This window comes from Endozoicomonas sp. 2B-B, assembly GCF_053470045.1.
In genome coordinates, this window is record NZ_JBLZMU010000001.1 from 6,161,370 (window position 1) to 6,219,040 (window position 57,671).

At 48.7% G+C, this 57,671-nt stretch carries 16 protein-coding genes (1 of these 16 only partly in view); 8 read left to right on the forward strand and 8 right to left on the reverse strand.

Going from position 1 to position 57,671, the window contains the following annotated elements:
* The first annotated feature begins 1,175 nt into the window (after positions 1 to 1,175).
* The 3 genes from ACOMHB_RS22545 to ACOMHB_RS22555 all read left to right on the forward strand — a co-directional run bounded on the left by ACOMHB_RS22545 (position 1,176) and on the right by ACOMHB_RS22555 (position 16,475).
* On the forward strand, positions 1,176 to 6,779 hold the full coding sequence (locus ACOMHB_RS22545) for an AAA family ATPase (protein ID WP_448218667.1): 5,604 nt from the start codon (positions 1,176 to 1,178) through the stop codon (positions 6,777 to 6,779).
* A 92-nt stretch (positions 6,780 to 6,871) separates the two neighbouring features.
* On the forward strand, positions 6,872 to 14,206 hold the full coding sequence (locus tag ACOMHB_RS22550) for an AAA family ATPase (protein ID WP_448218298.1): 7,335 nt from the start codon (positions 6,872 to 6,874) through the stop codon (positions 14,204 to 14,206).
* A 139-nt stretch (positions 14,207 to 14,345) separates the two neighbouring features.
* Positions 14,346 to 16,475: an F-box protein gene (locus ACOMHB_RS22555; RefSeq protein ID WP_448218299.1), complete on the forward strand. Its 2,130-nt coding sequence runs from the start codon at positions 14,346 to 14,348 to the stop codon at positions 16,473 to 16,475.
* 101 nt (positions 16,476 to 16,576) lie between these two features.
* Here the strand turns inward: ACOMHB_RS22555 and ACOMHB_RS22560 are convergent, their stop codons facing one another.
* Positions 16,577 to 18,310 (reverse strand): hypothetical protein, encoded by a 1,734-nt coding sequence (locus ACOMHB_RS22560; protein WP_448218300.1) that lies wholly within the window; start codon positions 18,308 to 18,310, stop codon positions 16,577 to 16,579.
* Positions 18,311 to 18,761: 451 nt separating this feature from the next.
* Here ACOMHB_RS22560 and ACOMHB_RS22565 point away from each other — a divergent pair, with 451 nt between their 5' ends.
* From ACOMHB_RS22565 to ACOMHB_RS22575, 3 genes are all read left to right on the forward strand, one after another.
* Positions 18,762 to 18,929, forward strand: coding sequence for a hypothetical protein (locus ACOMHB_RS22565; RefSeq protein WP_422138927.1), 168 nt, complete (start codon positions 18,762 to 18,764; stop codon positions 18,927 to 18,929).
* 27 nt (positions 18,930 to 18,956) lie between these two features.
* Positions 18,957 to 21,110: a hypothetical protein gene (locus ACOMHB_RS22570; RefSeq protein ID WP_448218301.1), complete on the forward strand. Its 2,154-nt coding sequence runs from the start codon at positions 18,957 to 18,959 to the stop codon at positions 21,108 to 21,110.
* Between the two features lie 148 nt (positions 21,111 to 21,258).
* On the forward strand, positions 21,259 to 28,638 hold the full coding sequence (locus ACOMHB_RS22575; RefSeq protein WP_448218302.1) for an AAA family ATPase: 7,380 nt from the start codon (positions 21,259 to 21,261) through the stop codon (positions 28,636 to 28,638).
* On the opposite strand, the gene ACOMHB_RS22580 is transcribed toward ACOMHB_RS22575, so the two are convergent.
* On the reverse strand, positions 28,624 to 31,932 hold the full coding sequence (locus tag ACOMHB_RS22580; protein WP_448218303.1) for a PEP/pyruvate-binding domain-containing protein: 3,309 nt from the start codon (positions 31,930 to 31,932) through the stop codon (positions 28,624 to 28,626). The two genes, ACOMHB_RS22575 and ACOMHB_RS22580, sit on opposite strands and share 15 nt — an antisense overlap.
* 221 nt (positions 31,933 to 32,153) lie before the next feature.
* On the reverse strand, positions 32,154 to 39,614 hold the full coding sequence (locus tag ACOMHB_RS22585) for an AAA family ATPase (RefSeq protein WP_448218304.1): 7,461 nt from the start codon (positions 39,612 to 39,614) through the stop codon (positions 32,154 to 32,156).
* A gap of 326 nt (positions 39,615 to 39,940) precedes the next feature.
* Between ACOMHB_RS22585 and ACOMHB_RS22590 the strand changes: the two genes are divergently transcribed.
* Positions 39,941 to 40,678: a hypothetical protein gene (locus tag ACOMHB_RS22590; RefSeq protein ID WP_448218305.1), complete on the forward strand. Its 738-nt coding sequence runs from the start codon at positions 39,941 to 39,943 to the stop codon at positions 40,676 to 40,678.
* Between the two features lie 25 nt (positions 40,679 to 40,703).
* Here ACOMHB_RS22590 and ACOMHB_RS22595 read toward each other — a convergent pair whose 3' ends face one another.
* A complete protein-coding gene (locus tag ACOMHB_RS22595) occupies positions 40,704 to 41,132 on the reverse strand; it encodes a type II toxin-antitoxin system VapC family toxin (protein ID WP_448218306.1) in 429 nt (142 codons plus the stop codon).
* Positions 41,132 to 41,344 carry an AbrB/MazE/SpoVT family DNA-binding domain-containing protein gene (locus ACOMHB_RS22600; RefSeq protein ID WP_422135386.1) on the reverse strand — a complete coding sequence of 71 codons (213 nt, stop codon included), beginning with the start codon at positions 41,342 to 41,344 and terminating at the stop codon, positions 41,132 to 41,134. The genes ACOMHB_RS22595 and ACOMHB_RS22600 overlap by 1 nt, the downstream gene beginning before the upstream one ends.
* A 382-nt stretch (positions 41,345 to 41,726) precedes the next feature.
* Here ACOMHB_RS22600 and ACOMHB_RS22605 point away from each other — a divergent pair, with 382 nt between their 5' ends.
* Positions 41,727 to 43,286 carry a WD40 repeat domain-containing protein gene (locus ACOMHB_RS22605; protein ID WP_448218307.1) on the forward strand — a complete coding sequence of 520 codons (1,560 nt, stop codon included), beginning with the start codon at positions 41,727 to 41,729 and terminating at the stop codon, positions 43,284 to 43,286.
* Positions 43,287 to 43,312: 26 nt separating this feature from the next.
* On the opposite strand, the gene ACOMHB_RS22610 is transcribed toward ACOMHB_RS22605, so the two are convergent.
* The 3 genes from ACOMHB_RS22610 to ACOMHB_RS22620 form a co-directional block, all read right to left on the reverse strand.
* Positions 43,313 to 48,577: an AAA family ATPase gene (locus tag ACOMHB_RS22610; RefSeq protein ID WP_448218308.1), complete on the reverse strand. Its 5,265-nt coding sequence runs from the start codon at positions 48,575 to 48,577 to the stop codon at positions 43,313 to 43,315.
* A gap of 28 nt (positions 48,578 to 48,605) precedes the next feature.
* A complete protein-coding gene (locus tag ACOMHB_RS22615) occupies positions 48,606 to 50,789 on the reverse strand; it encodes a hypothetical protein (RefSeq protein ID WP_448218309.1) in 2,184 nt (727 codons plus the stop codon).
* A gap of 172 nt (positions 50,790 to 50,961) precedes the next feature.
* Positions 50,962 to 57,671, reverse strand: the 3' portion of a protein-coding gene (locus ACOMHB_RS22620) for an AAA family ATPase (RefSeq protein WP_448218310.1). It continues 919 nt past the right edge of the window; the window shows 6,710 of its 7,629 coding nt (coding positions 920-7,629); its start codon lies beyond the right edge, outside the window; the stop codon is at positions 50,962 to 50,964.

Below are 57,671 nucleotides of genomic sequence, written 5' to 3' on the forward strand. Positions count from 1 at the left end.
CCAACTGGCAGGATCTCGCCTTTGAACAGACGATTCGGCAAATGCTGGCGCAGAAGTGCTTTGAGAGCAATGGGGAAATCTGTCCATTACCCGACGATGTTCAGTTTTATCAGATGCCGGTAGGGAAGGACGAGCTTCATTCACTGTTCCAGAGTCTGTCCCATTCTTTATCAGGCAACCCTGTCATCATTAACGAGAGTAATATTGCCCAATGGCTGAGCCCGATTGCCATTGCCCCGGAAGGCTATGCAGTACCCAACACCTGTCTGTTGGAACAGGTTCGGGCCGGTGGTACCGTAACTGTAACGTCTCCACTCACTGAGGCACATTGGTTCCGTTTGCTGGGCTCACTGCAGGCGATTCGTGAGACGACCGGCCTTGAGCCCGGACTTCAGGTGGCTCATTCAAAACAGCAGCCCAAAGCCCTGGGGTTGGAAGAAAACGATGCATACCCTCTGCCCGAGCCACAGGAAAAAGTCAGCGATCACCGTGCCTTTAACACGGTGACGTATCAACAACATGCCCAGGCAAGTTATTGGATTAGTCATCAACCGCAAGCCCCCCTGGTCATTCAGATCAATGAACAATCCGGCCTCAGCGAGCTGTTTGATAATATCCACATCACCTCGGAAAAAAAGGCGCATTTTGGACGACGTCCGAGTGACTTGCAGAAGGCTTTGACCGCTGGCAAACCGGTGGTATTCAGAGGGCTGGAAACTAATCCAACACTTCAGCAGCTTCTGGAACCCCTGATTATTGGGCAACCTCTGTTGCTGAATGGCCAATTACAAACCTACCCACAGGCTCAAGTCACCGTACTCTGGCCCGGGCTTGTGAAAAGCCCCTCTTCAGTATTTAATTCGATGGTTGCCAAGGGTAAACCCTGTCCTGAGGTCGATCTCTGGGATCTCAATGCGGACAAGCATAAAATCTCCCGGTCTGAGCTGCCGGAACAGGCGCTTAATGAACTTTACAAAGCCTTTAAAACCGTACCTGCCAACCTTTGTAACCCTCTGCCTGAAATAACCGAAGGGTTATTGAATAACCTGATACTGGCTGCCCGGCGAGCACAGCAGGTTGATCAGTCCTCACAACTGCTGCCCTGCCACTGGCGCAGGGCCATCAATAGTGTTATCACCCATGGTACCCGACAGAATCCGTCCGTGCGTGATTTTATGAAAGTGGCCTGCTGGCACTTGTTACCGGATAAGGATCAATCTCCCTCGGTAGACCCGGATCGGTTAAATGCCGTCATCAATAGTGCCCCGCAGTTGGATAGAGCGTTTGTGAAGCAAAACCTGTGGCAACTGGCCAGAGCCTTTAACCCGGAGGTATTCAGGGCCGCTGGATTGATTAAAGGATTGCAACTGTCCTATGAAAATCCATTGCCATACAGGGATGCAAAAGAAATTCTGGACAGGCTCTGTGCCATCATCGTGGCCTGTCGGCCTGAGCAACAGCGAAACGCTTTAGCGTTCCAGTTGCAAGTCGAACCGTCGGCAGCGAAGCCCTGGCAATCGTTAGCCATCAGGCCAACAGGTCAGATTAAACGTTTGCAAGATGCGCTGGCTTCTGGCTGGCATTTACCTTTGTCACCAGGGCAGACCCGATCCGATGCTATTCAGACACTGGCCACCGATTGTTTTCATAGGGCCAGGACAGCGAATTCTGAGGCAGAAGGCATTGAACGCATAGAAAGTCGGCTGTTTGAATCACTGAAATGGCAGGGTTCCGCTGATAAGCCCCTGTCAGCACTGGCCAAAGATCTTTGTCATGGCGAGATAGGTCAGAAGGACCGTGAAAGTCGTCGATTATCCCGACTCCATGACCGGCTCACAGACTCTCCGGTTATATTCCTGCAGGGAGAAACCGGCACCGGGAAAAGTTACTTTTCTGCCAAAATGGCGAAGGCTTCAGGGCAGGCTTCGGTGTTGTCCCTTGGACCTTCTGACGGCGAACAGACCCTGATGAAACGCTGGCAGTGGCAACAAGAGGCCGACGGCGACCGCTCTATGGCGCAGCAAAACCAGGCATTGATGGAATGGGCCAATACCAAATCCGACAAAGATGGAGGCTATGTCACCCTGGTTCTGGATGAAGCTAACCTCACCAAAACCGGATTACTGGCATCATTGAACGGCTTATGGGAACCACAACCCTGCATTTACGTGAATGGTCATCCTGTCGAAGTCAGCCCAAAACACCGGGTGATTCTCACCGGTAACCCGGATCATTACGCCGGGCGCCAGCTCGACCCGGTCCTGAAAGAGAAATTGCCCAGGGCTTACTACCCACGCCTGGATCAGGCTTTCCTTCGCAACAGAGTGGTGGAACCTGCTCTGGTCAATCAGTTACAGCGACATCTGTCAGAGCCTGTAATAAACGACATCGCACGCATTACCACCGAGAGCGTGATGGCACTGTGGCAATATTATCAGGAACTCTTGCCCGAGCATGAGTTTACCCCCAGGGATTTGACGGATATCTGCAGTTGGGTGGGCTGGTATCTGGATCGTGCGCTGCCCGCAGGTGAGAATGTTACCTGCAAGCAAGTGAACGGTTTGATCCAGCAAAGTTTTCGCGATCTTCTGGGTCCTGAAATCACCGAAACTCATCAGGATGCCCTGCAGGCACTGGAAATCTGGTTTGCTGCCCGTTACGAAGTGGACAACTCCCTGCGTGACAAAGTTCATAAACATACACTGCCGTATATTCAGCAGACCTTCGAAACATTAACCAAAGCAATCCGACCTGAGTTTGATACCTCCGGATCAGCAGTCAGTCAACTGGTGCAACAGCTTGGGCAGGATTTTAGTCGCTGTCAGCAGGCTTATCATCGCAAGATAAAACACGGCGGTCGTCAGGCAACACTGATTGAAGGCCCGGCTGGGCGAGGTAAAGATGCTACGCTGAATCTTCTGATCAAAAGTCTCAGACAGCAGGCTCAGCAACGGCAAGAGTCCACGCCCGAAGTCTATCTCCTGAATGCCTGTGATTGTTCCTGGGACAAACTATGTGAAGCGATTCAGAAGGCAAAAGAGGAAGGCGGCATCGTGGTGATTTCGGAAATGAATCTGATCGACAGCCAGCATCTGGAAGGTGAGTTAAACGGTATTCTGGCCGGTGATGCTCATCCGGGTTTCCACCTGTTTGCTACTATCAACCCGCCAGAGTATAGCGGGCGAAAACCCTTATCACCGGCGCTGAAAGGGCGTTTTCGGCATTTGCCCATCCGGCAGTATAACCCGACCGAATTGCAGACCATTGCCGAAAAAGTGTTGCCAGAGTCCTCAGAAGGGACATTCGCCGCTAAAATGCTAACAGAAAAGCATTGTCGTCTAAGAGCTCACCTGCAACACAAAAAACTGCCGTTGCAGCCCACCAGCCTTGATTTACAGAATGTTGCCATGGCTATCACCAGTGGTGGTGATTTTAGCGAAAAAGCCGTTCATCAATGTCTCAATCGACACTACCGACTTTATCTGATGGCTGCCAACATAACGCTGGAGAAACTGCCCAAGTCTTCAGCTCTTGCCATGGGGAAAAGTGAATTTGATTCCGGACTCTGCCGTTGGTTCAATGAAACGGTATCGGGCATTGATCGTCCGTGGTTGATACGAGGCAGTCATCTCAACAGTGTTAATGAAAAAAAACATGAAATCCTTGTTAACACTCAGCGGGATGAAAAGGAAGCCAGAACGGAACTCATCAAGAGCATGGCTCAGGCAAAGTGGCAGTCATCAGGCCTTCCCCTGAATTCGGACGATATTCTCACCGGGGCACTCTACCGACACTGGCAGCAAAGCTGGTTTAGCAATCATTTTGGCCGGACGAACGTGGACGCTAACAGCGTATTTCCCCTGACGGAAGAACAGCAACAAACGCTGAAAATGTCAGCTAACCAGCCTTATCTTCAGGCCGCTGATCAGCAGATAAGGGCGTGGAAAGCCGGTGAAGTCCAATGGCGGCCTGCGTTCTGGCATCAGATCAATGATCTGCCGAACCATCTGGTAGACGATTTTATCAAAGTCGACGAGAAACAGGCTTCGCCATTGGATCAGAGAAAAAACCATAAGTCACAACCTGTTGACCAGACGTTGACTGCTTACGCTGATAAGGCGCCTGAACAAGACAAGCCAGAAGTCCACGAGAAACAGGCTTCGCCACTGGATCAGAGAAAAAACCATGAGTCACAACCTGTTGACCAGACGTTGACTGTTTACGCTGATAAGGCGCCTGAAAAATACATTGCAGAAGCCTACGAGGAACAGGCTAAGACATTGGAACGGAGCACGGACTACGATAACCAGGAGGAGCCACACTTCAAAGAGCATATAGTTTTTCTTACGCAGAACCCTTCTTCCCGGATGGATCGCTGGTGCGCATGGGATGTTTATGTGTCTGCTCAAGGCGATGTCAAATGGATCAATATTAGTGATCAACACATGCAGGGGGTCGAAGTTCTCATACCAGACCGGTTACCACAACGTGACCAGGAAGTGACATTAGCCAGCAACCAGACGCTGGCAACCATTAAGATGACATCAAACAATGGTCAATACCCATTGCCAAGCCTGGCGCCTGACGACTGTATCCTGGCCCTGCGTACAGAACCCCATTCGTCGTTTACCCTGTTCAGGGATTGCTATACCGGGTTTCACACAGTGTTTATTCCAAACTCCGGAGCCAACCAGAGTATTGAATTTACTTATGTCGTAGAGTCCGGACAAACGGGCAAAAAAACACCTGCTGAAGACTTCCGACCAGCCCATTCAACACGTTTTGACGTCCGCTGTTCAGAAACTATGAAAACAGTACTGAAGGGAGTGCTTGATAACATTGAGCAACAACCAACCGAAGTACAGGTGCCTTTGCAGAGAATAAAAAACGCTAAAAGCACGATGCAACGCATTGAGGCGATCGAGAACTATTGCCGAGGATTTTCCTGTGATGCTTTGCCAGAGCACAATAAAAATTTCTTTCATTTCCTCGTAACACAGCGGCAAGGTAACTGTACACATCGTTCGTCTGTATTTGTTGCTTTTTGTCGCTATTTTGGCATTCCATGTCGGCAAATCAATAACCCTGTCCACGCCTTTGCCGAGTGTTCCCCGGATAGAGGCCAAACCTGGGAGACAGTGGACTTGGGCGGAAAATCTGGCAAGTTAACTGAAATCTTACCTCAGTTCCAGCCTGTCAACAGGGTCCGTTGCTCTGGTAATGAGTCAAGGCAGGCCAGGGTTCTCCTGAAAAATGTCATGAAAGATGCTGATTTAGCACAACAGCAAATTCTGGCTGAAGCCTCTGGTATGAGCCTTGAGGAACTGAACAAAACCCTTGAGACAGGCAGTGCATTGCCAGAAAAAATTCCAGGTACTTTCGAAATAGTGAAGCACCTTTGGGAGGCAAGAGATTTAACCAGATTTTCCATTGGCGCCTCAATGCTTCAGTCGCTGGAGACAGAAGCATTCGGCGAAGACGAGAAAGCATTGGTCGGTAAAGTGTTTGAATACGGAAGTCAATATAAACCGATGGCGGAGGCTCTCAAAATAATATTGTCCAGCAGTGATGAAGATCAGGTCAGTGAACAACTCAAGTCACTCCATTCAAAAATGATCGATCAGGTCGGAACACCTCCTGAACAGTGGTTGTGTTCAATAGCGGACGTACTGGCAAACAGTGATTTGACCCGTCCTGCAATCATTCACTTTGCCCGTGAAGCCCTGGAATCGGGTTGGCTGGATCCAGTGCTGACCTATAAAACAGAGCTTATAGAGGCCTCTGTACATCATGAACTATTGGTGCGTCTGGAAAGTGTCGAAGGACTGAACATTAAAGCCGCTCATTGCCTGAAAAAGTGGTATGGGGTATTGATGTCCAGGGAAAAAAATAACCAGCAATGGCAGCAGGATTATGAAAGCTTCCAAAAGAGTAAAGAGAACACTCTCTTCATCACTCATCATCATGACGGGCATTCGCCATTCCTTAAAAATAAAATTGCCAGTCCATGCGTAGAGATTGCCTGGACGGACAAACCAGAGGGCGTTCCGAATATAGAACGAATATTGTTGCAACAACCTGCCTTTTTGCAGTCAAACTCGGGTAAGGGGAACCACCGTCCGGTTATTATTCTGGGACAAATCTCCCCGAGGAACAAAGTGATTAATGAAAAGGCCGAAGCCCTGTTTCAACGGAAACTTGAGAACAGCCCGGACTTTAAGCAGATATTTGAAAAGGTCAATCAATATGAGGCAATGATAAAACGATACCGTAATGCTTTCAGGGCAACGGATAGCAGGAAAGAAAAGCTTGATATCAACAGCAAGTACCAATCCTTCCTGAAGTCCAATGAGGTCACATCCAGGGAAAAACTTCTGGTGTCTCGCTATAAAAAAGAATGCAAGAAAGCGATTCAACAGGCCTTTATTCATTACTTGTATGGAATGACACATTCGAACGGTGGGAGCTTAACCTATTGTTGGGCCTATCCTCGCGACTGGAGGGAAAATGATCGCAGCTTTGGCGCTCATGATCCATCCTCACCGGGAGAGCTATATGCCATGATGTCTTTAATCGGGAGCTCTGACTGGTCGCAGGAAGCTATTAAGGATGACTACTTAAGACATGCACATAACGCCAGTGACGCTCTGATTCTCAAAAACAATGAGCTGACAAAAATTGCCGAAGAGTTTGTGAACAGCGTGAATTTGAATTCGCTTTATGACTCACTGGATACGGCATTAGAGTCTGATTATGATGAATTTTTTCAAGTTTGGTGACTTCTAAACCAAATTGAACTTTCCTCCTGTCTGAAGGTCGAATCATTAAGCAATTTTAATGCAGCCCTTTCAGATAACAGGAGAGTCTGACTATGGATGGCCGGATTGGTCCAGCTACAAACAAACACGCCCTTGATGATAACTCTCTTTATAGTGACTGTGCAGCCAAGTTAGCAAAGCTGGATTTATCATCAGAGGCAAATAATGATGTAGGAATCTGCACTGAAGTCAGGCCCAAACTGAAGAAGTCGCCATCTTCACAGAGGATGCCTGACAAAAAGAGAACCGTCTCCTCAACGGATTCCTCGCGCCAAAAGGCGACTCATTCCTTCGATTTTCGTTTTGTCGACAGTGATGATGAAGTTCGCCGACTTTTAGTTGCCCAGACCGGCGATGAATATCGGGATGTCACCCTTATTTCCCATCCCGATGACCTTTCACAGGCTAATCTGGTGAGCCGTTTGAGCATTGCCGCCGATGGTCGCCACACTCTGCGCTCAGGCAAGCTTTTTGAAGGTTCAAAGCCACTGACCCTGGTGATAGATATCCGAAAACTCACCAGTGATGAACTGCCAAAGTTTAATGATCTGCTGGACCCGGATAATCCCTGTCTATACGACCAGGTCAGCCAGAAGAAACGCCCTCTGGGCGAGCATGTTTCTCTATTGGTCCTGGCAGCCCCTGCCCAGCTGGTATCCTTTGGCGGGCTTGACGAGGCAACGGGGAGCGACGCACCTGGGGCTGATTTCTGGCGGCGAGTTAATCGACCGGAAAATACCTGGCAGTTCGACGCAAAGACTGGCAATGATCCATCGATGAAGATCGACAAAGTTCCTCCGGTATTGACTGAACTCCCCTACTCCGAACGCACTATGGATGACAACAATACTGTTCTTATTGACTGCCACTTGCACAGTCACTGGCGACAGTTGCTGCTGGGCGGCCCCGGAGTGGATCAACAGGGGCGAATCCGGCACCTCCCCGGCAGGCTTGAGTCATTAAGGGCCGGACAAAGAGTGATTCTGAAAGGGGCCAACTGGCAGGATCTGGCCTTTGAACAAACGATTCGACAGATGCTGGCGCAACAATGTTTCGAGAGTAATGGGAAGATCTATCAGTTACCCGACGATGTTCAGTTTTATCAGATGCCGGTGGAGAATGACGAGCTTCATTCACTGTTCCAAAGCCTGTCCCGCTCTCGTGACAAACAAGGCGACAAAGGACCTGATAACAAGCACGCACCACCAAACCCAATCATCATTAACCAGAGTAATATCGCGGAATGGCTGAGCCCGATTGCCATTGCCCCGGGAGGTTATGCAGCCCCTAACACCTCTCTGTTGGAGCAAATTCGGGCAGGTGGTGCAGTTACAGTGACGTCCCCACTCACTGAGGCTCTCTGGTTTCGTTTGCTGGGTTCACTGCAGACGATTCGCGCGACGACAGGTATACAGCCACGGCTTCAGTTAACTCATTCAAAACAGCAGCCGAAAGCCCTGGGAGTGTCAGAAAAGGATGAACATCCTCTGCTCAATGTCAGAGGTCAGTCTGCCTTCAGTGCTGTCAGTTATCAGCAACGCGCCCAGGCCAGTCAATGGATCAATAGTCATCAGGAAGCCCCTCTGGTCATTCAGGTCAATGACCAGACCAGCTTCAGCCAGCTCTTTGATAATATCTATATCGCCTCGGAACAAAAGGCTCATTTTGGACGACATCAGAGTGACTTGCAGAAGGCATTAAGCGCTGGCAAGCCGTTGGTATTCCGGGGACTCGAAACTAACCCAAAGCTTCAGCAGCTTCTGGAATCCCTGATGCTTGGGCAACCTCTATTGGTCAATGGCCAATTACAGGCTTACCCACAGGCTAATGTCACTCTGCTCTGGCCTGAGTCCGCGAAGAGTGCCTCTTCAGTATTGCGTTCGATAATTACCAGGGGAAACCCTTGTCCTCAGATCAATCTCTGGGATATCAATGCCCTCAAATATGGTATCTCCCGCGCTGAACTGCCTGAACAGGCTCTGCACTCACTTTACGAAGCCTTTGAAACCGTACCGGCCCACCTGTGTAACCCTCTGCCGGAAATGACCGAAGGCCTGTTGAGTAACCTGATACTGGCTGCCCGGCGAGCACAGCAGGTTGACCGCTCCCTGCAACTCCTGCCCCGCCACTGGCGCAAGGCCATCGACAGCGTCATCACCCATGGCACCCGGCAACATCCGTCCGTGCGTGATTTTATGAAAGTGGCTTGCTGGCACTTGTTACCGGATAAAACGCCAACTGAGGATCAAACCGCCTCGGTAGACCCGGATCACTTAAATGACATCATTAGCAATACTCTGCGGCTGAATAGAGAATTTGTGGAGCACAACTTCTGGCAACTGGCCAGAGCCTTTGACCCGGCAGTATTTAATGGAGAATTACAACTGTCCTATGAAAGTCCATTTCGACAGGAAAATAATGACGCTCTGGACAGGCTCTGTGCCATGATCGTTGCCCATGTGCCTGAACACCTTCGAGAGGCAATGGCACATCAGTTGCAAGTCGATCCGGAGGCAGCGGAGCAATATCAACCGTTAGCCATCAGGCCAGCAAGACAGATCAAACGTTTGCAAGATGCACTGGCTTCCGGTTGGCAATTGCCTTTGCCATCAGGACAAACCCGATCCGATGCCATTCACGCACTGGCCAGCGATTGTTTTCACATTGCCAGAACAACAAATTCCGAGGCAGCAGGCATTGAACGCATAAAACATCAACTGTCTGAATCACTGAAATGGTCGGGCTCCACCGATAGGTCTCTGTCAGCACTGGCCCGGGATCTTTATCACGGCGAGATGAGTCAGAAGGATCGTGAAAGTCGTCGTTTATCCCGACTCCATGACCGGCTTACGGACTCTCCCGTTATCTTCCTTGAGGGAGAAACCGGCACTGGGAAAAGTTACTTTTCTGCCACAATGGCGAAGGCTTCAGGGCAGGCTTCGGTGTTGTCCCTTGGACCTACTGATAGCGAACAGACCCTGATGAAACGCTGGCAGTGGCAAGAACACGACGATGGCGACCGCTCTATGGCGGAGCAAAACCGGGCGTTGATGGAATGGGCCAATACCGAATCCGACAAAGACGGAGGCTATGTCACACTGGTTCTGGATGAAGCCAACCTCGCCAAAACCGGATTACTGGCGTCATTGAATGGCTTGTGGGAACCGGAACCCTGCATCTATGTGAACGGTCATCCTGTTCCGGTCAGCACAAAACACCGGGTGATTCTCACTGGTAACCCGGATCATTACGCCGGACGTCGTCTCGACCCGGCCCTGAAAGAGAAATTGCCCAGAACTTACTACCCACGCTTAGACCAGGCTTTCCTCCGGGACAGAGTGGTGGAACCGGCTCTGATCAATCAGTTACAACGGCATCAAATAAACGACATTGCACACAGTGCCACCAAGAGTGTGATGGCACTCTGGCAATATTATCCGGAACTATTGCCCGAACATGAGTTCACCCCCAGAGATTTAACGGATATCTGCAGTTGGGTGGGCTGGTATCTGGATCGTGCGTTATCCACAGGAGACAGTGTTAGCTGTGAGCAAGTGAACAGTTTGATCCAACAAAGTTTCCGGGATGTACTGGGTAGCGAAATCAGCGAAACTCATCAGGATGCCCTGTCAGCACTGGAGATCTGGTTTGCTGCCCGCTACCACCCGGACAACACCCTGCGCGACAAAGTTCGTACACAGAACCTGAAGGATATACAGCAGCCCTTCATGCAATTCACCGAAAAAAACCGACCTGAGTTTGATACCTCCGGATCGGCAGTCATTGAGCTGGTGCAGCGGCTTGGGCAGGATTTAAGCCGCTGTCAGCAGGCTTATCATCTCGGCAGAAAACACGGCGGTCGTCAGGCAACGCTGATTGAAGGCCCGGCTGGACGGGGTAAGGATGTCACGCTGAACCTGATGATTGCAAGTGTCAGACAGCAGGCTGAGCAACGGGGAGAATCCATGCCGGAAGTCTTTCTCCTGAATGCCTGTGATTGTTCCTGGGACAAAGTGTGTGAAGCGATCCAGAAGGCAAAAGTCGACGGTGGCATCGTGGTGATTTCGGAAATGAATCTGATCGACAGCCAGCATCTTGAAGGTGAGTTAAACGATATACTGGCCGGTGACAGCCATCCGGGTTTCCATCTGTTCGCCACCATCAACCCGCCTGAGTACAGTGGGCGAAAACCCTTATCACCGGCGCTGAAAGGACGTTTCAGACATTTGCCGATCCGCCGGTATAACCAGACCGAATTGCAGACCATTGCCGAAAAAGTGTTGCCAGAGACCACGGAGGGGAAATTCGCGGCTAAAAAGCTGACTCAGCTACATTGTCGATTGAGGGCTGACCTGCAACGAAAAAACCTGCCGTTACAGCCCACCAGCCTTGATTTACAGGAGGTCGCCAGGGCTGTTATGAAAAGGAGCGACTTTAGCGAAAAAAGACTTCATCAATGCTTCGATCAGCACTACCGACTTTATCTGATGGCCGCCGACCTGTCACTGGAGCAACTGCCTGAATCATCGACTCTTGCCATGGATGAAGGAGCGCTTGATCCTGAACTGTGCGATTGGTTCAACCAGACAGTACCGCGCATTAATCGCCCGTGGTTGATACGACACAGTAACCGCAACAGTATTGATGAAAAAAAACATGAAATTTGTATCAACACTCATCTGCATGAAAAGAAAGTCAAAACGGAAATCATCCGGAGGGTGGCTCAGGCAGAATGGCGGGCATCCGGTCTTCCCCTGAAGCCGGACCAGTCAAACGATATTCTCACCCGGGCACTGTACCGATACTGGCAGAAAAGCTGGTTTGATCGTCAGTTTGGTGGCTCGGGCGTGGACGCCAATAGTGTATTTCCCCTGACGAAAGAAGAGAAACAAACACTGAAAATGCCAGCTAACCAATCTTATCTTCAGGAGGCTGACCAGCAGATAAGCACCTGGAATTCCAATGCCGTTCAATGGTGGCCTGCGTTCTGGCATCAGATAAGCGCTCAACCGGACCATCGGGCTGACGATTCTGAAAAATACAACCCACAAGCCTTCGAGAAACAGTCTGAGATATTGGACTGGAGCACAAACTATGAGAACCAGAAGAAGCCTGTCGTTGAAGACTATAAAGTTTTTAATACGCAGACGCCCTCTTCCCGGATGTATCGCTGGTGGGCAAAGGATATTTATGTGACTCCTGAGGGTGACATCAAACTGATCGAGATCAGTGATAAACACATTCAGAGGGTCGAAGCCCTGATGCCTGAGCGATTGCCGGGGCAAGGCCAGGAAGTGAGATTAGCCAGCAATCAAACGCTGGCGACCCTGAAGGTGTCACCGGTGAATGGTCAATATGCATTGCCCAGCCTGACGCCTGACGATTACATCGTGGCCCTCCGTATCGAGCCCGATTTGCCATTCACCCTGATCAGGGACCGATACACCGGGCTTCACTCATTGACTATTCCAGAGGCAAAAGCCAACCAGAGTATTCAAGTGGCTTATGTCGTAGAACCCGGCAAAAAAACACCGACTAAAGGCGCCCGACCAGAACGATCAATACTTTTTGACCAGAGTTGTTCAGAAGGTATGAAAACAGTACTGGTCAAATTGTTTAAGACCACTGGCGAACAAACATCTGAAGTAAAGGTGCTTTTGGAGACAATAAAAGACGCTAAAAACACGGAGCAACGCATTGAGGCGATAAAAGACTATTGTCAACAGTTTTCCGGTAAGGCTGCACCAGAGCCTGGTAAGAATTTCTTTGAATTTCTCGTAACACAGCGGCAAGGCAGCTGTCGCCATCGTGTGCCTGTTTTTATTGCTTTTTGTCGTTATTTCGGGATTCCATGCCGACAAATTGTTAACCGCATCCATAGATTTGCCGAGTACTCCGGGGATGACGGCCAAACCTGGAAGCCCGTGGATTTGGGCGGGGCACCTGCAGAGCGAACAGAAATCAAACCTGCCTTCCAGCCCCACAGTAAGTTTCGTAGTTCCAGCACTGCATTAAAGCAGATTGTGAATCTCCTGAAACGGGCTGATTCAGCACAACTGCAAACTCTGGCCAAAGCCTGTGGCATAAACCTTGAGGAACTGAAAAAGGCCCTTGAGACAAACAGTGTATTGCCAGAAACCGATCTAAGTGTTTCCGAACTATTAAATAACCTTTGGAAGGAAAAAAATTTAACCGCCTTTATCATGGGCATCTCAGTGATTGAGTCACTGGGAACAGAAGTATTGGGCTCTTACGAGGAGGCATTTAAATGGATAGCGGAGGCAGTCATACAAATATTGTCCAACAGTGATGAAGATAAGGTCACTGAACCACTAAAGTTACTCCATTCAAAATTGATTGAGCAGGCCGGGGTAACTCATGACAAGTGGCTGCTTGCAATAGTATTTGTATTGGAGCGCAGTGACTTGACCAAGCCTTCGGTTCTTCAATTTGCGCGTAAAGCCATGGCATTGAATTGGCTGCATCCAGTGCCGTTCTCACAAAGCCATTTAGTATGGGCCCATAATCATCATGAGCTATTGGTGCGTCTGGAAGGCATTGATAAACTGAAGGTTGAAGCCGCCCTCTGTCTGAAAAAGTGGTATCAGCATTTTTTGTCCAGGGAAAAAAATAGTCAGGCGTTTCTGCTGGCTCATAAAAGACTTCGGGAGAAACAAGGCAGTATCTTTTTCATCACTGATTCTCATGATGGTTTTTCGCCATTTCTGGAAGGTAACATTGTCAGCTCATCTATACGGAATGCCTGGACGGATCAACCCGGGGGCATTCCGAATATAGAACGAATGCTATTGCACCATCCTGCGTTTGTAGAGTTATCCTCAGGCAAGAATAACCACCGTCCGGTGATTATCCTGGGGCAACCTGACTGGTACAGTACAGAGATTAATAAAATGACCGATGTCCTGTTTCAACGAAAAGTTAAGAACAGCCCTAAACTGCAGCAGTCGTTGAAAAAAATGAGACCAGAGTCCATTGAGGTGCAGTCAGAGGTCCAACAGCATTTGGATGATTTAAAAAACAAATGCATGAGCGCAATTCTGCAAGCCTTCACTTATTACCTGTATCAAGTGACACACTCGAAAGGCGGTTGTTTAAATTTTTGTTGGGGCGATGCCAGCGTCGTGGGATCTGAGAATGACGACTACTATGGCGCTCATGATCCATCTTCACCTGAGACGCTGTTTGCCATGATGTGTAATATTAACAGCTCTTTTTTGTTTCAGAAGTCTGTTAAGGATGCCTACTTAATGCGGGCACAAAATACCAATAATGCTCTGATACTCAAATCCTGGGATATGACAACCATTCTCGAAGAGTTTTTGAGCAACGTGAATTTAAATTCGATTTATGAGTCATTGGATAGTTGATAAGCGTTTGACCGTGATACGTTTTTCAAGATCAGTCATTTCCCTGAATGTTTTCGGGTAACCATCCAAATAGAACTTTTCTCCTGTCTGAAGGTCATATCATTAAACAATTTCAAGACAGACAGCAGAGAGGTTAACTATGGATGGTCTGATTGGTGGAAAAATAAACGCCCCCTTTCCTGACAGTCACGCGACAGCCAACAGAGCAAAGCAAGATACACCGTCAAACATTGCAGAGGTCTCTGATGTCGTTCCCAAACTCTGTCCATGGTCAACTCCGGTCAGGATACCAGACAAGACGAGAACCGTATCCGCAACGGATTCAGCAACGGCTATGACTTGTTTCGACCGCCAGTGGGCCAGCTTGCCTCTGGAAGTGCTCGAGAAAATCGCCAGCTATTTAGCCATCGAAGATATCAATCATTTCGGGCAAACATCGCCGACAATGGGCGATCGTCTGAGGTCATGCGGTCTGGAAGAGGTCCATCACTTCCTCTCCTTGACCAGACAAAGGCAGACTGAGTGCCGGGCAATCATTCAGTCCAGTCATTTACTCCTTGAGTACCTCAGGACATTGTCCATATTTTCTGTTTGTCATTTCCCTGCGCAACAGGGCCCGGCCTTTTACTCCTTTTATGCCAGCCATTTGCGCCAGCAGATTCTTGATGGGGTCACACTGACCCTTATACCCACTGACAGCATAAATATTCATAGCCTTAAACATCATCTGCGTGATCATATTCCCATCATCATTGAGAAAAAGGCGGAGAACTACAGCGATATTCTGGCCCTGGACCCTGGTGGCCATTGGGTCAGGGAAGCTGAAATCAAACACGACGACCATGTCAGTTTTGGGCATCAGCAGACCGACCATATTTTATTTGTCCGGCAACCCTTTCCACGAACTCTTATACGATCTGGACCTTTAAGCTACCAATGCAACGGCAAAGAGCATTGTCTGTCCGTTTATGAACGCAAGAACGATACGTGGGTTGAGCAACAACTGACAGCGGATGAGGTTTTTCCTAAATGTAAATATCAGGATATCGATATCATGCACCTGTCACCTGATGCCAGGACACTGGTCTGTATTAACCAGTGGCGAGCTGTAGCTATTCTGGGTCGGGGTGCAGATGGACAGTGGATCAATAAAGGCAACATTAATACACGTCTTTTTCATCGGCTATTCAGTGCCGACAGCAATCATCTTGTGCTTTATGGTAATAACTCACGCATCAGGCTGATGAGCAAGGCAGACGATGGATCCTGGTCAAACACGGGTCACATTACTGTTAAAGATCCTGCTGATGATCTGAAAGAAATGCCCAGTGGCGAAAAAGTGAGCGATTTTGAGTTTGATCTTCATGTGGTATTCAGTCCGGATAACCGCCATTTTGCCACATGGTTTGAGGATGCCGGCAATGATTCCCATCACGGTGATATTGAACGGGATTATTTCTTTGTCGTCATTTTTGCCTTTGACCCTCAAGGGCAGTGGCGTGAAAAACAGAGAATCATTGAATACTGTGACCAGCCAACCCGATATTTCCAGCTTAAACCTGAATTTAGCCCCGATGGTCGGCTTCTGATTATCACCACCGAGGAAAGTATTGATATCTGGGAATTAACTGACGACCAGTGGCAGCAATCTAAACGGGAGGAGCCCGAAGACGGCGGTGGTGAAATTCAATTTTCTGTGGACCCTTGTGAATTCATCAGAAAAAGCGAGCAAAGCGTAACGATCTGGCGCAAGGCAGCGTCCGGAATCTGGGGCGAGACACAAACATTTTCGGCTGAGTCCCTTTTAGTAACCAGTCCCAGCGGTGAAACCATTGTTTGTAACGATCCTGCCGGACACACTGATCTCTATCAACGTCAGCCTTTTGCTGAATCTTTCGATCAGCCATTCGGTGAACCCGCCGCCGTTCAGTGGGTCAATCAACGCATCGGGTTTTCCATCAAAAAGGCAGATTTCAATCAGGAAGGTTGCCTTCTGGCTGTGGTTCCCGGGACGGATACGCGCAGTCTGATTCTATTCGGGTTGACGGCAGACGGGAGCTGGCTGGAAAGGGCCCGTTTGCAAACAGAAGGCAGGATTTACAAATTTTGCTTCAGCTCGTGCAGCCGCTCCATTCAAGTCTACACTTTGCGCCCTGACAGCTGCCCCAAAAGGCGAGAGTTTTATTCGCTCTGGAAGATCATGCCCGATGAACTGGCTTTCGCAGGGCGGGATGACTTTTCAGATTTTCACCAGACAACTGTTGTTTAAACCAGGCCAGCTGGTGTTCAAGGGCGGCGAGCTTCTGGTCCCGTTTCACCAACAGCGCCTGCCTCTGCTGAAGCAGTTGCAGGGATAGCGTCCGAACAGATTTATTTTTCCTGACCGTGGCCGTTCATATCCAGCAAATCAATATTCATTTTCATCCACAGCAGAGTAGCAGCCAGGTTCACGTTATGGCAGGCTCCATCATTGACGGTTAACAAACCCCGAGTTTCATCGATCACCTGATTCACCTCCTCTTGGCTTTCTTCAGGGAATTCATCCAGCAACCGTTTTAGATTCCTCTGTCCCTGGGTCAGATGTGCAAACCTCAGAGGAAACTGGCGCAACTGATACAAATTAACCAAATCTTGTTCCAGCCCTGATTCCTTCCAGGTTCCGATCGCCATAGCAATAAAGAAGTCCAGGTCTTGCGCATTAAAGGCAGGTTTGTCTGCTGCTTTGATAAAGTCCTTAGCCTCCCCATTGACTACCAATCGCCCCAGTTGTTCGGCCCCCTCTAAATACATTATCTGCAAAAAAAACGTCATCATGGTGTCTTCATTAAGGGGTTCTTTGTCCACATAATAACCGCTTTGAGGCAACATAGGGGATTCCAACAATGTTTTCAGATCGTGCAACATAAATGACTCACAACCAAAGTCATTGACTTGACGTCCAGGCAGAAAGAAAAACCGGGAATCAGTGAAGCCGTGATATTTTATCGCCAGTGTCAGCACTAAACCGACAAGGTGCGACATGGGTGAATAAGTTTGTTCTGGGTAGCGCTTAAAAGTTCTTAGACTATCAACAAAAAAAAACCGATAATGTCCTTTGCCATTCCTCCTGATAGAAACAACACTGACGTGACCTGATTTATCCTGAAAAATATAATTTTTTGTTTCTTCTGCTGTCATTAATGGCAGCTGGGTTATAAACAATGCAAGTAGCTGATGAAGACAATGATAGGAGCCAAGGTAAGCATGCATGAGTTTTCTCATATCCAGATTAGCTGCTTCCTCAAGCCTGTAAACAAGCTCGTGATCGGGCAGACCTTCGGGTAACTCAATTTGAGGTAACAGAACTTTGGCAAATAATTTGATTATATGTATTGGAAATATCCTAAGCCCTGGATAGTCAAGTAAAACATGTATCATTTCACCTCTTTCCAGCTTTCCAGGAAAGTAAAGCTGAAGTACCCTTAGAATCGCTTTACCACGGTGTTGTTTGTTTTCCAGAGCTCCTTTTTCTGCCAAAATATCGGGGTTTGCCTCATACAATTTTTCCAATTCTGCATTAAAGTCATCAATATTTTTTTTCTGATCTACTGTTTTCAATGACTTTTCAGCAGCCTTAAGAATTTCTTTCAGTTTTTCAAGATGCCTGGCATGACTCTTATCATTACCGGAAGCCGATGCTGACGCTGCACCAGAGCCTGATGAACCCGAAGAGCCAGAACTGCCCTGCTCTTTCGTACTTTGTTTTTTACTTTGTTGCTCTTGCTGCGGTGGCGGAGATTTACCGTCAGTTTTAGATTGCTCCTTGTTTTCGTTGCCATAACGGTTTAATTCGAATGAATAGCCAGTAAACACCGTTCCTTTATCTGGCTGTAACCCTTCCCCTTCAGAAAAAGGCGAAGTGATTGAACCTTTTTTTCCCTTCTTTAACAGAGACAGCAGAACAATCCCAGACTTAGGTAAACGAATAGGGTCAGATAAAAAAGAGGAAAGAATTTCATCGACACCATTGCCAGAGACCAATAATGAAGCATAAGGAACTGCAGCCTGACTAATAACTGACAAAAAAACGCCGACAGCAACAAAGGCGCAGCACATATTCTTCATTACAAATAACTAAGCTCCAAGAGATAAAAGCACCATTCTAGATAAAAAAACTCAGAATTGCCTGATCCCAGGAGCCTGATAATTTTCGGACAGGCAATAGTATAGGCATAAAAAAACAATCTCTTCCGTTTTAATGGACACTCAAATCCGGACACTCAAATCCAACTATCCAGCAGTGATTCATGCGTCTGTGATAACAGAACCCCTGATATCTGACAGCAGTCCGATATGAAGTTGTTAAAGAAAATTACTCCCCTGCTTATCAAATACAAAGGTTCTTATTACATCCTATGAATTTTCAAGGCTCTCAATCTACACGGCATTCATGTGAAGAGAAAGCTGCCCCAGAACTTGATGTTTCAACCCGTGCAGCCGCACTCTCCAGGTCACCAGTTTACGCCCTGCCGCTGGCGGTGTTAAAGCGCAAGAGTTTTATTCGCTCTGGTAGATCATGCCCGATGAATTGGCCTTCACAGGGCAGGGTGACTATTCAGACCAGTCCAGTAATGTTCTGGTACTGAAATCCGATGAGTTGACAACCATTACCGATTTCTTCCACTGGTTACGGGTAACCATCCAAATAGAACTTTTCTCCTTTCTGAAGGTCATAAGTACCTAACCAGACAATTTCAATGCAGTCCTTTAGATGACAGGAAAGAAGTTTACGATGGATGTTCGGATTAATGAGAAAAGCAACACTCCTTTTCCAGATAGTGAGCCACCAGCCAACAGAGCAAAGCAGGATGTAGCGTCAAACATTGCAGAGGTCTCTGATGTCATTCCCAAACTCAGTCCATGGTCAACTCCGGCCAAGATGCCTGACAAGACGAGAACCGTATCCGCAACGGTTTCAGCAACTGCTACGACTTGCTCCGATAGCCGACTGGTTAGCTTGCCCGGGGAAGTGTTCAACAGAATCGCCAGCTATTTATCCATCAACGATATCAATCATTTTGGGCAAACATCGCCAACAATGGGCCATCGTCTGAGGTCATGCGGCCTGGATGAGGTCCATTACTTTCTCTCCCTGACCAGGCAAAGGCAGTCTTCGTGCCGGGCAATCATTCAGTCCAGTCATTTGCTCCTTGAGTATCTCAGAACATTGCCCATATTTTCTGACCGCCACTTCCCTGCGCAACTGGGCCCGGCCTATTACTCCTGTTATGCCAGCCATTTGCGCCAGCAGATTCTTGATGGGGCCGCATTGACCTTTATACCCATTGGCAGCCTGGATGTTCATTATCACCATCATCTGCGTGATCATATTCCCATTATCATTGAGAGGAAGGCGGCTAACTCCAGTGATATTCTGACTCCGGATCCTGACGGTCAATGGGTCAGGGAAGCTGAAATCAAACACAATGACCGTGTCAGTTATGGTCATCAATGGGCCGACCATATTTTATTTGTCCTGCATCGCGTTCCCCGAGGTCTTATGCGAAGGGGACCCCTTAGCCACCAATACACCGGCAAAGAGCATTTACTGTCTGTTTTTGAACGCAAGAAAGATTCGTGGGTTGAGCAACAACTGACAACGGGTGAGGTTTTTCCTCAAGAACAGAACAAGTACATGAATGAGATGCACTTGTCACCTGATGCCAGTTCACTGGTCTGTATTCACAATGGGGAAGCCGGTGCTATTCTCGGTCGGGGGGCTGATGGGCAGTGGGTCAATAGAGGCAAGATTAACACAGGCCAAAATCATCATTTGCTGTTCAGTGCCGACAACAATCATCTTCTGCTTTATGACGGATCATACATTACTTTGATGAGTCGGGCAGAGGATAAATCCTGGTCACAAACGGGCGACATTGTTGTTACAGATCCTGCTGATGATCTGAAAAAAACGCCCAGTGGCGAAAAAGTGAGCGACTTTGGCTTTGATCTCGATGTGAAATTCAGCCCGGATAACCGCCATTTTGCCACATGGTTTGAGGATGCCGGCGATGATAGCGATCTTGGTGCCATTGAACGGGACTATTTCTTTGTCGTCATTTTTGCCTGTGATCCGCAAGGGCAGTGGCGTGAAAAAAAGAGAATCATTGAATACTGTGACTGGCCAAGGCGGTATTTCTTTATCAAACCTGAATTTAGCCAGGATGGTCGGCTTCTGATTATCACCTCCGAAAAAAGTTTTAATATCTGGGAATTGGATGCTGACGACAAATGGCAACTCTCTTATCGGGAGGAGTCCCAGGGTGGCGGTGGTGATTTTTATTTTTCTGTGGACCCTTGTGAATTCATCAGAAGAAGCGGGCGCAGCGTAACGATCTGGCGCAAGGCAGCGTCCGGAATCTGGGGCGAGACACAAACCTTTCCCGCTGAGTCCCTGGTAGTAGCCAGTCCCAGCGGTGAAACTATTGTTTGTAACGATCCTTCTGGCCACACTGATCTCTATCAACGTAAGCCTTTTGCTGAACCTTTCGGTCAGCCATTCGCTGAACCCGCCGCCGTTGAGTGGGTCAATCAACGCATCGGTTTTTCCATCGTAAAAGCAGATTTCAATCAGGAAGGTTGCCTTCTGGCTTTAGTTCCCAGTACGTGTCCGCAAAGCCTGATTCTGTTCGGGTTGACGGCAGACGGGAGCTGGCTGGAAAGGACCCGTTTGCAAACAGAAGGCAGGATTGAAAAATTTTGCTTCAGCCCGTGCAGCCGCACCCTTCAAGTCACCAGTTTGCGCTCTACTGATGACCATGTCAGAGAGCAAGAGGTTTTTTCGCTCTGGAAGATCATGCACTCCCGTCATTCGCGCGAAGGCGGGAATGACGAGAATGAAGTCGGGAATGGAAACATTAACTGAGCACCTGATTCAGTGCAGCCGAACAACAACCTGAAAACCCCTGCAGAGAGGTGACAATTAAAATGGAACTTTCATCCCATTTTAAGATCTAAGTTATTAAACGTCTTAAATGCAGTCCTTCAAAGGACATCGGGAAGGGAGCTTTATTATGGATGGTCAAATCAGAGAAATAAACAAATCGATTCTTGATAGTGGCGCGTCTGATACCACCACCCCCTTCAAGAAACCAAAACTGGAATTACTGCCGAATGATGTAGCAATCTGCTCTGATGTCATTGCCAAACTCAATGTGTCGTCGCCTCGGATTAAGTCTCCTGACCGGGCAAGAACCGTATCCTCAACGGATTCCTCACTCTGCAAGCCTCCTCAAACCTTCGATTTCCGTTTTGTCACCCGTGATGATGAGGTACGACAGCTTTTAGTTGCCCAAACCTGCGATGAACATCGGGATGTCACCCTTATTTCCCACCCCGATGACCTCTCACAGGCTAACCTGGTGAGCCGGTTGAGCATTGCCGACGATGGTCGTCAGACTCTGCGTTCAGGCAAACTGTTTGAAGGTTCACAACCATTCACTCTGGTGCTGGATATCCGAAAACTCACCGCCGAAGAACTGCCCAAATTTAACGATTTACTGGACCCGAATAACCCCTGTCTGTACGACAAAGTCAGTCAGGAGAAACGCTCTCTGGGCCAACATGTTTCTCTGCTGGTGGTGGCAGATCCTGAGCAGTTGGCAGCGGCTGGCCAGCACGACAAAGCACCGGGAGCTGATTTCTGGCGGCGAATTAATCGACCGGAAAATACCTGGCAGTTTGACGCGCAGAACGGCTGTGATCCATCGATGGACATCGACGAAATTCCTCCACTATTGGAAGAAATTCCCGGCGCCGAAAATGCTATGGACGACGACAATACTCTTGTTATTGACTGTCACTTGCACAGTAACTGGCGACAGTTGTTGCTGGGTGGCCCCGGAGTGGATAAACAGGGGCGAATCCAGCATCTTCCCGGCAGGCTTGAGTCATTAAGGGCCGGACAGCAGGTGATTCTGAAAGGAGCCGACTGGCAAAATCTGGCCTTTGAACAGACCGTTCGGCAGATGCTGGCGCAACAGTGCTTTGAGAGCAATGGGAAAGTCTGTCCGTTACCCGACGATGTTCAGTTTTATCAGATGCCGCTGGGAAATAACGAGCTTCATTCACTGTTCCAAAGTCTGTCCCATTCTCCTGAAAAAGAAGTTGATAAAGAGCAGGCACCAGCAAACCCGATCATCATCAACGAGAGTAATATTGTTCAATGGCTAAACCCGATTGCCATCGTCCCGGAAGGCTACGCAGTTCCTAATACCTGCCTGTTGGAACAGGTTCGTGCCGGTGGTGCCGTCACCGTAACGTCTCCCCTCACTGAAGCACTCTGGTTTCGTTTGCTGGGTTCATTACAGACTATTCGCGAGACGACCGGCCTTGAACCCCGGCTTCAGGTGGCCCACGCAAAAGGACAGCCAAAAGCCCTGAGTTTAATAGAAAACGATAAATACCCTCTGCCCAACCCACTGGAAAAAGTCGGAAATCGCGCTGCTTTTGATACCGTCACTTATCAACAATCTGCCCAGGCAAATCATTGGATCAATGATCTCCCGCAAGCTCCTCTGGTCATTCAGGTCAATGAACAGACCAGCTTCAGCCAGCTGTTTGATAATATCCATATCACCTCGGAACGAAAGGCCCATTTTGGACAACGTCCGAGTGGGTTGCAGGAGGCATTGACCGCTGGCAAGCCGGTGGTATTGCGGGGGCTGGAAAGCAACCCAACCCTTCAGCAGCTTCTGGAACCTCTGGTTGCAGGACAGCCACTGCTGGTGAATGGTCAATTACAGGACTACCCAAAAGCTCGTGTCACACTGCTCTGGCCTGAGTCTGCAAAAAGCCGGTCTTCAGTATTTCGTTCGATGGTTGCCACAGGTAAGCCTTGTCCTGAGGTCAATATCTGGGATATCAATGCCGTCAAGCATGAAATCTCCCGGGCTGAGCTGCCTGAACAAGCACTTAATGAACTTTACGAAGCCTTTAGAACCGCACCTTCCCACCTGTGTAACCCTCTGCCTGAAGTAACCGAAGGGTTATTGAATAACCTGATACTGGCTGCCCGGCGGGCACAGCAGGTTGACCAGTCCCTGCAGATCCTGCCCTGTCACTGGCGCAAGGCCATTAACAGCATTATCACCCATGGTACCCGGCAGCATCCGTCCGTGCGTGATTTTATGAAAGTGGCTTGTCAGCAGCTATTGCCAGATGAGAATCAAACCGCCTCGGTAGACCCGGATCGCTTAAATGCCATCATCAACACTGCCCTGCCGTTAGACAGAGCCTTTGTGGAACAGAACCTGTGGTCACTGGCCAGAGCCTTTGACCCGGTTGTATTTAATGAAAAATTACAACGGTCCTATGAAAAACCATTTTCATGGCAGGATGAAGAAGAAACTCTCGACAGGCTCTGTGCCTTGATCGTGGCCTATGCACCCGGAAAAAAACAAGATGCATTGGCGTATCAGTTAAAAGTCGATCCTGCGCAAGCAGAGTCCCTACAATCGCTAGCCATCAGGCCAGCCAGACAAATTAAACGTTTGCAAGATGCACTGGCTTCTGGCTGGCAATTAAACCATCCGCCTGGCCAGACCCGATCCGATGCCGTTTACGCGCTGGCCTCCGATTGTTTTCACAGGGCCAGAACGGCGAATTCTAAAGCAGAAGGCATTGAACGCATAGAACATCGACTGTCTGAATCGCTGAAATGGCAGGGTTCTGCTGATAGGCCTTTGTCAGCGCTGGCCCGGGATCTTTATCACGGCGAGATAAGTCAGAAAGATCGTGAAAGTCGTCGACTGTCCCGACTCCACGACCGACTTTCGGACTCTCCCGTCCTATTCCTGCAGGGAGAAACCGGCACCGGGAAAAGTTACTTTTCTGCCAAAATGGCCAGGGCTTCGGGACAGGCTTCAGTCATTTCCCTTGGACCTTCCGACAGCGAACAGACCCTGATGAAACGCTGGCAGTGGCAACAAGACGCCGATGGCGACCGCTCTATGGTGCAGCAAAACCGGGCATTGATGGAATGGGCCAAGACCAAATCCGACATAAAAGGAGAGTACATTACCCTGGTGCTGGATGAAGCCAATCTGGCCAAAGCCGGATTGCTGGCATCATTGAACGGCCTGTGGGAACCAGATCCCTGCATCTATGTGAATGGTCATCCTGTCGAGGTCAGCCCAAAACACCGGGTGATTCTCACCGGCAACCCCGATCATTACGCCGGGCGCCGAATGGACCCGGCTCTTAAAGAGAAACTGCCCAGAGCTTACTACCCACGCCTGGGCCAGGCTTTCCTTCTGGACAGGGTGGTGGAACCGGCTCTGATCAAGCATTTACAAGAGCATCTGCTGGAGCATCAAATAAACGACATTGCACACAGTGCCAGCAAGAGTGTGATGGCACTCTGGCAACATTATCAGGAGCTGTTGCCCGAGCATGAGTTTACCCCCAGGGATTTAACCGATATCTGCAGTTGGGTGGGCTGGTATCTGGATCGTGCCCTGCCCGCTCGCGGCAGTGTGACGTGTGGGCAAATAAACAGTCTGATATTACAAAGTTTTCGGGATGTACTGGGGCCGGAAATCACCGAAACTCATCAGGATGCCCTGTCAGCACTGGAAATCTGGTTTGCTGCCCGTTACCAGCCGGAGAACACCCTGAGCGACAGAGTTCATGAACACACCCTGCAGGAAATGCAGCAGACCTTCAGTACATTCAGCGAAAAAATCCGACCAGACTTTGATACCTCCGGATTGGCAGTCCGTGAACTGGCGCAACGGCTTGGGCAGGATTTAAGCCGCTGCTGGCAGGCTAATCATCGCAAGATACAACACGGCGGTCGTCAGGCGACACTGATTGAAGGCCCCGCAGGACGGGGTAAGGATGCCACGCTGAACCTGGTGATTGAAAGTGTCAGACAGGAGACTAAGCGACGGGGAGAGTCTATTACGGAAGTCTTTTACCTGAATGCCTGTGATTGTTCCTGGGACAAAGTGTGTGAAGTGATCCAGAAGGCAAAACTGGAAGGCGGTATAGTGGTGATTTCGGAAATGAATCTGATCGACAGCCAGCACCTGGAAGGTGAATTGAACAATATTCTGGCCGGTGACGCCCATCCCGGCTTCCACCTGTTTGCCACCATCAACCCGCCTGAGTGTAGCGGGCGAAAACCTTTGTCACCGGCGCTGAAGGGGCGTTTTCGACATTTGCCGATCCGGCAGTATAACCCAGTCGAATTACAGACCATTGCCGAAAAAGTGTTGCCAGTGTCCTCAGAAGGGACATTGGCCGCTAAAAAGCTAACAGAAAAACATTGTCTTTTAAGGGCTCACCTGCAACGCAAAAAACTGCCGTTGCAGCCCACCAGCCTTGATTTACAGAATGTTGCCAGGGCTATCAAAAGAGGTGGCGATTTTAGCGAAAAAGCCGTTCATCAATGCCTCAATCAGCACTACCGACTTTATCTGATGGCCGCCAATATAACGCTGGAGGAACTTCCCGGGATATCAGCTATTGCCGTGAATAAAGAAGCGCTTGACCCTGAAATGAGCAAATGGTTTTACCAAACCGTCTCCGGCATTAATCGCCCATGGTTGATACGAGGCAGTCATCGCAACAGTCTTGATAAAAAACGCCGCGAAATTCGTTTTAACACTCGTCTGGATAAAGAGGAAGCCAAAACGGAAATCATCAAGAGGCTGGCCCAGGTCAGGTGGCAAGCATCCGGTCTTACACTGAAGCCGGATCAATCGGACGATATTCTCACACAGGCTCTGTACAGACACTGGCAGCGATGCTGGTTCGCACATAATTTTAGCCTTACGGAAGTGGACGCTAATAGTGTATTCCCCCTGACCAAAGAACAGGCACAGGCGCTGAAAACGCCGGCTTACCACCCTTATCTTGAGGAGGCTGATAAGCAGATACAGGCATGGAACACTCTCGACATTCAATGCTGGCCTGGATTCTGGCATCAGATCAGCGCTCTGCCAGATCACTTGGTAAACGAATTTATTAACGAAGCATCAGCTATTAGCGGTAATGACGCTTCTGAACCGTATGACCCGGAAGTTGAGGAGGAAGAAGCTCCGGCATTGGACCAAAGAACGAACTACGAAGATCAGAAGACGCCAAAGGCTACACTATTTAAAGTTTTTGATTCGCAGCATCCCCCTACGATGTATCGCTGGCAGGCATTAGATATTCGTGTCACTGCCAGAGGTGAAATCAAACAGATCAATCTTGATGGTAAACACCTTCTGGGAGTCGAAACCCTCACACCTGAGCGGTTATCAGGTAATGACCATGAAGTGAGATTAACCAGAGATCAAACGCTGGCGACCCTTAAGATATCATCACAGAACGGCCAATATCCCTTACCCAGCCTGACGGCCAGTGACTCTATCGTGGCCCTGCGTATAGAGCCCTATTTGCCGCATAAACTGATCAGGGACAAATACACCGGGCTTCATACACTGTTTATTCCTCAGGCCGAAGCCTTCCAGAGTTTTCAATGTACTTATGTCGTAGAACCCGCAAAGCCGGGCAAAAAAACGGGTACTGAAGCAACCCGAACAGAACGATCAATACATTTTGACGTCGATTGTACAGAAAGTATCAAGTCCGTAATGAAAGAACTGCTTAATAACTTTAATAACACTGGCGAACATCCACCCAAAATACAGGCACTTTTGCAGACAATAGCAAGCCCTGAAGACACCAGGCAACGAATTAACGCAATCACGGAATATTGCGAACAGTTCTCCGGTGAAGCTAAACCAGGAGAGCATGAAAATTTCTTTGAATTTCTCGTAACAAAACGACAAGGTAGCTGTCGTCACCGCGTGCCTGTTTTTATTGCTTTTTGCCGTTACTTCGGGATTCCCTGTCGGCAAATTGATAGCCTTTTCCACTGTTTCCCCGAGTATTCCGTGGATGGAGGCCAAACCTGGGAGTCAGTAGATTTGGGCGGAGCGCCCGGGGAGGTGACAGAAATTACACCTGATTCCGGGAAGTTCTGTGATTTGAACGCTGCATCAAAGCATCTTCAGGACCTTCTGGAAGAGGCTGATTCAGAACAAATTCAAGCTCTGGCCAGAGCCTTTAACATAAGCCTTGAGCAACTGAAGAAAGCCGTTGAGACAGGCGGTTTATTACCATTTATTACACAAGTCGATCGATTTATTATCGAAATAGTAAAGAGGCTTTGGGTAGAAAAAAGTTTTGCCGGTTTTTCCCTGGGTGTCTCGCTGTTAGAGTCGCTGAAGACAGAAGCATTGGACCACCCTACGAATCGACTGCTCGGTAGTGTGATGGATTTCGGCAAGCCTCCTTACAGACCGATGTCGGAGGCAGTCATTCAAATATTGTCTGACAGTGATGAAGTTCTGGTCACTGAACCGCTCAGGCTACTTCATTCAAAAATGGTTGAACAGGCTGGAGAATACCCTTACGAGTGGTTGCGTTCAATGGTAGATATTGTGAAAACTGACTTGGCCAAGCCTTCGTTTATTCGCTTTGCCCGTGAAGCTCTGCTATCAGGTTGGTTGGATCCCGTGTCCAACAAGCGGAACGGTGGTATCATGCCGCTTCAACATCATGAGCTACTGTTGCGTCTGGTCAACGTCGATGAACTGAGGGTTGACGCCAGCCATTGCCTGAAAAAGTGGTATAAGACATTCTTCTCCAGGGGAAAAGATAATCGGACGTGCAATGTTAATGCCACCATCCATGAGGTAAAAAAGAATGCCTTTTCCGTCACTCATTGTCATGATGGGCGCTCGTCATCTCTTGAAGGTGAAATTGCCAATCCATCTATAGAAGACGCCTGGACAGACCAACCTGAGGGCATTCCGAATATAGAACGAATACTGGAGCAACGGCCCGCATTTCCGCAGTTAACCTCGGGCAAGGCGAACCATCGTCCGGTGATTCTCATGGGGCAGCCTGCCTGGAACAAGACGGTGATTGAAGAAAAAGCCGAAGCCCTGTATCAGCGAAAAGTTAATAGCAGCCCTAACTGGAAGCCGGTATTGGAAATGCTCAAATCAAAGTCCTGCCCGCTGGTATTGGAAGCAGAAACGCTCTTGGAGAAGTTAAAAAAGCAATGCAAACAAGCAATTCAGCAGGCCTTCTGTCATTACCTTTATGAAGTGACACACTCGAAAGGCGGTTGCTTAAGCTGTTGCTGGGCAGGTGCTTTTATAAGTAAAGAATGTGGTACTTATGACCCATCCTCACCGGTAGAGCTGTATGCCATGATGTTGCATATTGCTAGCCCTCGCGAGTGTCAGGAACTTATTGAGGATGCCTACTTACGACAGACACATAATGCCAGCAATGCTCTGGTACTCAGAAACGACGAGATGACAAAAATTGCCGGAGAGTTTTTGAGCACCGTGAATTTGAATTCGATTTATGAGTCAATGGCTACCTGATAACGGTTTGGTCATGATGCGTTTTTTGAGGGAATGGTCACGAATCCCCAGGTAGGAGTAATCGCTCCGAGCCCGTTTGCTCGCATATTTCAGTCCATGCTTCAGCAGGGTTTGCGCGAATTGTTCATTATGCTCCCTATAGGGCTCAACGGGTTGAACAACAAAGTCTGGCTTATAGTCGTGTGTTGGAGTGATAACAAAGTATTTATCTTTTAAATCGGGGTAGACATCCTCATATAATCGTGTAGCCCTTTTGGGATCTAACAACACAAGATGCTGTAAGATTTCCCTGCGGATATCCTCACTCATCTCATCGCTCATAAACATTTCCCGAAAACTACCCTTCGATTCTTTCTTGAAGGATATTAAAAAATGACACACTCCCAACCGATGAGCATGATGAATAAACTGTTGGTGGTTGCTTAATAACTTGTAGCAAGGAGGAATACTGCGAAGAGATTGAATATAAAAGATTGAGAAAAGGCTGTGTTGAAAGGCGAATCTATCAGCTTCTGTCGTAACATCGCAATTAAGATGTTGTGCAAGAACATTAAAGTCCCACTGATCTCTTCCAAAAATGGCTATCTCCTCAAGGCGTGTATCCAGACAAAACATACCATTTATCACAATGAGCAGTTGTTCAAAGGCATTCTGCATGGTTTTACGTGATTTCATTTGCGGGCATTCAATGGTTATTTCACCCGCTACGGCGTTGCAACTTATCTTCATGGGGTCTGAGTATTCATCCAGTTCGATCGCTTTTAGAAATTGTGCCAGAAACCACATACGCTTTAACTTACCGGATTTAAATCCTTCATCAGGGTTATTAAATTCGTCAGATAATTTCAGCCGCAGGGTTCGTCCTTTCCCCCCACCTGCTTGTTCAAGTAGCTCGATAACGCTCATATGAGTTCCAAGCTTCAGGTTAACAATCAAGGCATCATCGGTACTGACGACAGTCCCTGATTTCCCTGCTTCTGCGATGAATGCTTTGTCGGACGGCCTCATTAGTGGCGCCTTTTCTACCGAGCCACCCGAGGTCGTGCAATCGACATAGATGATTTTCTTTTCCGTAGATATCCTGCCCTGGCCCGAAGCCAGAGTGACCGGTGCCAGTGCGTTGACAAAGCGCTGATGCAGGGCAAAAATCAGCTCATGGACACTTCGGACCTGCTCAGCTTGCCCGGGGTTGAGCGCTTGAAGATCGGATTGTAGCTTATGGCAATCGGCCAGCCATTGACGAAAGATACCCGGGGATAGCCGCCGTTCTTCAGCAGCTTGCATGGGCAGAGTGACACGCTCCAGCCTTGATTGGATGGTCTTTTGCAACGTCTCGAACCTGCTGGTCAGTTGCTGCAATTCATCCCGCAATAACTGAACCTCGGGTGAACCTTTGACACCCGCCAGCTGTAAGAAGGCCCGGTAACCCTGCAACAGGGCTTCGGCCCCATAAACCAGCCGATTTACGCTGTCTTCAGTCTCTGCCAGTATTCTGGATCGTTGTGGTGACATGCTCAGTTTTACCGGGTTGGCCAGACCATCCAGTCCGGCACCAGGGGCAAATAATGCCAGCAGGCGGACATTTTGATCCGTGAGCCATTTGAAACCGCTGGCAACCTCAGGGAATGTGCCTTCAGGAAAGGATAAATCATCCCGTGAGGGGACGGCTTTGGCTAACGACACATCAGAAACAGCTGAGGACAGCTTTCTGCAACTGGCCAGTTTTCCGCTAAGGTCACCGGCAACAATAAAGGCACCAGGCTCATCATTAAAACAAGCGCAGACCAGTGTCGCCTGTTGGCCAGCCTGAACAGACAGCGCTTCAAACTGATCACCGGCCAGCATCAAAGTTTTTTGTTCCTGTTTCATAAGGATCGCCACATGATCATTGAATCCTCCTTTGGCAATAACAAAACCGCCAACCCGTTTCAGGAACCTAGGCTCAAGCATCCAGTCTTCAACGTGGTCAGCTACGACAATGGCTCCATCCGGCATAGAGTCTGCCTCTGGTCGTCTGGCCAGCCAAAGTGATCCGGTGCAAAAGCCTTCGCTGACACCCGCACCAATAGCAATGGTCTTTTTGGGCATGGGCATGGCAAAGTCCATATCACCAGAGAGTTGGGTAACAGGACGCACCTGCAACAGGAACAGGTCACCCTCAGGATTGATGGCGAACTCGGCATCCACGGGGCAGAACAGTAAGCTTTCCAGCGTTGTCAGCATCGTCCTGATATCTGCAACCATTTTATCATTAACTATATGACTTACGTCGTCTTTATGGGTGTCTGTATTTTCAATTCTGGTTTCTGAATAACCGTTAGTGCTTTTGCGCAGGACAAAATGACTTGAGATCGTACCGGGAAAATATTGATAGCTGTCAGGGCCTTCCTCGTCAGAAATATCGATGCGGTGAGGCGTATTACCGGACTGCCCTGCAACCACACCTCTGGGTTGACCGCGGGTGAACTCAACCCCGATGGTACCATCCCGAAAAGATTTAAAGCTCATGATGACCCCGCCGTATTGACAGTCAATACACTCCTGGATGATCAGTGCCATGGGTTGTGGTACGCCTGCGGGACAGACTTCAGGGTGGTAGCCTGAAGCCATGACCTTGAGACAGGTTCGCAAAACATCGTCTTCTTCCTGAACTATAGAGAGGTATTTGCCCGCCTGGGCATCGCCGTAATTATCTTCGTTGATGCCAGAACTGCGGACGATAACCGGTGTTGATAGAGAGGGTTTGTCCAACTGATGACGTAGATCCCTGATTTGTTGGGCCGCTTCAGACTCTTTAATCTGCTGGTAAAAGTCATCACCGGCAATAAATTCCGCCAGCCCCTTCAGCACCCCGGTTCTTTTGGCGTCTGAAGATGACAAAGTATTAAGGTATTCCCTGATGTGCGCCAGACTGGCCTGAGCACCCGGCTCATAGGCGATATCGGGAAGATAACGGGCTAAAGAACGGGGATTCAGAGGCTGTTGTTCAAGCGCATTCACAACCTGGGTTGTCACACATTTAAACGGTGGAACATTCAGACCGGCGTCCTTCATCCGCTGCAAAAACATTCCCTTGCCCCCAAGTTGTTCCCGGAGTGTGCCAACCTGATCTGGAACAGACAAACGACAGAGACGCTTGGCTAAAGGCATTTCGATGGCTGGAACGCCACCAGGATCAAAATGTCTTTTGGATTCACTTTCAGACCGATTGGTTGGACTGCCAGACCAGGTATCCTGGTTTGAATTCGTCGTCGGGATTTGGAGCTTTGAGTCACCAAAATTGGCATTTAACATTTTGACACCTTTATCATACTAATGCTCATCCATGATTTAATCGCTAACGCATAAATAAAGTACCTCTCGTATTTTCGACAATAATACCTGTATAAAGTTCACCGTCGACCTGAAGCAAGCAATAGAAAGAAGAAAAATAAAGTTTGCTTTGGGAAGCCTTGTCTGAGTCGCTGAAGTTTATGAAATTCAGTAGCTGATTCAGGTTTTCCGGATGGTCGTTATCAGGTATCCAATGCCTCATAAATCGTATTCAAATTCACGGTACTCAAAAACTCTTCGGCAATTTTTGTCAACTCACGGGATTTGAGCACCAGAGCGTTACTGCTGTCTTGTGCCTGCTTTAAATAAGCATCCTTAATAGAATTCTGAAAGGATAAAGAGCTATTAATATAACGCATCATGTCAAACAGCTCTTTTGCTGAGGATGGCTCATGAGCGCCATAGAAATCTTGACTCAGGGACTCCTGCATTTGAGCCTCGGCCCAACAATACAATAAGCTACCGCCCTTCGAGTGCGTTACTCCATATAGGTAATGACAGAAGGCCTGCTGAATCGCTTGCTGGTATTTGTTTCTTAAATTATCTAAACGCCTTTGATCTTTCAATGACACCTTGAAGGACTTCAGTTTGGTTTTTTCCAGTAACAGCTTAAGATCCGGGCTGTTCTCAACTTTTCGTTGAAACAGAGCCTCGGCTTTTTCCTTAATCACCGTGCTGTCCCAGGAAGGTTGCCCCAGGATAATCACGGGTCGGTGGTTTGCCTTGCCCGAGCTTGATTTCCTGAACGCAGGATGGTGCACCAGCATTCGCTCTATATCCGGAATGCCCTCAGGTTCGTCCGACCAGGAGCTTTGTAAAGATAAGCAGGCTATTTCACCTTTAAGGAATGGCGAAAACCCATCATGTTCGTGAGTGACCAACGTAGTCCTGGTTAATTTCTTTTGGAGGTACTCATGGACTGACAGCCATGAATAGCTATTTTTCTCCCTGGACAAATAGGCCTTGTACCACTTTTTCAGACAATGGGCAGCTTCAACCTTCAGTTCATCGACAGCTTCCAGGCTCACCAATAGCTGATGAAATTCATAGGCGTTGATATTGACTCCGTACGAGCCAGAGGCCGTCAGTGGATCCAGCCAACCCAATTTCAAGGCTTCACTGGCAAAGTGAATAACCGCAGGTTGAGTTAAGTCACTGTCCATCAGTATTATAATTATTGAACTCAGCCACTGGCGAGGGCTTGCTCCACCCTGAATAATCATTTTTGAATGAAGCAACTTAAGTTGTTCAGTGATTTTATCTTCATCACTCTTGGACAATATTTTTCTTACCGCCTCCGACATTGGGCTGTAGGTATTCCTATTTTTGTCGTAATTAGTACCAGTCAATACAATCTCGTCCCAGCCTAATTCTTTTGTCTCAAGGGACATCAGCAATGAGACCCCCACGGAAAAACTGGTTAAATTGTTTTCCTCCCAAAGGTTCCTGACTATTTTGGAAATACTTAGATTGACTTTCGGGAATGCACTGTTTGTCTCAAGGGCTTTGTTCAGTTCCTCCAAACTCATGCCACAGGCTTTAGCCAGAGTTTGTTGTTGTGCTAAATCAGCCCCTTTCAGGAAATCCTTCAGGAGAGCTTTAATTCTCTTTGATTTATTGCTGGAATCATCAATCTTTGTGGTGGTCTGGAACTCAGTTGTCGTTTCTACTGTCTCTCCAGGCTCCCCACCTAAATCCACTGACTTCCAGGTTTGTCCACCATCCCCGGAATACTCAGCAAAGCAGTGGACAAAGCTTGCGACTTGTCGGCATGGAATCCCGAAATAACGGCATAATGCAACAAAAGCAGGAGCACGGTGACGACAGTTACCCTGTTGTCGTGTTACGAGAAATTCAAAGAAATTTTCCGTGCGCTTTGGCTTTGCCTTACCGGAAAACTGTCGGCAATACTTCCTGATCGCCTCGATTCGTTGCTCAGTGTCTTTGGCGTCTTTTATGGTCTGCAAAGGCTCCCGTTCTTTGGCTCGACGCTGTTGGTCAATGGTCGTAAACACCCTGTCCAGTACTGTTTTCATGCCTTCTGAACAGTGGGTGTCCAAATCTGTTGCAGGTCTGGTTTGTCTGGCGCGCGTGGCTTTGCCCGGCTCTCTCGGTTCCACAACATAAACCACTCTGATACTCTGGCCGACTTTGGCCTCAGGAACAGACAGTGTGTGAAGCCCGGTATATTGGTCCCTGACCAGAGTAAATGGCAAATCGGGTTCCATACGCAGGGCCACGATATAATCGTTGGGCGTCAGGCTGGGCAATGCATATTGACCATTGTCCGATGACAACTCCCGGGTTCCCAGCGTTTGATTGCTGGCTAATATCAGTGTCTGGTCAGGCCCGGGTAAGCGTTCAGGCATGAGGGTTTCGACCCCCCTGATGTGTATATCCTTAAGATCGATCAGTTTGATATTACCCTCAGAAGTTACGTAAACATCCAGTGCCGAACACCGATACATATGGGAAATATTCTTATCCGTATCAAAAACTATATGATCCTCAGGATCTGGTGTCGTCAGAACCTCATAGTTCGTTCTCCGGTCCAATGCCGGAGCTTGTTTCTCGAAGACCTCAGGATCGTATTTTTCAGGCGCGTTATCATTGCCAATGCAATAGTCTGGCAGATCAATTATCTGATGCCAAAACTCAGGCCATAATTGAACGGCATTGGATGTCCATGTGTTTATCCGCTGATCAGCCTCCCGAAGACAAGGTTGGGAATCCGGCATTTTCAGCGTTTCTTCCTCTTCTTCCGTCATCGGAAACAAACTGTTGGCGTCCACGCCCGTGTGGACAAACTCATGCTTAAACCAGCATTGCTGCCAGTATCGGTACAGTGCCCGGGTGAGAATATCGTCCGACTCATCCGGCTTCAGGGAAAGACCGGATGCCTGCCATCTGGCCTGAGCCACTTCCTTGATGATTTCCGTTTTGGCTTCCTCTTTATCGAGATGAGCGTTAATACGAATTTCATGGCGTTTTTCATCAATAGCGCTGCGATCACTGCGCCCTATCAACCACGGACGATCAATGCCTGATACCCTTTGGTAGAACCATTCGCTCAGCTCAGGATCAAGCGATCCTTTACCCATGGCAGGAGCCGATGATTTTGGCAGTTCCTCCAGCGATAGTTTGGCGGCCATCAGGTAAAGCCGGTAGTACTGATTGAAGCATTGATGGAGTGCTTTATCGCTAAAATCACCCCCTCTGTTAACGGCTATGGCGACATTCTGTAGATCAAGACTGGTCGGCTGCAACGGCAGGTTTTCCTTTTGCAGGTAAGCCCTTAAACGACAATGTTTTTCTGTCAGCTTTTTAGCGACGAATGTCCCTTCTGAGGACTCTGGCAACACTTTTTCGGTAATGGTCTGTAATTCTGCCGCGTTGTATTGCCGGATGGGCAAATGTCGAAAACGCCCTTTCAGCGCCGGTGATAGGGGTTTTCGTCCGCTGTACTCAGGTGGATTGATGGTGGCAAACAGGTGGAAACCCGGATGGGTGTCACCGGCCAGAATATCGTTTAACTCTCCTTCCAGATGCTGGCTGTCGATCAGGTTCATCTCCGAAATCACCACGATGCCGCCTTTTATTTTTGCCGTCTGGATCTTTTCGCACAGTTTGTCCCAGGAACAATCACAGGCATTCAGGTAAAAGACTTCCGGCATGGACTCTCCCTGTTGCTTAGCCTCCTGTCTGACACTTTCAATCACCAGGTTCAGCGTGGCATCCTTGCCCCGTCCGGACGGACCTTCAATCAGTGTCGCCTGACGACCGCCGTGTTTTCTATTGAGATGATAAGCCTGCTGACAGCGGTTTAAATCCTGTCCAAGCCGTTGCGCCAGCTCACGGACTGCCGATCCGGAGGTATCAAAGTCTGGTCGGATTTTTTCGCTGACTGTACTGAAGGTCTGCTGCATTTCCTGCAGAGTGTGTTCATGAACTCTGTCGCTCAGGGTGTTCTCCGGTTGGTAACGGGCAGCAAACCAGATTTCCAGTGCTGACAGGGCATCCTGATAAGTTTCGGTGATTTCCGGCCCCAGTACATCCCGAAAACTATGTTGTATCAAACTGTTTATTTGCCCACAGGTCACACTGCCGCGAGCGGGCAGGGCACGATCCAGATACCAGCCCACCCAACTGCAGATATCGGTTAAATCCCTGGGGGTAAACTCATGATCGGGCAAGAGTTCCTGATAATATTGCCAAAGTGCCATCACACTTTGGGTGGCACTGTGTGCAATGTCGTTTATTTGCTGCTCCGGCAGATGCCGTTGTAAATGCTTGACCAAAGCCGGTTCCACCACTCTGTCGCGAAGGAATGCCTGATCCAGGCGAGGGAAGTAAGCTGTGGGCAGTTTCTCTTTCAGGGCCGGGTCCATTTGACGCCCGGCGTAATGATCCGGGTTGCCAGTGAGAATAACCCGGTGTTTTGGGCCGACCCTGACAGGGTGACCATTCACGTAAATGCAGGGCTCCGGTTGCCATAAGCCGTTCAATGATGCCAGCAATCCGGCTTTGGCCAGGTTGGCTTCATCCAGAACCAGAGTGACGAAGTGTCCATCCTTCCCGGACGGAGTGTTGGCCCATTCCATCAGCGCCCGGTTTTGCAGTGTCATGGAGCGATCACCATCGGTGTGCTCTTGCCACTGCCAGCGTTTCATCAGGGTTTGTTCGCTGTCGGAAGGTCCAAGGGAAATGACCGCAGCCTGTCCTGAAGCTTTTGCCATTTTGGCAGAAAAGTAACTTTTGCCGGTGCCGGTTTCTCCCTGCAGGAAGATAACAGGAGAATCTGTAAGCCGGTCGTGGAGTCGGGATAATCGACGACTTTCACGATCTTTCTGACTTATCTCGCCGTGATAAAGATCCCGGGCCAGTGCTGACAAGGAGGTATCAGCGGAATCCGTCCATTTCAGTGATTCAGAAAGTCGATTTTCTATGAGTTCAATGCCTGCTGCGTCAGAATTGGCTGTTCTGGCAATATGAAAACAATCGGTGGCCAGAGATTGAATGGCATCGGATCGGGTCTGCCCTGACGGCAAAGGTAACTGCCAGCCAGAAGCCAGTACATCCTGCAAACGTTTAATCTGTCTCGATGGCCTGATGGCTAAGGATTGATAATGCTTTGTTGACTCCGGATCAACTGCCAACTCTTGTGCCATTGCCTGCCGTTGTTGTTCAGGAGCATGGGCCACAATCATGGCACAGAGCCTGCCGAGAACTTCTTCTTTTTCTTCATACCTCGATGGCAATGGACTTACGTAGCGCAGTTTTAATTCTTCATTAAGTACTCCCGGGTCAAAAGCTCTGGCCAGTAGCCAGATGTTCTGCTCCACAAAGGCTCTATCCAACCGTGGAGCACTGGTGATGATGTCATTTAACCGATCAGGGTCTACCGAGGCGGTCTGATTCTCATCCGGCTTCTCATGGGCATTCGGCGTCTTATCCGGTAACAAGTGCCAACAGACCACTTTCATAAAGTCACGCACTGAAGGATTCTGCCGGGTACCATGGGTGATAAGGCTATTGATGGCCTTGCGCCAATGGCGGGGTAAAAGCTGTGGGGAATGGTCAACCTGCTGTGCTCGCCGGGCGGCCATTATCAGGTTGTGCAACAATCCTTCGGTCATTTCAGGCAGAGGGTTACAAAGGTCGGCAGGTACGGTTTTAAAGGCTTCGTAAAGTTCATCAAGCGCTTGTTCTGGCAGCTCAGTCCGGGGGATATCATGTTTGTGGGCATTAATATCCCAGAGATCGACCCGGCGACACCGATTACCCATGGCAACCATTGAATTAACCAGTGAAGATGGGCTTCTTGCAAGCTTGGGCCAAAGCAGGGTGATATGAGCTTTTGGGTAGGCCTGCAATTGGCCATTCACCAACAGAGGTTGCCCGACAACCAGGGGTTCCAGAAGCTGCTGAAGCGTTGGATTAGTTTCCAGCCCTCGCAATACCACCGGCCTGCCAGCGGTTAATGCCTCCTGCAGTTTACTCTGACTACTGCCAAAATGAGCCTTTTGTTCCGAGGTGATATGGATATTATCAAAGAGCTGGCTGAAGCGGGTCTGTTCATTGACCTGAATGACCAGAGGGGCTTGCCGCTGCTTATTAATCCAATAACTTGCCTGACCAGGTTGTTGATAAGTGACAGCACGAAAGGCCAGGTGCTTGCTCATTTTTTCCTGAAGTTTGGACAGAGGGTAGTCATCGGTTTCTGTCAGGCCCAGAGCTTCCGGCTGTCGTCTTGAATAAGCCACCTCAAGTCCGGGCTCCAGACCAGTGGTCTCGCGAATAGTCTGCAGTGAACCCAGCAAACGAAACCAGAGAATCTCAGTGAGGGGAGAGGTTACCGTGACTGCACCACCCGCCCGAATCTGTTCTAACAGACAGTTTTCAGGGACTGCATAGCCTTCCGGGGCAATGGCAATCGGGCTCAGCCATTCACTGATATTACTCTCGTTAATAATGATCGGGACTCGTGGAGCAGAGTCTTTATTGTTACCTTCTATTACACCTTCTTTGGCAAGAGAGTGGGACAGGCTATGGAACAGTGAATGAAGCTCGTCCTTCCCCACCGGCATCTGATAAAACTGAACATCGTCGGGTAACGGACAAATCTTCCCGTTGCTCTCGAAACACTGTTGCGCCAGCATCTGCCGAATGGTCTGTTCAAAGGCCAGATCTTGCCAGTCGGCCCCTTTCAGAATCACCCGTTGTCCGGCCTTCAATAGCTCAAGCCTGCCGGGCAGGTGCTGAATTCGCCCCTGTTTATCCACTCCGGGGCCGCCCAGCAGCAACTGTCGCCAGTTGTTGTGCAAGTGGCAGTCAATAAGAACGGTATTGTCGTCGTCCATAGCACTTTCGGCAGAGGGGAGTTCAGCCAATACCGGAGTAACCTGGTTGATCTCTATCGATGGGTCATTGCCAGTCTGTGCGTTGAACTGCCAGGTATTTCCCGGCCGATTAATTCGCCGCCAGAAATCGGCACCGGGAGCGCTGGCTGCGGGCGCGTCATCACGCTGACCAATGGATGCCAACTGTGCAGGGTCTGCCAGGACCAATAGAGAAACATGCCCGCCAAGGGGGCGTTTTTTCCGGTTGATTTTGTCATACAGACAGGGGGTATCCGGGTCCAGTAAATCGTTGAATTTGGGCAGTTCTTCGCTGGTGAGCTTGCGGATATCCATCACCAGAGTGAATGGCTGTGAGCCTTCAAACAACTTGCCCGAGCGCAAAGTATGAAGACCCTCTTCGGAAATGCTCAGCCGACTCACCAGGTTAGCCTGTGAGAGGTCATCGGGGTGGGAAATAACAGTAACATCTTCATTACAGGTTATGGCAGTCAAAAGCTGCCGAACTCCATCATCACTGGCGACAAAACGAAAATCGAAGGAATGAGTCGCCTTTGGCAGCGAGGAATCCGTTGAAGAAACGGTTCTGACTTTGTCAGGCACCGTCTCCAAAGATGGCGATCTGTTTAGTTTGGACCTTACTTCAGAGCAGCTTCTTACAGTCTTCTCTTGTTCTGACAATAAATCCAGCTTTGCTATCTTGGCTGCCACGCCATTCCCGCCATGATCAAGAAGGTTAGGATTCAGAGCGTGTTTTTTTGTACCTTCATCAATCTGACCATCCATAGTCAATCTCCTTAGTGCTATCTGAAGAACCAAGTTGAAGTTGTTTTATATTCTGACCTTCAGATTAAACATAAGTTCCATTTAAATAGAGAGCCGCAACCATGGCAGATGCGATGGTCTCTATTCTCCCGACGTTTAAATCGAGCGTTTGTCATTCTTTGTATCCTTGTCTATAAGAGAATTTCACCTCCTGAAAGAGTGAATGTCTGATGTTATTCAACTCACTGAAAAAAACAGGGTCATTAGCCCTGTTTTTGGTCTCTGTTCTTTCTCTTCAGACACTGGCTAAGAATGATTCTATCGACGAATACCGAAGGCCACCCAGCATGCTTCCTGAGGATATCAGCAAGTTGAAGCCAACAGTTTTGTTATGTTTCGTCAGCAATGTTGAAAATGCTGACAACCTATCCAACGACCCCGGCAAACCTGAAGAGTGTAAAGAGCGTATTGGTTATGTCACTACGATAACATCAGAAAAATCCAGCACACATGTCTGCAGATATCATGCAAATGGTTCTATGCAAGAAGAGTTCACAAACTATGATTGGTTGGACGCAGATTTCTATGCCATTGATGGTTTCATGCATATCCATACAACAGAAGTCACTATCCCGGGCTCAAAAAATTATTATTACGTTATGAGAACGCCTGAAAACTGTTCTAAGGCTAACGAACCAATATGTGCATATGTCGACAAACAAGAAGGTAAAATATCCTTTGGTTATGAGCAAAACGACAATGGTAGTACGACATGTGGAAAACGGGATCTCGTCAAAGCTGTCTATGATCACCGTTACGAAAGAATAAACTGCGCAAAAAGACCACAAGACCACAGCTCACCATTTATTGAACTCAATGCTGTGCCGGATTCATGTCCTTCCGATGCGGTCACCACCCATTGTCACAATTGTAATGGTAATGGCTGTGGCGCCTTCAGATGCTCAGCATTTACATACTGGGATCCATGCCCGGATGACACCTTCTGCGGTTCTGAAAGGTGCGTAGGTGGATTATGCGAAGATAAACCATGGTGCAGGCCTGCAACACCAAATGACGAGCTCTAAGACGAGCTGTAGATAATCCCTGATTCTAATTCTTCGGAGCCTTGGCTCCAGGTAGTTTTTGTGCAGCTTTGTCAAAAGTGAAGGAGCCATTGAGTACCTCTTTCTGCTTCTCAATCACGCTTCGACCTTTGCACACAATAAGCGCATCAGCAAAGTCGGCTTCCTTGCCTTTTACAGGCTTTGCGTTCTTGAAGTCAGTCAGGGCTTTCCAAACAACCTGGCCGTCCTCAAAGTAGAGGTTGATTTTCTGAAAAAGCTGCAAAACGGTCTCAATGATTTCAGGTTTGGCAAGCTGGTATTTTTTACCTTTCAGCGTCCAGACTGTCTCAACCAGAGCAGCATCAGTCACCAGAACCTTTTCTTCTCCCTGAATCAACCGGGCGGCCTGTGCTGACTGCTTCTCATCATCGTTCAGCAAGTATCGGAGCAGGATATTGCTATCAATGACTATCATTACAAACCACTCTGAAGTGAATCGTCGTCTGAGATGTCCTGCTTGGTCTTGACGTGCTTCAGAAACCCTTCTGCTGCCCCTTTATGCCTCTTGATCAAGGTAATCCGACCATCGACGATAAAGCTGTCGATTTCATCTCCTGGCTGGATGCCAAGTTCTTCACACTGACCGGCAGGGATAGTGATTTGCCGTTTGGCACTGAGTTTAGGCACAGGCTTATTTCTTTACATTTTTCGTATAGTAAAGATAGAGCGTCACTTTACTTATCGCAATATATAGCGTACTGCATCTCCGTTTTATCGAACTGCCACCTGACTGCTTGATAAGGAAATTCACTTTTCCTCTATAGAGAATCAGGTGATTAGCGTGATGCACAGTGAAAATCACTGAACTACCAAGCAATCATTCATTGCTTGCTGTCACTGAGTAACGCCATTTTGAGTGCGCTGAAAGACAGAAACTCTGTTAGTTGCACTTAACAACATGTTATGAACTTTCATTTTAAAACTGACTCCAATTTTCCATATAGCTCAGCATCAACATTGAATGTTCCTTGTTGATCGAAGATAAATACCTATTCTGGAGAATTCAGGGATGCATGGAATAGATAATAACACCAGCATTGCACAACCTAACCCGCCACCAACCGGACAAGCCGAACTGGAACGTGCATTATCTCGTGTCAGTGCGGCTAGATCCGTCGCTGTTGCTGATCAAGAAAAAAAGAACAGACCTCCATTTCAATATTTTTCTATTTTATCAAGCCCCATGATTTTCAGCCGTTTGCGACTTCGGGATGTTGTCATTTTAAAACGGGTATGTAAACGCCTTCGCAATGGTATCCATCAAGATAATGCTCTGGCAAAAGCATGGTATCGCCGGTTTCCTTCACCATTGCAGTATCAACTAAGGACAACCATCAATACAAAAAATGTTGACCAACTTTGTGATTGGTTTAGGTCGTTCACGAATGATCAGGCATTAGTGAAGTCAATCACAGATCGCAAAACGGACAGGGTTTATGTGCCGGCTCTGTTATTTTTCACCCTGTCCAGGCTGATGTCTGAATGTGAGACATTTGTTTTAGATACAACCACTATTAACGAAGCGAATTGTGTAAACTCAGCCAGCCTCAGTGTCGATGGACGCCATCTGGTCACCGCCAGCGACGATGGCACCGCAAAAATCTACGTTAAAACGGCTGCTGGATTATGGGAATTGATAGACATCATTCGCCATACCAGCAAGGTCAATTCAGCCAGCTTCAGCCCCGATGGTTCCTATGTGGTGACCGCCAGTGATGATGGCAGGGCGATAATTTATGGCTATAAGAAAGATGGATCATGGAAACCAGTTCGCACTATTTCCCATAGTGACCTTGTCTATTCAGCCACTTTCAGCGCCAACGGCAGCCATGTGCTGACTGCCAGTAATGATGGAACAGCGCAAGTCTATGGCCTCAGGGACGATGGATCATGGGAAAGCGAAGCTACTGTTCGCCCAAATGGTCCGATGAAATTAGTCAGCTTTAACCCCGCTGTTCGTATGACCGATGCTGGCGATAAAACGACAGAAATCTGTGGCCCCAAGGGCGATGGATCCCATTCAGAAAAAACCAGCACAGAACGTCATAGATGGGTCTTATCAGCCAACTTCAGCTCCGATGGCCGTCATTTAGTGACTGCCGGAAGGGATAACACAGCGAAAATCTTTGCTCAAAAGGCCGATGGATCATGGGAACCAAAAAAGACCATTCGCCATAGTGGCTATGTCCACTCAGCCGTCTTTAGCCCCGATGGCCGTTATCTGGTGACGGCCAGTGAAGATGACACAGCAAGAATCTATCGCCAGACAGCGAATGGATCATGGGAACGAGAAGAAGTGAATATTTACCATAAAGACGGAGTTTTATCAGCCAATTTTAGTCCTGATGGCCGCCATGTGGTGACTGCCAGCAGGGACGGAACAGCGAAAATCATTGGTCTGGGCACCGATGGGTTATGGTCAGAAAAAGCCTGCATTTACCATAATGACTGGGTCTTATCGGCCAACTTCAGTATCGATAGTCGCCTTGTGGTAACTGCCTCCAGCGACCATTCAGTGAAAATCACTGAACTGCGAAGGTATGATTCATTGCTTGCTGTCACTGAATGACGCCATTTTGAGTGCGCTGAAAGAAACTATGCTTTGCAGATGAGGGGCTGGTCACCTTCATAGATCAGAAAGTCAGAAAGCGAATCCAGATTCACGGTGTTGAAAAACTCTTGGTAAATTTTGCCCATATCATCGTCTTTGAGCACCAAAGCGTTATTGGCGTTGAGTGACTGCCGCAGGTAGGCATCCTTAAGAGATTTCTGAAATGCTGAAGAACTATTAAAATACAGCATCATCATATACAGCTCATCCGTTGAAGATGGTTCATGAGCGCCGCAGTAGCCTGAGTCTGCGGAGTTTTCAGAGCGAGCATCGGCCCAACAATAGGTTAAGCAACCACCTTTCGAGTGTGTCAATCCATACAGATAATGACAGAACGCCTCCCCAATCGCTTGCGCACATTTATGCTTTAAATCATCTTGAAACTTTTTCTTCATTTTTTTCAATGCCTTCAGAGTATTGATGCGTTGTTTTTTCATTGCCATACGGGTATTGATTTTTTGTAATGTATTCTTTAATTCCGGGCTTTTCTCAACAATCTTTTGAAACAGGGCTTCGACTTTGTGACCAGTCGCTTCATCGTTCCGGAAAATCTGTCCCATGATAATCACCGGACGGTGATTGACCTTGCCCGAGTCTGGTTTCAGAAACGCGGGATCTTGCGTCAGCATTCGTTCTATATTTGGAATGCCCTCAGGGTCTTTCGTCCAGGCGAACTGTAGAGATGAGCTGACAATTTTATTTTCCAGGTATTGCGAAAAACCATCATGGCAATGAGTGACGAGGAAGTCATCATCATCTTCTATCTCCAGGTAGCGTTCATAAGCCAAACGCCATACCTGACTATTTTTTTCTCTGGACCATAACTGCTTGTAAAACTTTTTCAGGCAATGGCTGGCTTTAACCTTCAGTTCATCGATATTTTCCAGGCGCAGCAATAGCTTATGATGTTGAAAGGCTCCTACGACAGATTTATTATAGTTCGGCACTGGATCAAGCCAACCCGATTCCAGGACTTCACCAGCAAAATGAATAACTGAAGGTTTGTCCAGGTCACTGCCTTCCAGTGTTGCCACCATTAAGCCCAACCACGGTTGAACGCATGCTCCGTCCTGAATAATCATTTTTGAATGAAGCGACTTGAGTCGTTCAGTGATCCGATCTTCATCACTTTTGTGCAATATTTTTTTCAATGCCTCCGATATCGGTTTAAATTCCTTCTCGTAATAGCCCAATGCCCCTGTCTCCAGCGACTTGATTATTGAAACGCCCATGGCAAAAGCGGGTAGATCTTTTTTCTTCCAGAGGTTGTTTAGTATTTCGGAAGTACTTGGATTTTTTTTTGGCAATTCACTGTTTGTCTTCAGGGCTTTGTTCAGTTCCTCAAGGCTTATGTCACAGGCTTCAGCCAGAGCTTGTTGTTGTGCTAAATCTGCCTCGTTCATAATCTTCCTCAGCAGATCCATACTCATCTTTGACTCAGTGCCGGAACCATTTTCCTTCCCGGTGGGCTCGGAGTTAAATGGGATTTCTGTTTTCAGAACAGGCGACCCGCCCAAATGCACAGACTTCCAGGTTTGGCCTTCATCCAGGGAATACTCAGCAAAACTGTGGAAACTGCTATTCATTTGCCGTGAGGGAATTCCGAAATAACGACAAAAAGCAATAAAAACAGGCACACGATGACGACAGCTGCCATGCCTTTTTGTTACGAGAAATTCAAAGAAATTTTGCTTGCGCTCTGGTATGGCATTACCGGAGAACTGCTGGCAATAACGCGTGATTAACTTAATTCGTCGCTTTGTGTTTTTAGAGTCTTTTATTTTCTGCAGAAGAAACCGTACTTTGCCTGATTGTCCGTCAATATTCTCAAACACTTTGTCCAGTACTGATTTCATACCCTCTGAACAGCAGGCGTCAAATCGTTCTGATCGGGATCCTTCAGCCAATGTATTTTCGCCCGGTTCCAGGGGTTCTACGATATAAGTCACTCGAATACTCTGGTTGGCTTTCGCCTCAGGAACAGAGAGTGTGTGAAGCCCGGTATATTGGTCCCTGACCAGGGTAAATGCCAAATCGGGCTCTATACGCAGTGCCACGATATAGTCGTCAGGCGTCAGGCTGGGTAATGCATATTGACCATTGTCCGGTGTCACGTTCAAGGTCGCCAGCGTTTGATTGTCGGCCAATACCACTAACTGGTTATGCTCTGGTAACGGGTCCGGCATGAGTATTTCGATCCCCATAGGGTGTTTATTACTAAGCTCGATCGGTGTGATATCACCCTTGGCAGACACAAAAATGTCGTTTGCCGAGCAACGATACATCTCGGTAGTAAAGTCCCGGGTATCAAAAACGATATGATCATCAATTTGTGGCATCTCCTGATGCCGATAGTTCGTCATTTGGTCTAATGCCTCAAACTCTTTCTCGTGGAGTTCCGGGTCGTATTTTTCAGCCGCTTTATCAACGCTGATAGCCAGCGCTTTGTTAACAGGGTTCGGCAGTCTTCTCATCTGGCGCCAAAACGCAGGCCATAACTGAGATGCCTTGGCGTTCCATGACTCGATCCGTTGCTCAGCATCGCGAAGATAAGGCTGGGAAGCCGGTAATTTCAGCGTTTGTTCCTCATCTTCCGTCAGGGGAAATACACTGTTCGCATTCACGCCTGCCTGGTCAAATTCCCGGGCAAACCAGCATCGTTGCCAGTGCCGGTACAGTGCCTGGTTGAGAATATCGTCGGACCCGTCTGGATTCAGGGAAAGACCGGATGCCTGCCAACGGGCCTGAGCCACCATCCTGATGATTTCCGTTCTGGCTTCCTTGTCATTCAGATCTGCATTAATACGAATTTCATGGCATTTTTCATCAAGACTGTTGAGATTACTGAGTCGTAACAGCCACGGGCGATTCATGTCCGGCAGTGCCTGGTTGAACCATTTGCTCAGTTCAAGAGCAAACTCTCTTCTACCCATGGCAAGAGACGATGACTCGGGCAGCTCCTCCAGCGATATGTCGGCGGCCATCAGGTAAAGCCGGTAATACTGATTGAAGCATTGATGAAGGCCTTTTTCGGTATCATCGTCTCCCTGGATGACGGCTCTGGCCACATTCTGTAAATCAAGACTGCTAGGCTGCAACGGCAGGTTTTTCCGTTGCAGGTAAGCCCTCAGGCGACAATGTAGCTGCGTCAGCTTTTTAGCCAGGATTTTCCCTTCCCGGGTTTCTGGCAACACTTTCCCGGCAATGGTCTGTAATTCTGCCGGGTTGTACTGGCGGATCGGCAAATGTCTGAAACGCCCTTTCAGCGCCGGTGATAAGGGTTTTCGCCCGCTGTACTCAGGCGGGTTGGTGGTGGCAAACAGGTGGAAGCCCGGATGGGCATCACCGGCCAGAATATCGTTTAACTCACCTTCCAGATGCTGGCTGTCGATCAGATTCATTTCCGAAATCACCACGATGCCGCCATTAATTTTTGCCGTCTGGATCTTTTCACACAGTTTGTCCCAGGAACAATCACAGGCATTCAGGTAAAAGACTTCCGGCATGGATTCTTGCCGTGCTTCTGCCTGCTGTTTGACACTTTCAATCATCAAGTACAGCGTGGCATCCTTACCTCGTCCAGCAGGGCCTTCAATCAGAGTCGCCTGACGACCGTCGTGTTTTCTGTTGAGATGATAAGCCTGCTGACAGCGGCTTAAGTCCTGTCCAAGCCGTTTTGCCAGTTCACGGACTGCCGATCCGGAGGTATCAAATTCAGGACGGGTTTGTTCGGTGAAATTTATGAAGGCCTGCTCAATATCCGGCAGGGTCTGGTTATGCACTTTGTCGCTCAGTGTGTTGTCTGGTTCGAAACGGGCAGCAAACCAGATGTTCAATGCTAACTGGGCATCCTGATGAGTCTCGCTGATTTCGGGACCCAGCAGATCCCGAAAACCTTGTTGGATCAGACTGTTGATTTGCTCAGAGGTAACAGGGGCAGCTGTAGGCAGCGCACAATCCAGATACCAACCCACCCAACTGCAGATGTCCGTTAAATCCCTGGGGGTAAACTCATGCTCGGGCAACAACTCCTGATAATATTGCCAGAGCACCATCAGGCTCTGTGTGGCACTGCGTGCAATGTCGTTTATTTCAGGCTCCGGCAGATGCCGTTGTAAATGATTGACCAGAGCCGGTTCCACCACACAGTCCCGAAGGAAAGCCTGGTCCAGACGAGGGTAGTAAGCTCTGGGCAGCTTTTCTTGCAGAGCCGGGTCCAGTTGGCGTCCGGAGTAATGATCCGGGTTGCCGGTGAGAATTACCCGGTGTTTTGTGCCGACCAGAACAGGTTGACCGTCCACATAGATACAGGGTTCCGGCTCCCATAAGCCAATCAATGACGCCAGTAATCCCGTTTTAGCCAGGTTGGCTTCATCCAGCACCAGAGTGACGAATTTGTCATTTTTGTCGGGTTTAATACTGGCCCATTCCATCAGGGCCCGATTTTGCTGTGCCATAGAACGGTCACCATCGGCACGTTCCTGCCACCGCCATTGTTTCATCAGGGTCTGTTCGCTGTCAGAAGGTCCAAGGGAAATCACCGCAGCCTGTCCTGAAGCTTTCGCCACTTTGGCGGAAAAGTAACTTTTCCCGGTGCCGGTTTCCCCCTGCAGGAAGATAACGGGAGAGTCCGCAAGCCGGTCATGGAGTCGCGATAATCGACGGTTTTCTCGATCCTTTTGATTAATCTCGCCGTGATAAAGATCCCGGGCCAGTGCTGGCACGGGCCTGTCAGCGGAGCCCGTCCATTTCAGTGATTCGGACAGTCGATGTTCAATGCGTTCAATGCCTTCTGCTTCAGAATTCGCTGTTCTGGCCCTATGAAAACAATCGGTGGCCAGAGTATGAATGGTATCGGATCGGGTCTGCCCCGGTGGCAGGGCTAACTGCCAGCCAGAAGCCAGAGCATCCTGCAAACGTTTAATCTGTCTACTTGGCCAGATGGTCAATGATTGACAGGGCTCTGCGGTTGCCGGGTCAATTTCCAGTTGATACGCCATTGTATCTCGTTGTGCTTCAGGCCTGTGGGCCACGATTATGGCACAGAGCCTGTCCAGAGTTTTTTTTTGGGCCCACCCTGGTATTGGACTTTCATAGGACAGCTGAAACCCGGTGTCCTTGAATATTACCGGGTCAAATGCCCTGGCCAGTTGCCAAAGGTTTTGCTTCACAAACGCTCTATCCAATTGCAGGGCACTATTGATGATGGCATTTAACCTGTCCGGGTCTACCGAGGCCGTTTGATCCACATTCGGATTTTTATGGGTGTCTAGTATCTTATTTTGGGTGTCCAGTATCTTTGTGGGTGTCCGATATCTTATCCGGTAACAGGTGCCAACAAGTCACTTTCATAAAATCACGCACGGGCGGATGCTGTCGGGTGCCATGGGTGATGACGCTATTGATGGCCTTGCGCCAGTGGCGAGGTAAAAGCTGTGCGGCATGGTCAACCTGCTTTGCCCGTCGGGCAGCCAGTATCAGGTTATTCAACAACCCTTCGGTTATTTCAGGCAGAGGGTTACACAGGTGGGCAGGTACGGTTTCAAAGGCTTTGTAAAGTTCATTAAGCGCTTGTTCTGGCAGTTCAGTTCGGCAGATACCGTGCTTGTGAGCATTGATATCCCAGAGATCGACCTCAGGACACGGCTTACCCTTGGCAATCATTGCACTCCATACTGAGGAGGGGCTTTTCGCAGACTCAGGCCAGAGCAGGGTGATATGAGCCTTTGGGTAGGCCTGTAATTGACCATTCACCAACAGAGGTTGGCCAACAGCCAGAGGTTCCAGGAGCTGCTGCAGGGTTGGATTACTTTCCAGCCCTTTGAATACCACTGGCTCGCCAGCGGTTAATGCCATCTGAAATTGACTCTGATGTCGCCCAAAATGCGCCTTTTGTTCCGAGGTGATATAGATATTATCAAATAGCTGGCTGAAGCTGGTCTGTTCATTGACCTGAATGACCAGAGGGGTTTCCGGCTGATTATTGATCCAATAACTTGCCTGGACAGGTCGCTGATAAGTTATGGTATCAAAGGCGGTGTGATTTCTGATTGGATGTTCATTGTTTTCTGCCAGTCCCAATGCCTTCGGCTGTCGTTTTGAATCAACCACCTGAAGCTGGGGCTTGAGGCCGGTCGTCTCGCGAATCGTCTGCAGTGAACCCAGCAAACGAAACCAGAGTGCCTCAGAGAGGGGGGAGGTTACCGTGACGACACCACCGGCTCGAATCTGTTTCAACAGACGGGTGTTAGGTATTGCATAGCCTTCCGGGGCAATGGCAATGGGGTTCAGCCATTGGGTAATATTACTCTGGTTAATAATGATCGGGCTTCTTGATGCGTTCTTTCTTTTGACACCTTTTTTGAAACGAGCGTGGAAAAGACTCTTGAACACTGAGCGAAGCTCGTTATTCCTTACCGGCATCCGGTAAAACTGAATACGGTCGGGTAACGGACAGCTCTTGCCATTACTCTCAAAACACTTTTTCGCCAGCATCTGTCGAATGGTCTGTTCAAAGGCCAGATCCTGCCAGTTGGCCCCTTTCAGAATCACCCGTTGTCCGGCTCTCAGTGACTCAAGCCTGCCGGGAATGTGTCGGATTCGCCCCCGTTTATCCACACCGGGGCCGCCCAGCAGCAACTGTCGCCAGTGACTGTGCAAGTGGCAGTCAATAAGAACGGTATTGCCGTCATCCATAGCACTTTCGGCACTGGTGAATTCAGGCAATACCGGAGGAGCCTCGTCGACATCCATCAATGTGTCATCGCCGGTCTGTGCCTCGAATTGCCAGGTATTTCCCGGCCGATTAATTCTCCGCCAGAAATCAGCGCCGGGTGCGTCATCACGCTCGCCAATCGATGCCAGCTGGGCAGGATCTGCTACGACCAATAGAGAAACATGCCCACCCAGAGGGCGTTTCCTGCGACTGATTTTGTCGTACAGGCAGGGGTTATCCGGGTCCAGCAGATCGTTAAATTTAGGCAGATCATCGCTGGTGAGATGTCGGATATCCATCACCAGAGTCAGTGGCTGTGAGCCTTCAAAGAGCTTGCCTGAGCGCAGAGTATGACGACCCTCTTCGGAAATGCTCAGCCGACTCACCAGGTTAGCCTGTGAAAGGTCATCGGGGTGGGAAATAACAGTAACATCCTGATGTTCATCACAGGTCCTGGCAATCAGGAGCTGTCGAACTTCATCATCACTGGCGACAAAACGAAAATCGAAGGAATGAGTCGCCTTTTGGAACGTGGAATCCGTTGAAGAGACGGTTCTCAGTCTGTCAGGCAAGGTTTCCGGAGATGGTGATCTTTTTAGTCTGGACCTCACTTCAGAGCAGCTTCTTACAGTCTTCTTTTGCTTTGACGATACATCCAGCTTTGCTATCTTGGCTCCCACGCCACGATCAAGGGGGTTAGGATACAGAGCGTGTTTTTTTCTACCTCTATCAATCTGACCATCCATAGTCAATCACCCTCTCTGCTATCTGAAGAACCAAGTTGAAGTTGTTTTATAATTTGACCTTCAGATTAAACGTAAGTTCCATTTAAACAGGCAGCCGCAACTATGGCAGATGCGATAGCCTCATGAGATATGCATGGATAGTGGTCATCAGAGAGGAAAACACGCCCAGGGTTTACATGAATGAGTCACAAAGCGAATCCAGATTCACGGTGTTGAAAAACTCTTCGGCAATTTTTGTTATCTCATCGGTTCTGAGCACCAGAGCGTTATTGGCGTTGAGTGCCTGCCTCAAGTAGGTTTCCTTAAGAGTTTCCTGAACGAATTCGCAAAAGAATCCGCTCTTAATACAAGAAATCATGGCAAACAACTCTTCTGGTGAAGATGGATCATGAGCACCATAGCAGTGACCCAGGTAGATATCAGACGAGATGTAAGCATCGACCCAACAATAGGTTAAGCTGCCGCCATTCGAGTGTGTCACTTCATAAAGGTAATAACTAAAGGCCTGAATAATTGCCTCTATGCATTTGTGCTTATATTCCTGATCTTGAACTTGCTTACCTGACGAACCCCTCGAACTATCGTCCATATCCACACAGTCAATATCGCTATCGTTATCGCAATCAATAAGATCATCGCTTGTAACATCATAAGGCACGCTTTTGTCACGATCTCTTCCGGGACAGGGACTATCCAGTTCATGTTGGAGCCGTTGTGTCTCCGCATTGAATTGATTGAGTTTTTCGAGCATCTGCTTCAGATTCGGGCTGTTCTTAACTTTCCGTTGAAACAGGGCTTCGGCCTTTTTAAGTATCGCTGGAATGTTCTTTAGTCTTCCCAGTATAATCACCGGACGGTGGTTCACTTTACCCGAGTTTATTTGCTCAAATGCGGGCTGGTGCAAAAGCATTCTTTCTACATTCGGAATTCCCTTAGGTTCATCCGTCCAGGCTTTCTTTAGGGATGTGCGGCTGATTTTATCTTCAAGGAATGATGAAAAACCTTCATGGCAATGAGTGATGAAAAAGGCATTACCTCTTGCTTGTCGAAAGCGTTGATAAGCCAGCCGCCATAACTGACTATTTTTTTCTCTGGCCAATAATTCTCCATACCACTTTTTCAGGCAAAGAGCGGCTTTATCTTTCAGTTCATCGACTCTTTCCAGAAGCAACAATAGGTCGTGATGTTGATAGGCCTCTATAGTATCCCCTGAGTAGATCGGCAGTGGGTCCAGCCAACCCGATGCCAGTGCTTCACGGGCAAAGTCAATAACCGAACGCCTGGTTAAGTTACTGCGTTTCAGTATATTCACTATTAAACTCAACCATTTTTGGGCTCTTTCTCCGCCCTGATTAATCATTTCTGAATGGAATGACTTGAGCTGTTCAATCACCAGATCTTCATCATTGTTAGACAGCATGCGTTTGACTGCCTCCAATATCGGATTAAATGGCTCCCTGTAATAGTCCAACGCTTTTTCCCCTGGTAAAGCGATCGTTGACATGCCCATGGAAAAACCAGTTGAATCTTTTTCCTGCCAAAGTTTCTGCAGTATTTCGGGAATACTTAGATGGGTTTCTGGCAATACACTGTTTTTCTCAAGGGCTTTGTTCAGTTTCTCAAGGCTCATGCCACAGGCTTTAGCCAGGGTTTGTTGTTGTGCTAAATCAGCCCCTTTCATGAGTTCCTTAATCTTCTTTGTTGCAGTGCCGGAACTTGGGGCTTTCCTGGTGGACTGGAAGTGAGACAGGGTTTCTGTTTTCTCTCTGGTTGCCCCGCCTAGATCCGCTGTCTCCCAGGTTTGGCCTTTATCGACAGAATATTCAGCAAAGCAGTGGACGAAGCTATCAATTTGCCGGCAGGGAATCCCGAAATAACGACAAAAAGCAATAAAAACAGGCACACGGTGGCGGCAGCTCCCTTGCCGCTTTGTTACCAGGAATTTAAAGAAATTTTCACCGCTCTCTGCTTTAGCCTCACCGGAAAACTGTTGGCAATACTTTGTGATCGCTTTAATGCGTTGCGTTGTGTCTTTAGTGTCTCTTATGGTCCGTAAAAGCTTCTCTATTTTGCGTGGGTGTCCACCAATAGTCTCTTCACCAACAGTCTCAAAGAGTTTGTCCAGTACTGTTTTCATACCTTCTGAACAGTGGCTGTCAAACAGTGTTGATTGTGCTCGTCGGAATTCTTTAGCCGCTGTTTTTTCGCCAGACTTTCCGGGTTCTACAATGTAAGCAATTCGAAGAGTGTTTTTGCCTTTGGCCTCTGAAATAGACAGTGTATGAAGTCCGGTATATCGGTCCCTGAGCAGGGTATATTCGGGTTCTACAGGTTGACTGAAGAAACTCATTGCCCAGTTGTGCCAGCTCAATGCCAGATCGGGTTCAACACGCAGGGCCACGATATAGTCGTCAGGCGTCAGGCTGGGTAATACATATTGACCATCGTTTGACGACGCTATGAAGGTGGCCAGTGTTTGCTTGCTGGTTAACGTCACTTCCTGGTCAGGCCCCGGTAACCGTTCAGGCGTTAGGGTTTCGACCCCCAGAATGTTCTTACTGATCTCGCTCACTTCGATATCACCCTCAGCAGACACATCAATATTCTTTGCCTGGCAGCGATACATCCGGGAAGGGGGGTAATGAGTATTAAAAATTTTATGATCGTCAAGTTGTGACTTCTTCAGGTGCTTATAGTTCGTGAGCCGGTCCAGGAACTCAGTCTGTTCCCCGTTTATATCTGGAATGCATTTTTCAGGAGCCTTATTACCGCCGATAGCTACCGCTTTTTTAGTATGATCGTCCACACCATGCTTCGACAGATGACTCATTTGATGCCAGAACGCAGGCCAATATTGAACGGCATTGGCGTTCCACGCACTTATCTGCCTATCAGCCTCGTGAAGGTAAGGACGGAAAGCCGATAATGTCAGCGTTTGTTCCTCTTCTTTCGTCAGTTGAAATACGCTATCAGCGCCCACACCCATCTGGCAAAACACACCTTCAAACCAGCGTTGCTGCCAGCGTCGGTAAAGTACCCTTGTGAGAATATCGTCCGACTTCTTCGGCTCCAGAGAAAGACCAGATGCCTGCCATCTGGCCTGAGCCACTTTTTTGATAATTTCCGCTCTGGCTTCCTCTTCAGTCAGATCAGTCTTGATATGAATTTCATGTTTTTTTCCATCAATACTGTTGTGGTCACTGCTTCGTATCAACCAGGGTCGATCTATGCCCGGTACCGTTTCGTTGAACCAACGGCAAAGTTCAGAATCAAGCTCTCCTTTATCCTTGACAAGAGCCGATGACTCAGGCAGTTCCTCCAGCGATATTTTGGCGGCCATCAGATAGAGCCGGTAGTACTTATTGAGGCATTGATGAAGGCTGTCTTCGGTAAAATCGCCCTCTCTGGTAACAGCCTTCGCGACATTCTGTAAATCGAGGCTGGTAGGCTGCAATGGCAGGTTTTTCTGTTGCAGGTAAGCCCTTAAAAGACAATGTTTCTCTGTCAGCTTTTTAGCGGCGAATTTCCCTTCAGAAGACTCTGGCAACACTTTTTCGGCAATGTTCTGTAATTCGGTCGGGTTGTACTGCCGGATGGGCAAATGTCGAAAGCGCCCTTTCAGCGCCGGTGATAAGGGTTTTCGCCCGCTGTACTCAGGCGGGTTGATGGTGGCAAACAGGTGGAAGCCCGGATGGGCGTCACCGGCCAGAATATCGTTCAATTCGCCTTCCAGGTGCTGGCTGTCGATCAGATTCATTTCCGAAATCACCACGATGCCACCCTGCACTTTGGCCTTCTGGATTACTTCACACACTCTGTCCCAGGAACAATCACAGGCATTCAGGTAAAAGACTTCCGGCATCAATTCCTGCCGTTGTTCAGCCTGCTGTTTGACACTTTCAATGATCAGGTTCAGCGTGGCATCCTTACCCCGTCCAGCCGGGCCTTCAATCAGTGTTGCCTGACGACCGCCGTGTTTTCTGTCGAGATGATAAGCCTGCTGACAGCGGTTTAAGTCCTGGCCAAGCCGTTGCGCCAGTTCACAGACTGCCGATCCGGAAGTATCAAAGTCTGGTCGTATTTTTTTGCTGACTGTTCTGAAGGCCTTCTGAATATCTGACAGCGTCTTGTTACGAACTCTGTCGCTCAGGCTGTTCTCCGGTTCGTAACGGACAGCAAACCAGATTTCCAGTGCTGACAGGGCATCCTGATGAGTTTCGCTGATTTCCGGCCCCAGTACGTCCCGAAAACTATGTTGGATCAAACTGTTTATTTGCTCACAGGTAAACCTGTCTCCTTTGCATAACGCACGATCCAGATACCAACCCACCCAACTGCAGATATCCGTTAAATCCCTGGGGGTAAACTCATGGTCGGGCAAGAGTTCCTGATAATATTGCCAGAGTGCCATCACACTTTTGCTGGCATCGTATGCGGTGTCGTTTATTTGATGCCCCGACAGATGCCGTTGTAAATGCCTGACCAGAGCCGGTTCCACCACCCTGTCCCGAAGAAATGCCTGATCCAGGCGTGGGTAGTAAGCTCTGGGCAGTTTCTCTTTCAGGGCCGGGTCCATTTGGCGCCCGGAGTATTGATCCGGGTTACCGGTGAGAATCACCCGGTGTTTTGGGCTGACCCTGACAGGATGACCATTCACATAGATGCAGGGTTGCGGTTCCCATAAGCCGTTCAATGATGCCAGTAATCCGGCTTGAGTCAGGTTGGCTTCATCCAGAACCAGGGTCATGTATTCAGCGTCTTTGTCAGATTTGGTCCTGGCCCATTCCATCAGTGCCCGGTTTTGCTGCACCATAGAGCGGTCGCCATCGGCGTGTTCCTGCCACTGCCAGCATTTCATCAGGGTTTGTTCGCTGTCAGAAGGTCCAAGGGAAATCACTGACGCCTGTCCTGAAGCGTTCGCCATCTTCGCTGAAAAATAACTTTTTCCGGTGCCGGTTTCCCCCTGCAAGAAGATAACAGGAGAGTCTGTAAGCCGGTTATGGAGTCGTGACAATCGACGGCTTTCACGATCCTTCTGACTCACCCTGCCGCGATAAAGATCCCGGGCCAGTGCGGACAAGGGCATATCAGCAGACCCTTGCCATGCCAGTGATTCAGCCAGTCGATGTTCTATGCGTTCAATGCCTTCTGTCCTGGAATTCGCTGTTCTGGCCCTGTGAAAACAATCGCTGGCCAGAGTGTGAATGGCATTGGATCGGGTCTGCCCCGATGGCAAAATTAACTGCCAGCCAGAAGCCAATGCATCCTGCAAACGTTTAATCTGTCTTGATGGTCTGATGGCTAACTGTTTATATCGCTTTGCTGCCGCCGGATTGACACTCAACTGATACGCCATCGCCTGTCGATGTTCTGCAGGCCCGTGGGCCACAATCAGAGCACAAAGTCTGTCCAGAGCTTCTTTCTTATCCGACGATGAAATTGGACTTTCATAGGACAGAAGTAATCCTTTGGATTCAGTGTCCTTAAATACTGTCGGATCAATGGTTCTGGTCAGTTGCCAGAAGTTTTGCATCACAAATGCTCTGTCCAATTTCGGGGCACTGTTGATGATGGCATTTAACTGATCCGGGTCTACCGAGGCGGCTTGTTCATGAGCATCCTGCGTCTTATCCGGTAACAATTGCAAGCAAGCCACTTTCAGAAAATCACGCACGGGCGGGTTGTGCCGGGCGCCATGGGTGATAACGCTATTGATAGCCTTGCGCCAGTGGCAGGGTAAAAGCTGTTTCGACTGGTCAATCTGCTGTGCCCGCCGGGCAGCCAGTATCAGGTTATTCAACAACCCTTCGGTCATTTCAGGCAGAGGGTTACAAAGGTTGCCAGGTACAGTTTTAGACGCTTCGTAAAGTTGATTAAGCGCTTGTTCTGGCAGCTCAGTCCGGAAGAGACCATGTTTGCGGGCATTGATCTCCCAGAAATCGACCTCAGGACAGCAGTCAGCCGTGGCGACCACTGTATTAAATAGTGAAGAGGAGCTTCTCGCAGACTCGGGCCAGAGCAGGGTGACACGGGCGTCCGGGTAGGCCTGTAATTGGCCATTCACCAACAGAGGCTGTCCAACCAGCAGGGGTTCCAGAAGCTGCTGAAGCGTTGGATTGCTTTCCAGCCCCCGCAATACGACCGGCTTCCCAGCGGTTAATGCCTCCTGCAATGGACTCTGCTGTCGTCCAAAATGTGCCTTTTGTTCCGAGCTGATATGGATATTATCGAATAACTGACTGAAGCTCGTCTGCCCATTGATCTGAATCACCAGAGGTGGTTTCTGGTGATGATTGATCCAATGACTTGCCTGGGCATATTGCTGATAAGTGACGGTTCTGAAGGCAGGATAATCTCTGACTTTTTTCTGTGGCTGAAGGCTTCTGAACAAAGGGTGTTCATTGCTTTCTTTCAATCCCAGTGCTTTCGGCTGCTGTCTTGTATGGGCCACCTGAAGTCGGGGTTTCTGGCCGGTCGTCTTGCCAATAGTCTGCAGTGCGCCCAGCAAACAGAACCAAAGTGCCTCAGTGAGGGGAGAAGTTATGGTGACAGTTCCACCGTCCCGAACCTCTTCCACAAGAAGGGTGTTAGGGACTGCATAGCCTTGTGGAGCAATAGCAACAGGATTCAGCCATTGGCTAATATTACTTTGGTTAATAATGATCGGGTTGCCTGATGCGGGCTCCTTATCGAGTGCTTTTTCACCTTTTTTGTGGCCTTCTTTGTCAGGAGTGTCGGCCAGGCTTTGGAACAGTGAATAAAGCTCCTCGCTCCCTACCGGCATCTGATAGAACTGAACATTGTCGGGTAAAGAACAGATCTTGCCATTGCTTTCAAAGCACTGTTGCGCCAGCATCTGTCGAAGCGTCTGTTCAAAGGCCA

Excerpts from the sequence above, each read along its gene's own strand:
- ACOMHB_RS22575 (WP_448218302.1), top strand. The coding sequence starts at position 21,259 with ATGGATGGTCAAATCAGAGAAATAAACAAATCGATTCTTGATAGTGGC.
- ACOMHB_RS22545 (WP_448218667.1), top strand. The coding sequence starts at position 1,176 with ATGAAAGTGGCCTGCTGGCACTTGTTACCGGATAAGGATCAATCTCCC.
- ACOMHB_RS22565 (WP_422138927.1), top strand. The coding sequence starts at position 18,762 with ATGCCCGATGAATTGGCCTTCACAGGGCAGGGTGACTATTCAGACCAG.
- ACOMHB_RS22585 (WP_448218304.1), bottom strand. The coding sequence starts at position 39,614 with ATGGATGGTCAGATTGATGAAGGTACAAAAAAACACGCTCTGAATCCT.
- ACOMHB_RS22605 (WP_448218307.1), top strand. The coding sequence starts at position 41,727 with ATGCATGGAATAGATAATAACACCAGCATTGCACAACCTAACCCGCCA.
- ACOMHB_RS22580 (WP_448218303.1), bottom strand. The coding sequence starts at position 31,932 with ATGTTAAATGCCAATTTTGGTGACTCAAAGCTCCAAATCCCGACGACG.
- ACOMHB_RS22595 (WP_448218306.1), bottom strand. The coding sequence starts at position 41,132 with ATGATAGTCATTGATAGCAATATCCTGCTCCGATACTTGCTGAACGAT.
- ACOMHB_RS22555 (WP_448218299.1), top strand. The coding sequence starts at position 14,346 with ATGGATGGTCTGATTGGTGGAAAAATAAACGCCCCCTTTCCTGACAGT.
- ACOMHB_RS22560 (WP_448218300.1), bottom strand. The coding sequence starts at position 18,310 with ATGAAGAATATGTGCTGCGCCTTTGTTGCTGTCGGCGTTTTTTTGTCA.
- ACOMHB_RS22550 (WP_448218298.1), top strand. The coding sequence starts at position 6,872 with ATGGATGGCCGGATTGGTCCAGCTACAAACAAACACGCCCTTGATGAT.
- ACOMHB_RS22590 (WP_448218305.1), top strand. The coding sequence starts at position 39,941 with ATGCTTCCTGAGGATATCAGCAAGTTGAAGCCAACAGTTTTGTTATGT.
- ACOMHB_RS22570 (WP_448218301.1), top strand. The coding sequence starts at position 18,957 with ATGACAGGAAAGAAGTTTACGATGGATGTTCGGATTAATGAGAAAAGC.
- ACOMHB_RS22615 (WP_448218309.1), bottom strand. The coding sequence starts at position 50,789 with ATGGATGGTCAGATTGATAGAGGTAGAAAAAAACACGCTCTGTATCCT.